Annotated in this window: 49 protein-coding genes and 1 pseudogene (2 of these 50 only partly in view); 26 read left to right on the plus strand and 24 right to left on the minus strand. The window is 63.8% G+C overall.

Annotated features, from left to right (window positions below):
• Positions 1–168 carry the 3' portion of an NADH:flavin oxidoreductase gene (locus tag E5X88_RS13940; RefSeq protein ID WP_292162094.1) on the plus strand. 1878 nt of this gene lie to the left of the window's left edge, so only the last 168 of its 2046 coding nucleotides appear in the window; its start codon lies beyond the left edge, outside the window; the stop codon is at positions 166–168.
• A 141-nt stretch (positions 169–309) separates the two neighbouring features.
• Here E5X88_RS13940 and E5X88_RS13945 read toward each other — a convergent pair whose 3' ends face one another.
• Positions 310–717, minus strand: coding sequence for a hypothetical protein (locus E5X88_RS13945; protein ID WP_292162096.1), 408 nt, complete (start codon positions 715–717; stop codon positions 310–312).
• Between the two features lie 116 nt (positions 718–833).
• On the opposite strand from E5X88_RS13945, the gene E5X88_RS13950 reads away from it, so the two are divergent.
• Positions 834–1262, plus strand: a complete 429-nt coding sequence (locus E5X88_RS13950) for a MarR family winged helix-turn-helix transcriptional regulator (protein WP_292162099.1) — start codon at positions 834–836, stop codon at positions 1260–1262.
• On the opposite strand, the gene E5X88_RS13955 is transcribed toward E5X88_RS13950, so the two are convergent.
• Both E5X88_RS13955 and E5X88_RS13960 read right to left on the minus strand, forming a co-directional pair.
• Positions 1259–1606: a polysaccharide deacetylase family protein gene (locus E5X88_RS13955; protein ID WP_292162100.1), complete on the minus strand. Its 348-nt coding sequence runs from the start codon at positions 1604–1606 to the stop codon at positions 1259–1261. The two genes, E5X88_RS13950 and E5X88_RS13955, sit on opposite strands and share 4 nt — an antisense overlap.
• Positions 1607–1634: 28 nt before the next feature.
• Complete coding sequence (locus E5X88_RS13960) at positions 1635–3707, minus strand: EAL domain-containing protein (RefSeq protein WP_292162102.1); 2073 nt, start codon at positions 3705–3707, stop codon at positions 1635–1637.
• Positions 3708–3984: 277 nt separating this feature from the next.
• On the opposite strand from E5X88_RS13960, the gene E5X88_RS13965 reads away from it, so the two are divergent.
• Both E5X88_RS13965 and tdh read left to right on the plus strand, forming a co-directional pair.
• Positions 3985–5172 (plus strand): glycine C-acetyltransferase, encoded by a 1188-nt coding sequence (locus E5X88_RS13965; RefSeq protein ID WP_292162105.1) that lies wholly within the window; start codon positions 3985–3987, stop codon positions 5170–5172.
• A gap of 52 nt (positions 5173–5224) precedes the next feature.
• Positions 5225–6259 (plus strand): L-threonine 3-dehydrogenase, encoded by a 1035-nt coding sequence (tdh, locus tag E5X88_RS13970; RefSeq protein ID WP_292162107.1) that lies wholly within the window; start codon positions 5225–5227, stop codon positions 6257–6259.
• Between the two features lie 4 nt (positions 6260–6263).
• On the opposite strand, the gene E5X88_RS13975 is transcribed toward tdh, so the two are convergent.
• Positions 6264–6731 carry a MarR family transcriptional regulator gene (locus E5X88_RS13975; protein ID WP_292162109.1) on the minus strand — a complete coding sequence of 156 codons (468 nt, stop codon included), beginning with the start codon at positions 6729–6731 and terminating at the stop codon, positions 6264–6266.
• Between the two features lie 122 nt (positions 6732–6853).
• Here E5X88_RS13975 and hmgA point away from each other — a divergent pair, with 122 nt between their 5' ends.
• The 6 genes and pseudogenes from hmgA (at position 6854) to E5X88_RS14005 (ending at position 11337) form a co-directional block, all read left to right on the plus strand.
• Positions 6854–8167: a homogentisate 1,2-dioxygenase gene (hmgA, locus tag E5X88_RS13980; RefSeq protein ID WP_292162110.1), complete on the plus strand. Its 1314-nt coding sequence runs from the start codon at positions 6854–6856 to the stop codon at positions 8165–8167.
• A complete protein-coding gene (locus E5X88_RS13985; RefSeq protein WP_292162111.1) occupies positions 8164–9030 on the plus strand; it encodes an MBL fold metallo-hydrolase in 867 nt (288 codons plus the stop codon). The genes hmgA and E5X88_RS13985 overlap by 4 nt, the downstream gene beginning before the upstream one ends.
• Positions 9031–9127: 97 nt before the next feature.
• Positions 9128–10141: a fumarylacetoacetate hydrolase family protein gene (locus tag E5X88_RS13990; RefSeq protein ID WP_292162113.1), complete on the plus strand. Its 1014-nt coding sequence runs from the start codon at positions 9128–9130 to the stop codon at positions 10139–10141.
• A 24-nt stretch (positions 10142–10165) separates the two neighbouring features.
• Positions 10166–10714: a DinB family protein gene (locus tag E5X88_RS13995; protein ID WP_292162114.1), complete on the plus strand. Its 549-nt coding sequence runs from the start codon at positions 10166–10168 to the stop codon at positions 10712–10714.
• Positions 10715–10767: 53 nt separating this feature from the next.
• Positions 10768–11024: pseudogene (locus E5X88_RS14000) on the plus strand (BrnT family toxin).
• Complete coding sequence (locus E5X88_RS14005; RefSeq protein ID WP_292162116.1) at positions 11011–11337, plus strand: BrnA antitoxin family protein; 327 nt, start codon at positions 11011–11013, stop codon at positions 11335–11337. Before E5X88_RS14000 ends, E5X88_RS14005 begins: the two are co-directional and overlap by 14 nt.
• A 23-nt stretch (positions 11338–11360) precedes the next feature.
• Here the strand turns inward: E5X88_RS14005 and hppD are convergent, their stop codons facing one another.
• Complete coding sequence (gene hppD / locus E5X88_RS14010; RefSeq protein WP_292162118.1) at positions 11361–12473, minus strand: 4-hydroxyphenylpyruvate dioxygenase; 1113 nt, start codon at positions 12471–12473, stop codon at positions 11361–11363.
• Positions 12474–12614: 141 nt separating this feature from the next.
• Between hppD and E5X88_RS14015 the strand changes: the two genes are divergently transcribed.
• The gene (locus E5X88_RS14015) at positions 12615–13082 is read left to right on the plus strand and encodes an Lrp/AsnC family transcriptional regulator (protein ID WP_292162121.1); all 468 of its coding nucleotides are present in this window, start codon (positions 12615–12617) and stop codon (positions 13080–13082) included.
• On the opposite strand, the gene E5X88_RS14020 is transcribed toward E5X88_RS14015, so the two are convergent.
• The 5 genes from E5X88_RS14020 to aztA all read right to left on the minus strand — a co-directional run bounded on the left by E5X88_RS14020 (position 13079) and on the right by aztA (position 17502).
• Positions 13079–13417, minus strand: a complete 339-nt coding sequence (locus tag E5X88_RS14020) for a TIGR01244 family sulfur transferase (protein WP_292162124.1) — start codon at positions 13415–13417, stop codon at positions 13079–13081. The genes E5X88_RS14015 and E5X88_RS14020 overlap by 4 nt on opposite strands.
• A gap of 116 nt (positions 13418–13533) precedes the next feature.
• On the minus strand, positions 13534–14736 hold the full coding sequence (gene zigA, locus E5X88_RS14025; RefSeq protein ID WP_292162126.1) for a zinc metallochaperone GTPase ZigA: 1203 nt from the start codon (positions 14734–14736) through the stop codon (positions 13534–13536).
• Between the two features lie 110 nt (positions 14737–14846).
• Entirely contained in the window at positions 14847–15788 is a 942-nt protein-coding gene (gene aztC / locus E5X88_RS14030; protein WP_292162128.1) for a zinc ABC transporter substrate-binding protein AztC, read from the minus strand.
• 20 nt (positions 15789–15808) lie between these two features.
• On the minus strand, positions 15809–16684 hold the full coding sequence (gene aztB / locus E5X88_RS14035; protein WP_292162210.1) for a zinc ABC transporter permease AztB: 876 nt from the start codon (positions 16682–16684) through the stop codon (positions 15809–15811).
• Positions 16684–17502: a zinc ABC transporter ATP-binding protein AztA gene (aztA, locus tag E5X88_RS14040; protein ID WP_292162129.1), complete on the minus strand. Its 819-nt coding sequence runs from the start codon at positions 17500–17502 to the stop codon at positions 16684–16686. Before aztA ends, aztB begins: the two co-directional genes overlap by 1 nt.
• A gap of 227 nt (positions 17503–17729) precedes the next feature.
• Between aztA and E5X88_RS14045 the strand changes: the two genes are divergently transcribed.
• Positions 17730–18074 (plus strand): RidA family protein, encoded by a 345-nt coding sequence (locus tag E5X88_RS14045; protein ID WP_292162131.1) that lies wholly within the window; start codon positions 17730–17732, stop codon positions 18072–18074.
• Positions 18075–18314: 240 nt separating this feature from the next.
• On the opposite strand, the gene hutC is transcribed toward E5X88_RS14045, so the two are convergent.
• Both hutC and E5X88_RS14055 read right to left on the minus strand, forming a co-directional pair.
• Positions 18315–19061: a histidine utilization repressor gene (hutC, locus tag E5X88_RS14050; RefSeq protein WP_292162133.1), complete on the minus strand. Its 747-nt coding sequence runs from the start codon at positions 19059–19061 to the stop codon at positions 18315–18317.
• A gap of 36 nt (positions 19062–19097) precedes the next feature.
• Entirely contained in the window at positions 19098–20453 is a 1356-nt protein-coding gene (locus tag E5X88_RS14055; RefSeq protein ID WP_292162135.1) for a formimidoylglutamate deiminase, read from the minus strand.
• A 99-nt stretch (positions 20454–20552) separates the two neighbouring features.
• Here E5X88_RS14055 and hutI point away from each other — a divergent pair, with 99 nt between their 5' ends.
• The 8 genes from hutI to E5X88_RS14095 all read left to right on the plus strand — a co-directional run bounded on the left by hutI (position 20553) and on the right by E5X88_RS14095 (position 38308).
• Positions 20553–21803 carry an imidazolonepropionase gene (gene hutI, locus E5X88_RS14060; protein WP_292162137.1) on the plus strand — a complete coding sequence of 417 codons (1251 nt, stop codon included), beginning with the start codon at positions 20553–20555 and terminating at the stop codon, positions 21801–21803.
• Complete coding sequence (hutH, locus tag E5X88_RS14065) at positions 21800–23335, plus strand: histidine ammonia-lyase (protein WP_292162138.1); 1536 nt, start codon at positions 21800–21802, stop codon at positions 23333–23335. The genes hutI and hutH overlap by 4 nt, the downstream gene beginning before the upstream one ends.
• Before the next feature lie 64 nt (positions 23336–23399).
• The gene (gene hutG / locus E5X88_RS14070; protein ID WP_292162140.1) at positions 23400–24218 is read left to right on the plus strand and encodes an N-formylglutamate deformylase; all 819 of its coding nucleotides are present in this window, start codon (positions 23400–23402) and stop codon (positions 24216–24218) included.
• A gap of 34 nt (positions 24219–24252) precedes the next feature.
• Positions 24253–25923, plus strand: coding sequence for a urocanate hydratase (gene hutU, locus E5X88_RS14075; protein WP_292162143.1), 1671 nt, complete (start codon positions 24253–24255; stop codon positions 25921–25923).
• 8 nt (positions 25924–25931) lie between these two features.
• Positions 25932–26519: a HutD family protein gene (locus E5X88_RS14080; RefSeq protein WP_292162212.1), complete on the plus strand. Its 588-nt coding sequence runs from the start codon at positions 25932–25934 to the stop codon at positions 26517–26519.
• A 246-nt stretch (positions 26520–26765) separates the two neighbouring features.
• Positions 26766–35327, plus strand: a complete 8562-nt coding sequence (locus tag E5X88_RS14085) for a glucoamylase family protein (protein WP_292162144.1) — start codon at positions 26766–26768, stop codon at positions 35325–35327.
• 360 nt (positions 35328–35687) lie between these two features.
• The gene (locus tag E5X88_RS14090) at positions 35688–37460 is read left to right on the plus strand and encodes a glucan ABC transporter ATP-binding protein/ permease (RefSeq protein WP_292162146.1); all 1773 of its coding nucleotides are present in this window, start codon (positions 35688–35690) and stop codon (positions 37458–37460) included.
• 95 nt (positions 37461–37555) lie between these two features.
• Positions 37556–38308 carry a heme ABC transporter permease gene (locus E5X88_RS14095; RefSeq protein ID WP_292162149.1) on the plus strand — a complete coding sequence of 251 codons (753 nt, stop codon included), beginning with the start codon at positions 37556–37558 and terminating at the stop codon, positions 38306–38308.
• 62 nt (positions 38309–38370) lie between these two features.
• Here E5X88_RS14095 and E5X88_RS14100 read toward each other — a convergent pair whose 3' ends face one another.
• Positions 38371–39429 (minus strand): D-TA family PLP-dependent enzyme, encoded by a 1059-nt coding sequence (locus tag E5X88_RS14100; protein ID WP_292162151.1) that lies wholly within the window; start codon positions 39427–39429, stop codon positions 38371–38373.
• Between the two features lie 244 nt (positions 39430–39673).
• Between E5X88_RS14100 and E5X88_RS14105 the strand changes: the two genes are divergently transcribed.
• A complete protein-coding gene (locus tag E5X88_RS14105; RefSeq protein ID WP_292162152.1) occupies positions 39674–40360 on the plus strand; it encodes a D-lyxose/D-mannose family sugar isomerase in 687 nt (228 codons plus the stop codon).
• A 57-nt stretch (positions 40361–40417) separates the two neighbouring features.
• Here the strand turns inward: E5X88_RS14105 and E5X88_RS14110 are convergent, their stop codons facing one another.
• Genes E5X88_RS14110 through E5X88_RS14135 form a run of 6 tightly spaced genes read right to left on the minus strand, consistent with a single transcriptional unit; the run spans position 40418 to position 46371 of the window.
• A complete protein-coding gene (locus E5X88_RS14110; RefSeq protein WP_292162153.1) occupies positions 40418–41284 on the minus strand; it encodes an RDD family protein in 867 nt (288 codons plus the stop codon).
• Positions 41271–42302, minus strand: a complete 1032-nt coding sequence (locus E5X88_RS14115) for a stage II sporulation protein M (protein WP_292162157.1) — start codon at positions 42300–42302, stop codon at positions 41271–41273. Before E5X88_RS14115 ends, E5X88_RS14110 begins: the two co-directional genes overlap by 14 nt.
• Complete coding sequence (locus tag E5X88_RS14120) at positions 42299–43609, minus strand: DUF58 domain-containing protein (RefSeq protein ID WP_292162159.1); 1311 nt, start codon at positions 43607–43609, stop codon at positions 42299–42301. Before E5X88_RS14120 ends, E5X88_RS14115 begins: the two co-directional genes overlap by 4 nt.
• Positions 43606–44562, minus strand: a complete 957-nt coding sequence (locus E5X88_RS14125; RefSeq protein ID WP_292162161.1) for a MoxR family ATPase — start codon at positions 44560–44562, stop codon at positions 43606–43608. Before E5X88_RS14125 ends, E5X88_RS14120 begins: the two co-directional genes overlap by 4 nt.
• Complete coding sequence (locus E5X88_RS14130) at positions 44549–45748, minus strand: DUF4350 domain-containing protein (protein ID WP_366664748.1); 1200 nt, start codon at positions 45746–45748, stop codon at positions 44549–44551. Before E5X88_RS14130 ends, E5X88_RS14125 begins: the two co-directional genes overlap by 14 nt.
• Entirely contained in the window at positions 45745–46371 is a 627-nt protein-coding gene (locus E5X88_RS14135; RefSeq protein ID WP_292162164.1) for a DUF4129 domain-containing protein, read from the minus strand. Before E5X88_RS14135 ends, E5X88_RS14130 begins: the two co-directional genes overlap by 4 nt.
• A gap of 153 nt (positions 46372–46524) precedes the next feature.
• On the opposite strand from E5X88_RS14135, the gene E5X88_RS14140 reads away from it, so the two are divergent.
• Complete coding sequence (locus E5X88_RS14140) at positions 46525–47289, plus strand: hypothetical protein (RefSeq protein ID WP_292162166.1); 765 nt, start codon at positions 46525–46527, stop codon at positions 47287–47289.
• 37 nt (positions 47290–47326) lie between these two features.
• Here E5X88_RS14140 and E5X88_RS14145 read toward each other — a convergent pair whose 3' ends face one another.
• From E5X88_RS14145 to E5X88_RS14165, 5 genes are read right to left on the minus strand one after another with little or no spacing between them, the layout of a single operon-like run.
• Positions 47327–48643 carry an aspartate aminotransferase family protein gene (locus E5X88_RS14145; RefSeq protein WP_292162167.1) on the minus strand — a complete coding sequence of 439 codons (1317 nt, stop codon included), beginning with the start codon at positions 48641–48643 and terminating at the stop codon, positions 47327–47329.
• On the minus strand, positions 48640–49407 hold the full coding sequence (locus tag E5X88_RS14150; protein WP_292162168.1) for an N-formylglutamate amidohydrolase: 768 nt from the start codon (positions 49405–49407) through the stop codon (positions 48640–48642). Before E5X88_RS14150 ends, E5X88_RS14145 begins: the two co-directional genes overlap by 4 nt.
• Entirely contained in the window at positions 49407–50729 is a 1323-nt protein-coding gene (locus E5X88_RS14155) for a glutamine synthetase (RefSeq protein WP_292162169.1), read from the minus strand. Before E5X88_RS14155 ends, E5X88_RS14150 begins: the two co-directional genes overlap by 1 nt.
• Complete coding sequence (locus E5X88_RS14160) at positions 50726–51373, minus strand: isochorismatase family cysteine hydrolase (protein ID WP_292162171.1); 648 nt, start codon at positions 51371–51373, stop codon at positions 50726–50728. Before E5X88_RS14160 ends, E5X88_RS14155 begins: the two co-directional genes overlap by 4 nt.
• Positions 51370–52323, minus strand: a complete 954-nt coding sequence (locus tag E5X88_RS14165) for a MurR/RpiR family transcriptional regulator (protein ID WP_292162172.1) — start codon at positions 52321–52323, stop codon at positions 51370–51372. The genes E5X88_RS14160 and E5X88_RS14165 overlap by 4 nt, the downstream gene beginning before the upstream one ends.
• A 145-nt stretch (positions 52324–52468) precedes the next feature.
• Between E5X88_RS14165 and E5X88_RS14170 the strand changes: the two genes are divergently transcribed.
• The 4 genes in view from E5X88_RS14170 to E5X88_RS14185 are tightly spaced (at most 41 nt apart) and all read left to right on the plus strand, a layout consistent with a single transcriptional unit that may run on beyond the window.
• Complete coding sequence (locus E5X88_RS14170; protein ID WP_292162175.1) at positions 52469–53635, plus strand: FAD-binding oxidoreductase; 1167 nt, start codon at positions 52469–52471, stop codon at positions 53633–53635.
• Positions 53635–55491 carry a branched-chain amino acid ABC transporter ATP-binding protein/permease gene (locus E5X88_RS14175; protein ID WP_292162176.1) on the plus strand — a complete coding sequence of 619 codons (1857 nt, stop codon included), beginning with the start codon at positions 53635–53637 and terminating at the stop codon, positions 55489–55491. Before E5X88_RS14170 ends, E5X88_RS14175 begins: the two co-directional genes overlap by 1 nt.
• Before the next feature lie 41 nt (positions 55492–55532).
• Positions 55533–56705, plus strand: coding sequence for an ABC transporter substrate-binding protein (locus tag E5X88_RS14180; protein ID WP_292162179.1), 1173 nt, complete (start codon positions 55533–55535; stop codon positions 56703–56705).
• 4 nt (positions 56706–56709) lie between these two features.
• On the plus strand, positions 56710–57005 hold the 5' portion of the coding sequence (locus E5X88_RS14185; RefSeq protein ID WP_292162214.1) for an ABC transporter ATP-binding protein. Its footprint extends 409 nt past the window's final position; the window shows 296 of its 705 coding nt (coding positions 1–296); the start codon lies at positions 56710–56712; the stop codon falls past the right edge of the window.

Below are 57005 nucleotides of genomic sequence, written 5' to 3' on the forward strand. Positions count from 1 at the left end.
AAGAACGGCGGCGCGGTCAATTACGAACGGCTGGTCAATGGTGGCGACATTTTTCCGGCACGCGGTCCGCAGGCCGGTTTCGTCCTTTTCCGGATCGGCGATGCGGTGGCATCACGCAACATTCACGCCGCCATCTATGACGGCATCAGGTTCGGGTTGCGGATCTGAGGCGTGTCGATTGGTGGCGGGCAGACGAACCTCCGTACGGAGAGCCATCAGGCACGTCGGTCCGTCTGCGCGCCGCGCACGCCGTCGGCTCGTCGCCTGACACCGTACGATCTCTTGAACCGTGATTGCGGCAGGCCTCGCTCAAAACATCCTGGCGACGGCCATGCAGAACACCGTGATGACCAGCAGCCCGCCGGCGATGCGTTCGCCCCTTGTCATTTTCGCGCGCAGCTGGGTTTGCGTCGCTGCGTCAGCGCTGACCAACTGCCTGCTGGCGGAACCGACCAGCGCGCCCTGCACGCCGGCGGCGATCAGCGCCGTCACGATGCCGATGGCCAGGACCTTTTCCATCGAGCCGAAAAGGCCGTCGTGGAAGAAATACCAGAGCAGAATGCCGGTCAGGAAAACCAGGCCGGCCGCGCCCATTTGCGGCCGGAAAAACCGTTCGATTCGAATCTCCGGATCGCGGGCGACAGCGATGGTCGTACCGGCCCAGAATACACCGGCCAGGACGTGAAGGCCGAGGACGATGATGTAGACATATTGCATGACCGCATTTCCTCCTTTTCCCACCGCTGCTCATAAATTAGATATCAAATGATTAGATGTCAATGTATAGGTGCGAGCCAGTTCCATCGGGCTTTCCCTTGCTCTAGTGTCGGACCATGACGCCATTTGACCGCCCGCCAGTCGGGATGAATCTCGCGCGCACCGCAAAGCTTGTCGCGCAGGCCTTCGACGCCGCTTTGGTCGAAGCGGGCGGCACGCTGCCGGTCTGGGTCACCCTGTTGTCGATCAAGTCGCGCGAACTGGCCAACCAGCGCGAGCTCGCCGGCATGATCGGCATCCAGGGCGCGACGCTGACCCACCATCTGAACGCGATGGAGACGCAAGGCCTGCTGACCCGGCGCCGCGATCCCGTCAACCGCCGTGTTCATCAGGTCGAACTGACCGAGACCGGAGAGGCGCTGTTCCTGAAATTGCGGACGGCAGCACTTGCCTTCGACAAGCGGCTTCGGACCGGGTTACCTGACGAGAGGCTGGCGGAGTTCGCGGAAGTGCTTGCGACGCTGCGGGCGAATATCGAAGGCTAGCTGGCGCAGTCCGAATAGAAGTGCTGGTAGTGGTTGTAGGCGTGGCTGTAGCTGTGGTTGCCGATCGTCACCAGCGGCATCTTCCTTGCGCGCTGCACCAGTGCCTTGTTGAGCGCGCTCGCCTGCGCGTGCATGCCGACCATGAACAGGGTCGCCGGAACCTGCTCGGCCTCGAGAACATCGAGGAAGTTGCTGGTGCCGGTCAGCGGGCCGTCGTCGAAGGTGAGATAGATGGTGCGGTCCGCAGCACCTGCGGGGAAAGCCAGAAACAACACGATCAGCACGGCAAGGCGAAGCGGCGTCAGTATCAGGAATATCCGTTTCCGATCACGGCAGGCCGCCATTCCCGAGCAGGCTAGAAGGTTTGGTGCCCTACGCCAGGCTTCCCTGCAGCACCGTCAACCTGGCTTTCCTCGGCGCCCTCGCGACCAGCCATTCGCGTGCCTTGTCCTGCGGCATCGGGAAGGCGATCGAGTAGCCCTGCACCTGGTCGCAGCCGATCGCCATCAGCGAATCGAGCTCGGCCTCGGTTTCGGCGCCCTCGGCGACGATCGAGATGCCAAGGCCGCGGGCGAGTTCGGTGATGGCCCGCACGATCTTGCTGTTGTCGCCGTTCTCATTGATGTTCTGGACGAAGCGGCGATCGATCTTCAGCCGGTCGATCTCGTTCGGGTTGACGTGGCTGAGCGAGGCGTAGCCGGTGCCGAAATCGTCGAGTTCAAGATGGACGCCGGCGGAGCGGATGTGGCGCAGCTTAGCGGCGATGCCGGTCTTCTCGTCGTCGAGAATGACGGATTCGACGATTTCCAGCGACAGTTTTTCTGGCGGCAGGCCAGCCTTTTCCAGCGTATCGAAGAGGAAGGCGTCGAAATCGGACTCGCGCAGTTCGGTGCCGGACACGTTGACGGCGAGCCGTCCGAAGGCAATGCCGGCACTGTTCCATTCGGCCGCCTCGTTGATCGCCTTGGCGATGACGATGCGGCCGATCTCGGCCATGAGGCCGCATTTTTCGGCGACGGGAATGAACTCGCCCGGTGCGATCATACCGCGCTCGGCATGATTCCAGCGAACCAGCGCCTCGATGCCGCCGATCGTGCCGTCCGACAACGAGACCTGCGGCTGGAAATAGACCTGAAACGCCTTCTCCGAGATGGCGATCCTGATGTCATGCTCGAGCTGCTTGCGGTAATCGAGTTCGCGCCGCAACGCCTCGGAGAAGAACGAGAGACTGCCACCACCCACCTTCTTGGCGGAGTAGAGCGCAAGGTCGGCATGGACGAGCAGATCCTGCGCATTGTCGGCGTCGACCGGATAGACGGCGATGCCGGCGCTGGCGCCTGGGAGGATGGTCGTGCCGCGAAAGACGATCGGTTCGTTGATCTGCGTCAGGACCCGCCGGGCGACCATGTTGATGTCCTCGGTGCCGCCGGCACCGTTGAGGATCATCACGAACTCGTCGCCGCCAAGACGCACGCAGAGATCCGACGCCCGGCAGGAATCGCGCATGCGCTGCGCCGTCACCACCAGCACATAGTCGCCGGCGGCGTGGCCAAGCGTGTCATTGATCTGCTTGAACCGGTCGAGGTCGAGCTGGACCGCCGCAAGCCGCTCTCGCCGACGCCGCGCTCCCTTGATCAGCGTGTCGAAATGATCAGTCAGGAAGGTGCGGTTATGCAGGCCGGTAAGGCCATCATGCGCCGCGATGAACGCCATGGAATTGCGCGCATCGACCAGTTCATGCGTCTTGCGCAGAATGGCTTTCGACATCGGCCGGAAGATGAAAAGTGCCACCAGCACGATGACGCCGATGGTGGTGTAGAACAGCGTTCGATGCAGATCGAGAAGTCTTTCCGATCGTGCGTCGGCACGGGCGCTGATGCGCTGGCCAAGCGCCGCATAGCCCGACAGGGTCGCATTGGCGATCGAAGCGTCGAGGTTGACGCGTTCGCCGCCGCCCTTGTAGCCGCCATTACCGGCTATGCCGAGTTGCGATTCAAACGCCGAGACCAGGCGTTCGCCGTTGGCGATAAGTCCGACCGAGAAGTAATCGAGATGAAACGGCTTTGCGAAAAGTACGCTCTCGACTGATTTTGGATCGAACCTTGCCGGTGATGCCGGGTCGGCGACGACCCGCTCGAGCAGAAGATCGTAGTTCCTCTCGAACTCTGCCGTTGCCTGTTTGAATGCGGTGACCAGAGCCGGTTGTTGGTCGCGCGACGCAGAACCTGCCGCGTTGGCAAGGAAGACAATGCGTTGCGACAGCGCCTTTTGCGTGCTGACGATATTGAGCAGCGCATCGCCGTGCCGTTGGGCAGCCATCATCTGCTGGAGAAGGATGAAGGAGGCCATCACCATGGCGGCGATGATCAGCAGCGCCAGCCAATAGCCGGCCTTGATCAACAGTATGAGCCTGCCCGAAATAGTTTGCACCGGTTCCTGCGACATTTTCTGGGGCGGTCCCTCTCGCCGACAGATTGTTGGGTGTGAGAACCATTGGCTTGAAAGTGTTAACAGGTCTGGAAACCGACAGGCGGGCGACAGCGGCAACGGTGGAAAGCTCGCGAAATGGTTATCGCGTTCTTTCGCACCGCGTCTGCATTTGAACATCCGTCATTCGCGGCATTTTGGCCACTGGCCGTCGCGCCACCGAAGCGGTCGCTTTTGCGGTGGATTTTTGGCGCGCGCGGGGCGACAGTCCATTCAATCTCAACAGGGCCTGATCATGAGCGCGGCATTCCTCTCCCATATCGACAGCGAGCTTCAAGGACTTAAATCGGCCGGCCTCTACAAATCCGAGCGGGTGATCACCTCGACGCAGTCGGCTGAGATCGAGGTGGGCGGCCAGAAGGTGCTGAATTTCTGCGCCAACAACTATCTTGGTCTCGCCGACAGCGCCGAATTGCGCGATGCGGCCAAACAGGCGCTCGACCGCTATGGTTATGGCATGGCGTCGGTGCGTTTCATCTGCGGCACGCAGGAAGAGCACAAGCAACTCGAGGCCACGATTTCCGGCTTCCTCGGCATGGAGGACACGATCCTCTATAGTTCCTGCTTCGATGCCAATGGCGGCCTGTTCGAGACGCTGCTCGGCGAGGAGGATGCGGTCATCTCCGACGCATTGAACCACGCCTCGATTATCGATGGCGTGCGGCTGTCGAAGGCGAAACGCTTCCGCTACGCCAACAACGACATGGCCGATCTGGAAGAGCGGCTGAAGGAGGCGATGGGTTGCCGTTTCCGGCTGATCGCCACCGACGGTGTCTTTTCCATGGATGGCATCATCGCCAATCTGAAAGGCATTTGCGATCTCGCCGAGACGTACGATGCGATGGTGATGGTCGACGACAGCCATGCGGTCGGCTTCGTCGGCAAGAACGGCCGCGGCTCGGCCGAGCATTGCGGTGTCGAGGGCAGGGTGGACATCATCACCGGCACGCTCGGCAAGGCATTGGGCGGTGCGTCCGGCGGCTACACATCGGGCAAGAGCCAGGTGGTCGACTGGCTGCGGCAGCGCTCGCGGCCCTATTTGTTTTCCAACACGCTGATGCCGGCCATCGCCGGCGCCTCGATCCGGGTGTTTGAACTGATCAAAGAGGGCGACGGATTGCGCAAGAGGCTCTACGACAATGCCACGCGCTTCCGGTCTGAGATGGGTAAGCTCGGCTTTACGCTGGCCGGAGCCGATCATCCGATCATCCCGGTGATGCTGGGCGACGCTTCGCTCGCGCAGGAGATGGCAGCGCGCATGCTGAAGCGCGGCATCTATGTCATCGGCTTCTCGTTTCCGGTGGTGCCGAAGGGCCAGGCGCGCATCCGCACGCAAATGTCGGCCGCCCATTCCGGCGCCGACATCGACCGCGCGGTCGAGGCGTTCGGAGCGGTCGGGCGCGAACTTGGTGTGATTTCCTGAACAACCGGAACCGAAAAACGATTCCGGATCAAGAGATTCAAGGGATAAAAGAATGTCGAACATGATGAAGGCGCTGGTCAAAGCCAAGGCCGAGCCCGGCATCTGGATGGAAGAAGTGCCGGTGCCGGAAATCGGCCCGAACGACGTTCTGATCAAGATCAGGAAGACCGCGATCTGTGGCACCGACGTCCACATCTACAATTGGGACCAGTGGGCGCAGAAGACAGTGCCGGTGCCGATGGTGACCGGCCATGAGTTCGTCGGCACGGTCGCCGATTTCGGCGCGGCGGTGACCGAGTACAAGGTCGGCCAGCGCGTCTCGGGCGAGGGTCACATCGTCTGCGGCCACTGTCGCAACTGCCGGGCGGGCAGGGGGCATCTGTGTCGCAACACGCTTGGCGTCGGTGTCAACCGGCCGGGCGCCTTCGGCGAATATCTGGCGATCCCGCAGCACAATGTCGTGCCGATCCCGGACGACGTGCCGGACGAGATCGCCGCGATCTTCGATCCCTTGGGCAATGCGGTGCACACCGCATTGTCTTTTGATTTGGTCGGTGAGGACGTGCTGGTCACCGGCGCCGGACCGATCGGCATCATGGGTGCGCTGGTGGCGCAGTGCGTCGGCGCGCGAAAAGTGGTCATCACCGACATCAACCCGGTGCGGCTGGCGCTGGCAAAAAAACTCGGCGTCCGGCATGTGGTCGACGCGTCGAAGGAAAAGCTGCGCGACGTGATGCCGGCGCTCGGCATGACCGAAGGTTTTGACATCGGCCTCGAAATGTCGGGTGCCGCGCCCGCTTTCCGCGACATGATCGACGCTATGAACAATGGCGGCAAGATCGCCATTCTGGGCATCGCGCCCACCGGCTTCGAGATCGACTGGAACAAGGTTATCTTCAAGATGCTGCATCTCAAGGGCATCTACGGTCGTGAGATGTTCGAGACCTGGTACAAGATGATCGCGCTGGTGCAGGGCCCGCTCGATGTGACCGGCCTGATCACCCACCGCATCGGCATCGACGACTATATTTCCGGCTTCGAGGCGATGAAGAGCGGCAATTCGGGCAAGGTGGTGATGGACTGGTGAGCGCCTAATCCTTGCCCAGAGCTTTCTTGAGTGCAACCAGTCCGTTTGTGATCGCGGTGCGCTCGCCAGCGCTGAGTTTTGCCAGCAATTCCCGCTCGAACGCCTTTGCCAGCGGCACCATTTCGCGATAGGCGGCAAGGCCCGCTCCGGTCAGCGTCAGATGCTCGATGCGGCGGTCTTTTCTATCCGGTGCGCGAGTCAGCCAGCGCCGCCGCTCGAGCTCGGCGACGGCGCGTGAAACCTTGGTCTTGTGCATCGCCGATTGTTCGCCGAGCGCGCTCGCGGTCATGGTGCCGTATTGGCCGAGCCCAGCCAGTGTGCGCCATTCCGGGCGGGTGAGGCCGTGCCGGTCCTTGTATATCCCCGAGAATTCGCGGCTGACCGCATCGGCGAGCCGGTAGAGCCGATAGGGCAGGAAGCTTTCGAGTTCGAGGATTTCCGGTTCGCCAGAGGTCTCGCGCCTGGTTGCCATTTTTCGCAATCGCCATTGATGGTTACATTTTCAATGGTTACAAATGAAACCAGTTTGGTCAATCCAGAGCGCCGCGCGTCCTCGTGGGCGCGAAGGCTGCTCTGGGGATTCGGGAGGACACCATGGTCTTTTCCTACATGCCGGGGTTCGGCAACGACTTCGAGACCGAGACGCTGTCCGGTTCGCTGCCGCAGGGACGGAACTCGCCACAGCGGCCGGCCTACGGTCTCTACGCCGAGCAGCTTTCGGGCTCGCCCTTTACCGCGCCGCGCGGCACCAATGAGCGCTCCTGGCTCTATCGCATCAGGCCGAGCGTCAGGCACACGGGCCGCTTCAAAGCGGCGAGCTATCCCTTGTGGAAGAGCGCGCCCAATGTCGGCGATCATGAACTGGCGCTCGGGCAATATCGCTGGAATCCGGTGCCGATGCCGAAGGAGCCTACCGACTTCATCGCCGGCATGCGCTCGATCACCACCGCCGGCGACGTGCTTGGCCAGACCGGCATGGCCACCCATGTCTATGTCGCCAACCGCTCGATGGTTGACGATCATTTCTTCAACGCCGATGGCGAGTTGCTGGTTGTGCCGCAGGTCGGAGCCTTGCGCTTCGTCACCGAGATGGGCGTCATCGAATTGCGGCCGGGTGAGATCGGGGTGCTGCCGCGCGGCCTCGTCTTCAAGGTCGAATTGATCGACAACGAGGTGCGCGGCTATGTCTGCGAGAACTACGGCGCCAAGCTGACGCTGCCGGATCGTGGCCCGATCGGCGCCAATTGCCTGGCCAATCCGCGCGATTTCAAGACGCCATGCGCCTGGTTCGAGGAGAAGGAGACACCTTGCCGGCTGATCGTGAAATGGTGCGGCCAGTTTCATGTCACCGAACTCGGCCATTCGCCGCTGGATGTGGTGGCGTGGCACGGCAATTATTCGCCCTATAAATATGATCTTGCGACCTTTTCGCCGGTCGGTGCACTGTTGTTCGACCACCCCGACCCGTCGATCTTCACGGTACTGACCGCGCCGAGCGGCGAGGAGGGCACCGCCAACATCGACTTCGTCATCTTCCCGCCGCGTTGGCTGGTGGCGGAAAACACCTTCCGCCCGCCCTGGTACCACCGTAACATCATGAGCGAGTTCATGGGCCTGATCCACGGCCAGTACGACGCCAAGGAGGAGGGGTTCGTTCCCGGCGGCATCAGCCTGCACAATCTGATGCTGGCCCACGGACCTGACGCGTCTGGCTTCGAAAAAGCCTCGCGCGCCGACCTGAAACCGGTCAAGCTCGACAACACCATGGCCTTCATGTTCGAGACGCGATTCCCGCAAATGCTGACCCGTTACGCCGCCGAGCTCGAAACCCGGCAGGACAACTACATAGATTGCTGGGCCGATCTAAAGAAGCGCTTCAACGGCACGCCCGAGGGCGACTGGTCTTGAGCGCCGATCCAACGCGGGATCGGCTGGTGCTTCTGGGCTCGAAGGGCGGCCCGGCGCTCCGGCCTGGCGGGCCGTGGCCGAGCTCGTCGCTGCTGCGGATCGGCGGCCGCAACATCGTCGTCGATTGCGGGCTTGGCGTGACGCGCGGGCTGGCCGACACCGGCATCAGCCTGAAGGCACTGGACCTGGTCTTCATCACGCATCTGCATTCCGACCATGTGCTGGAACTCGGTCCGCTGATCCACACCGCCTGGACGGCGGGTCTGGCGGCACCGGTCACCGTGTTCGGCCCGCCCGGCACCGGCTACTACTGGCAGCGTTTTTGCCAGGCGATGGAATTCGACATCGAGATACGCATCGTCGACGAAGGCCGGCCTGATATCAAAGATATGGTTTCGATCGTCGAGTTCGGCGAAGGCCGGGTGATGGAGGAGCACGGCCTGAAGGTTTCAGCGCTGCGCGTCGACCATCCGCCGGTGACCGACTGCTTTGCGCTGCGCTTCGAGCATGCCGGACAAAGCGTCGTGTTCTCCGCCGATACCACATTCTTTCCGCTACTAGCCGATTTTGCCAAAGGCGCCGACATCCTCGTCCATGAAGCCATGTTGGAAGAAGGCATCGAGCGGCTCGTCGCGAAAACCGGCAACGGCGCGCGGCTGAGGGAACATCTGCTCGCCAGCCATAGTCTTGCCGGGGAGGCGGGGCGTATCGCCACCGAGGCGAGGGTCGGGAGGCTGGTGCTCAACCACCTCATTCCGGCCGACGATGCCGAGATTGGCGAGGCCGACTGGATTGCCGCGGTCAGGAAAACATGGACCGGTGACTTGACGATCGCCCGCGACGGCCTTGTTGTGGGGCTGTAGCATGATCCCGAAAAAGTGGGAGCCGGTTTTCGGAAGAGATCATGCGTAAAACAAAGATTCAAAGCGGCACCAAAGCCGCATCAGGAGAGGAAACCGCATGAAGCTTGCCACATTGAAGGACGGGACGCGCGATGGGAAACTCGTCGTCGTCTCGCGCGACCTGACGCGGTTCACCGATGCCTCGTTCCTGGTACGGACGCTGCAGGCAGCACTCGATGACTGGAGCCGGATCGCGCCGCATCTCGCGACAATAGCGGAATCGCTGGAGAACAATGCGGTGCCGTCTGCGCGCTTTCACGAGCATGAGGCCCATTCGCCGCTGCCGCGCGCCTACCAATGGGCGGACGGCTCGGCCTATGTGAACCATGTCGAACTGGTGCGGAAGGCGCGCGGCGCCGAGATGCCGGCAAGCTTCTGGACCGATCCGCTGATCTATCAGGGCGGCTCGGACGCCTTCATCGCGCCGCGTGACCCGATCCGGGCGGCTGACGAGGCTTTTGGCGTCGACATGGAGGCGGAGGTCGCCGTCATTGTCGACGATGTGCCGATGGGGGCAAGCCTCGACGACGCGCGGGCCGCGATCCGGCTGGTCATGCTGGTCAACGACGTCACGCTGCGCTCCCTCACGGCGCCAGAGCTTGCCAAGGGTTTCGGCTTCTTCCAATCGAAGCCGTCCTCGGCTTTTTCGCCCGTCGCGGTGACACCGGACGAACTGGGCGAGGCCTGGGATGGCGGCAAGGTCAGCCTGCCGCTGCTGGTCGATCTCAACGGCAAGCCGTTCGGCCGGGCGAACGCCGGCATCGACATGACCTTCGATTTTCCGGCGCTGATCGCGCATGCCGCCAGGACACGGCCGCTGGCCGCCGGCACGATCATCGGTTCGGGCACGGTCTCCAACAAGCTCGACGGCGGCCCGGGCAAGTCTTTCGCGGCGGGCGGTGCCGGCTATTCCTGCATTGCCGAATTGCGCATGATCGAGACGATCGAAGCCGGGGCGCCGAAAACGCCATTCCTGCGCTTTGGCGATACGGTGCGCATCGAGATGAAGGACAAGGCCGGACATTCGATTTTTGGTGCGATCGAGCAGAAGGTCGAAGAATACGCCAGATAAAGATGCAGGGGGAGTTCGAAAAGGATGAACCTACTCGATCATTTCTGCCGCATGGCGCGCAACAATCTCTGGTCGAACGACCGGCTCTATCGCGCCGTGCTGCAGCTTAAGCCCGGTGAATTCGAGGCCGAGCGAACCAGCTTCTTTCCCTCGATCAAGGCAACGCTCAATCACATCCTGGCGGTCGATTATCTCTATCTCGATTTTCTCGAAGAGGGCGGCGTCGGTGCCGCGGCCCATGACGATTTCGTGCCGTTCGACCAACCGCAGGCGCTGTTTGCCGCCCAGGTTGCGGCCGACCGGCGGCTGATCGCCTTTTGCCACCGCCTGACGGCGGACGATCTCGACCGCCGAGTCGTCACCGACAGGCGCGAGGATGGCATGATCCCGGAGCGCATTGGTGACCTGCTCGCCCACCTCTTCATCCACGACATCCATCATCGCGGGCAGGTGCACGCCATGCTGTCGGGCACGTCGGTGAAACCGCCGCAGCTCGACGAGTTTTTCCTCGACTACGACCTGAAGCTGAGGCAGGCCGACGTCGAGAGATTGGCGATTGGTGGCGGCAATTAATTATTGTAGTTACGAAAATTATTGACTTAATTATTGTAGGTACATAAATTTCGATGAAGATCGTCTGGGACGAACCGAAACGGTTGGCCAACATCGAAAAACACGGGTTGGATTTTGCCGCGCTGGATGACGAATTTTTCCTTACGTCAACGATCCGGGTGGCCAAAGTTGGTCGTCTCATGGCAATTGGTCGGATGATTGATGGGTCGTTGCCGTGATCTTTGCCCGACTCGGCTCCGAGGGCATCTCGATAATTTCGATGCGCCCAGCCAACCAGGCGGAAAGGAGATTGTTCGATGGCAAAACCTAAGCTGAACATTACAAAGCCTGACAGAGAGTTTCAGCCAGGCAAGGGTTTTACCGAAGAAGATTGGGATGCCGTTTCGGACAATCCCGAATGGACCGAGGAGGACTTCAGAAATGCCCGCCCCTTCGCTGAAGTCTTCCCGGACCTTGCAGAGAGCATTCGCCGTTCGCGCGGCCGGCCGGCGCTCGACAATCCGAAGAAGCAGGTGACGCTCCGGCTCGATAGTGACGTGGTCGCCCGCTTTCGCGCCGGCGGACCCGGCTGGCAGAGCCGGATCAACGACATCCTGCGCAAGGCGGCTGGCCTCGCCAAATAGACTCCTGCGGGCCGTGCTGCGGTCTATTCCGCCGCTTGCACCTTCAGCACGCCGCGTCTGATCTGATCTTGCTCGATCGATTCGAACAGGGCGCGGAAATTGCCCTCGCCAAAACCTTCGTCGCCCTTCCTCTGAATGAATTCGAAGAAGATCGGGCCGATCACGGTTTTTGAAAAGATCTGCAGCAGGATCTTGGTGGTGCCGCCGTCGACCACGCCCTCGCCGTCGATCAGGATGCCGTGTTTCTTCATCCGCTCGATCGGCTCATCATGGCCGTGCACCCGGTCATAGGACATGTCGTAATAGGTATCGGGCGGGCCGGGCATGAACTTCAGCCCGTTGGCGGCCAGTCTGTCGGTGGCGCCGTAGATCTCGTCCGTGCCGACGGCGATGTGCTGGATGCCTTCGCCGTTGTACTTCTTCAGATATTCGGCGATCTGGCTGGTCTCGTCCTTGGACTCGTTGAGCGGGATGCGGATTTTGCCGCAGGGCGAGGTGATGGCGCGGCTGACCAGCCCGGTGATCTTGCCGTCGATGTCGAAGAAATGGATTTGCTTGAAGCCGAACAGATCGCGATAGAAATCCCACCATTTGTCCATGTTGCCGCGGTAGACATTGTGGGTGAGGTGGTCGAGATAGTAGAAACCGACGCCTTCCGGTTTCGGGTCGCGCGCGCCCCGCCAGTCGAACTCGGCATCGTAGGCCGAGCCCTTCTCGCCGTAGACCTCGATGAAGTAGAGCAGCGAGCCGCCGATGCCGACGATTGCCGGCACATCGAGCGCCTTGTCGGTGCCTTCGTAGGGTGTGGCGCCCTTGGCGACGGCATGATCGAACGCATGCTTGGCATCGACCACCCGCCAGGCCATCGAGGCCGCGCAGGGGCCGTGCTTGTCGACGAATTTCATTGCATGCGAGCCGGGCTCGGCATTGACGATATAGCTGATGTCGCCCTGCCGCCAGACGGTGATGTTCTTGGTGCGATGCTTGGCCACCGGCACATAACCCATGCGGGTGAAAAGCTCGGCGAGCTTTTCCGGCTCGGGATGGGCGAACTCGACGAACTCGAAGCCATCGGTGCCGGCAGGGTTGGCCTTGCTGATCTTTGCGGGCGGTGCGTCGTGCGGGAAGGGACCCATGGCAGTGTCCTCCAAAGCTGTTGTTGGCCGGGAAAGGCCATTCCAACTCAATCATAGCGCGGAGCGAGCGCATGGTGCTTGCATTCAAACGCTTGAAATGATCAGGTTATGCGTGAACTGTGCACGTATGGAGAAGAATCCATGGATGATGCGCGCGTTGATCAGTTTGACCGCAAGATAATGGCTCTGTTGCAGGGCGACGCACGGCTGACCAACAACGATCTGTCGGAACGGGTGAACCTGTCGGCATCGCAATGTTCGCGCCGTCGCCAGCGGCTGGAGGAGGACGGCTATATCAGGGGCTATCGCGCCGTGCTCGACCGCGACAAGCTCGGCTTTTCGCTGGTGAACGTCATTTCAGTGACGCTCGCCACCCACAACCGCGACAACGCGCAGCGCTTCGGCGAATTGGTGGCGCGGCTGCCGGAAGTGCAGGAGGCGCACGCGCTGACCGGCGAGATGGACTATATCCTGAAGGTAGTGACGCCCGACCTGAAATCGCTGTCGGCATTCGTCAACGGCGTGCTCCTGCCGCACGAATCCGTGCAGCATGTGAAGACGGCGATCGTGCTGGAGACGCTGAAGGAAACCGGCGCGCTGCCGATTTAAGCCTTCGACTGCTGAATCAACCCGTAAAGGTTGGTGCAGCGTGCGCCGGAACGGCAATAGGCGAAGATCGGGCCTTCGAGTTCGTCCAGAGCCTCGGCCTGGTCCTCGACATTCTCGGCCGTGATCTGGCCGCTGATGACGGGGATGTAGCGGAAGGCGAGCCCGGCGGCTTCGACCGCAGCCTTGATGCTGTCGGCCGAAGGCTGGCCGGGCTGCTCGTCATCCGGCCGGTTGCAGATGACGCTCTTGAAGCCGGCGGCCTTGATGGCGGCGACCTCTTCGGGCTGGATCTGGCCCGAGACCGAATAATCCTCGCTGATCTGACGATAGTCCATGTTCTGTCCTCGCAATCCGGTTTGGCGACAGTCTTGCCACTCCCCGACGAGGCCGGCAATCCGCGCAGAATGAAATCCCACTCGTGCAGATAGACATTTCCGGCGGAGAATCCAGCTCAAGCTTTCCAGTCTGGGAACGGGTCGGGCAATCCGCGCCAGAGTTCGGGCTCGAAGGCCGTGGCCTCGATCAGGCAGTCGTCCAGTTCGGCACGGATGCGGGCTTCGTCCATCGGCTCGCAGCCGATGAAGACCATCTCCTGGCGCCGGTCGCCCCAGACGGGATCGAGATAGCGCCGCATGCTCTCTCGCCATTCGGGATGGTCGGGCCATCGGTCCGATGGCACCGACGCCCACCACAGGCCGCGCTTTTCGGTTCTGACCAGCGCGCCGGCCTGGCTCAGCTCGCCGACGTGACGCGGTCGGGTGGCGAGCCAGAAGAAGCCCTTGGCACGCACGACGCCCGGCCATGCACGGTCGATGAAGGCCTGGAATCGGGCGGGCTCGAACGGTTTTCGTGCCCGATAGAAAAACGAGCGGATGCCATATTCCTCCGTTTCGGGGATATGGTCGCGAAATCCATTGAGCTCCTTGAACCAGAGCGGGTTCTGCTGCGCTTTGTCGAAGTCGAAGCGGCCGGTGGCGAGCACCTTGTCGAGCGGCACCTTGCCGAAATCGGCCTCGACGATCTCGGCATCGGGGTTGAGGGCACGCACGATCAGGCGCGCCATGTCGCGCTGATGCGTGCTTGCCGCGCCGATCTTGTTCAGCACCACGACGTCGGCGAATTCGATCTGCTCAACCAGAAGGTCGACCAGCGCGCGACCGTCCTGCTCGCCGAGCGACTGGCCGCGCTGGCGCAGGAAATCGGAGGAGGAATAATCCTTGAGCAGGTTGAGCGCGTCCACCACGGTCACCATCGTGTCGAGGCGGGCGACATCGGCAAGGCTGTCGCCATTCTCGTCGCGGAAGTCGAAGGTCGCGGCGACGGGCAGCGGCTCGGAAATGCCGGTGGATTCGATCAGCAGATAGTCGAAGCGGCCCTGTTCGGCGAGCGCGCGGACTTCCTTGAGCAGATCGTCGCGCAAAGTGCAGCAGATGCAGCCGTTCGACATTTCCACCAGCTTCTCGTCGGTGCGCGAAAGGTCGGCGCCGTCGCGCACCAGCTCGGCATCGATGTTGATCTCGCTCATGTCGTTGACGATGACGGCGACGCGCCGACCTTCGCGGTTCGACAATATGTGGTTCAGGAGCGTGGTCTTGCCGGCGCCGAGAAAGCCGGAGAGCACGGTGACAGGGAGGCGTTTGGGAGTCTGAAGCATGATGTATCCGAAGGTTGGCCACAGTTAATGGTTTGAGATATGTTATTACATAACAATCTATTGCCTGAAAAAGGCGGAGTCTGGCTCCGCCTTTCCCGGTGGTGGGGGCCTCAGCTTCCGAGGATCGCGCCTTTGATCTGGGCGATGTTGTTGTGCATCAAGTCGATATAGGTCGAGGCCGGGCCGTCGGGCTGCGACAGCGCGTCCGAATAGAGCGTGCCGCCCACCTTGATGCCGGTCTCGCTGGCGATCTGCTCGATCAGCCGCGCGTTGGTGATGTTTTCGATGAAGACCGCCGCCGCCTTGTCCTGCTTCACCTGGCTGACCAGCTTGGCGACATCGGCAGCGGAAGGCTCCGACTCGGTCGAGACCCCTTCGGGGGCCAGGAAGGTGAGGCCATAGGCCTTCTCGAAATAGCCAAAGGCGTCATGCGAGGTGATGACGACGCGTTTCTCTTTCGGGATCGACTGGATCGCCGCCTGCACGTCGCCCTCGAGCGCGTCAAGCTTCTCGGTGTATGCGGCGGCATTGGCCTTGTAGCTGTCACAACCCTCAGCGTCGGCCGTGCAGAAGGCGTCGGCGATGTTCTTCACATAGATCTTGGCATTGGCGACCGACTGGAAGGCATGCGGATCGGTAGCCGTCTCGCCGCCGCCGGTATCTGCGTCTTCGTGGGTGTCGGCATCGGCGAATTCGGGTTTGAAGTTGATCGGCGTGATACCCTTGGTCAGAACCGCGATCGTCGCCTTAGTGGCGCTGGCGTCGACCAGGCGCTGCAGAAAGCCCTCGAAGTGCAGGCCGTTGACCAGCACTACATCCGCACCCGCCATGGCCACCGCGTCCGCCGGGCTCGGCTCGTAGACATGGGCGTCGCCGTCCGGCCCGACGATGGTGGTCAGATCGATGCGATCGCCGCCGACATTTTTGGCGAAATCGGCAATGACCGTGAAGCTGGCGACCACTTTCAACGGCTCCGCGAAGGCCGACGACGCGCCAAAGGCGGTTAATGTTATAACGCTCACTGCCAAGGCGGCGCGGATCGATTTCAGCATGGACGGTCTCCTTGTTGGGATCAGGCGGTTCTGTGGCGGTGATGGACGATACGGGCGCGCAGGATACCGCGCGTGCCGAACAGGATCGAGGCAAAATAGACGACGCCCGCGGACAGGATGATGGCCGGGCCGGAAGGCAGCGACGCGTGATAGGACAAGAGCAGCCCCGCGACGCAGGAGGCAAAGCCGATCAGCACCGCCAGCACGCACATCGGCTCGACGCGCATGGTCCAGAAGCGGGCGGCGGCGGCAGGCAGCATCATCAGCCCGACGGAAAGCAGCGTGCCGAGCGCCTGGAAGCCGCCGACGAGGTTGAGCACGACGAGGCCGAGGAAGATGAAATGCACCGGGCTGCCCAGCCGGCTGACCGAACGCAGGAACAGCGGGTCGAGGCATTCGGCGACCAGCGCCCGCCAGAAGATGGCGAGGCTGACCAGCGTGACCAGGACGATGCCGCCGATCAGCGTCAGCGCCTCGTTGTTGAGCGCCAGCACGGTGCCGAACAGCACATGCATGAGGTCGACGCTGGAGCCGCGGATCGACACCATCAGCACGCCGATGGCCAGCGAAATCAGGTAGAAGGCCGCCATCGAGGCGTCCTCGCGCTGGATGGTGAAGCGCGAGACGGCGCCGGCGCCGAGCGCCACGATGATGCCGGCAATCAATCCGCCGATGGTCATCGGCAGGATCTCCAGCCCATAGAACAGGAAACCGGCGGCAGCACCCGGCAGGATGGCGTGGGCCATGGCGTCGCCGGAAAGGCTCATGCGCCGCAGCATCAGGAAGACGCCGACGGGGCAGGCGCCCAGCGACAGCATCAGCGACCCGACAAGCGCCCGCTGCATGAAGGCGAACTCGGCGAACGGAGCGATGAAAAGACCGTAGAGCGTCTCCATCATGCCGCCCTCGGCCCGGAGCCGTGATGATGGTCGTGCATATGGTCGTGCCCATGATCATGAGCGTGATCACCGTGCTCGTGGTTGTCGGGCTCGCACCAGGGCGCGTTCTCCTCCCAGGCTTCGTGGAAGCGGCGCGCGCGCAACAGGTTTTCCGGCCGGAGCGTTTCCTTGGTCTCGCCCCAGGCGACTGGCTGGCGCGCCAGCAGCAGCGTCTCCGGGAAGTTCTGGCGCACCAATTCCAGATCGTGGACGACAACCATGATCGTGCGTTCCTCGCCATGCCAGCGCTTGATCAGCGCGATCAGGTCGCCGACCGTCTTGGTGTCGACGGCGTTGAATGGCTCGTCGAGCAGGATGAGGTCGGCGTCCTGCAGCAGCACGCGGGCAAACAGCGTGCGCTGCAACTGGCCGCCCGACAACGTGTCGATCGGGCGCTTCTCGAAGCCGCCGAGGCCGACGGCCATCAGCGCCTGGCTGACTGACTCGCGATCTTCCCTGGTATAACGGCCGAGCAGCCCGCGCCGTGGCCACAGGCCGAGCGAAACCAGATCGACGACCCGGGCGGGAAAGGAGCGGTCGAGCTCCGATTGCTGCGGCAGATAGGCGGCGCGCACGCCGGGCGCGCGGATTACCGTGCCGGCCATCGGCTTCAACACGCCCACGATACCCTTCATCAGGGTCGACTTGCCCGAGCCGTTGGCGCCAACGACGGCGGTCAGCGATCCCCGACGGATCGTGCCGTCGAGATGATGGATCGCCGGATGGCTGTTGTAGCCCAGCGTCAGGTCGCGGAAGGTCAGGCAGGTTTGGGTCATGTGACGATCCGTGGGGCACGATCTATGCGGCTGCGGCGGCCGATTGGATATGTGATGTTATTACATTAGTCAACAAGCCAATCGGGCGGAATTGCGGCTGTCGGAGCGATTTGTCGGGTGCGTTCAGGGTTCGCGCCTGTTGGCTCAAGAGGATTCGCTCATGCAACCTTGCCCCCGGCGAACCGTGACTCTAAAGAGGCGCGACCCACAAAGGAAGGAAACGTCCCATGAGCGTTCGTCGCATCGATGTTGGCCCACGCATGAGCCAGATCGTCATCCACGGCAACACCGTCTATCTGGCTGGTCAGGTCGGTGAGCCGGGCGGAAACGTCGGCGCCCAGACAAGGGACATCCTGGCTGCCATCGACGAGTTGCTGGCCAAGGCAGGCACCGACAAGACCAAGATCCTGCAGGCGATCATCTGGCTGGCCGACATGAGCACCTTTGCCGAGATGAACGCGGAATGGGACAAGTGGGTGCCGCAGGGCCACACCCCGGCCCGTGCCACCGGTGAAGCCAAGCTTGCCGGACCGGAATATCTGGTCGAGATCATCGTTACCGCAGCGATCTGAGCTGCGCTTTACCTCCCCTCGAGGGGAGGGTCGGACCGAAGGTCCCCTTCTCCCCTTGTGGGAGAAGGTGGCCGAGCGAAGCTCGGTCGGATGAGGGGTGTTGGAAGGATCACCGCCTTCGGAAGCTAAGCAATTAAAATCATTTAATATTCTCGCGCAGCGTTTCTTCCAGCACCCCTCATCCGTCTCGGCGCTTCGCGCCGATCCACCTTCTCCCACAAGGGGAGAAGGGGCGTGGCACTAACTCTGCGAGGGCGTGAACCGCGCGACCAGCGTGTGGCTCTCGTCCGCATAGGTGAAACGGACATGGGTGACGGGATGCTCGGCGCTCCATGTCCGCCGCTCGACCACCAGGCACGGTGCGCCGGCCTCGATGTCGAGTGCCGCCGCAATGTGTTTGTCGGCGGCAAAGGCGCGGATGCGGTGCTCGGCGGCACTCCACGGCACGCGGGCGATCAGCCACGGCCCGGGCGCCATGGCATGAAATTCCTCGTCGGCGGCCTCGGTCACGGCGGCCAGATTGATCAGCCGCTGTTCGTGGGCGAACGGCCGCTTGCCGGCGAAATGCCGGCATTCCAGCGCCAGCACCGGTCCGGCGGCGGTAAGTTCCAGCAAGGCGCGATCCTCCGCGCTGCTGCGCCTTTTGTGTCGCGCCACACGCTCGTAGCGATAGGGCAGGCCAAGTGCCTCGACCTCGATCCTGATGTCGTGGATCTCCAGCACCGCAGCTTGCGACTGCGGCCGCCGGACAAAGCTGCCGGAGCGGCGGCGGCGCTCGATCAGCCCGGCCTTGGCAAGCTGCGACAGCGCCTTGTTCACCGTCATGCGTGAACATTTGTATTCAGCCGTCAGTTCGTGCTCGAACGGGATGCGGTGGCCGGGCGCCCAGGCGCCGGACAGAATCCGTTCGCTGATGTCGGACAGGATGCGCTGGTGCAGCGAGAGAGGTTCACCGACGTCCACGTCCATTGTTTCGATCATGCTCATGTCGCAATCCCGACTGGCTGTTGAGTGAGGCCCGGCTCAGCCGGCCGCAAGTTCCGTCATCACGCTGCGAAAACGCTCGGCGATGGCGTCGCGCCTTGCGTGCCTGCCGCCGCTGACCAGTTTCTTGCCATGCACCCAGACGCAATCGACGTTGGTGCCGTTGGCGAAGATCCAGGCGTCGAGCATCGCATCGCCCGTCTTGCCGGCCAGTGAGGGGTGATTGCCATCGAGCGAGACGAAATCGGCTGAGGCACCGGCGGCGATCCGCGAGGGGCCTGCGCCAAGGGCGGCACTGCCGCCGTCGAGCGCTGCATCGAACAAAGCGCGGCCGGTCGAGCCGCCGGCGACCGCCAGCACGTTGCGGGCGCGGTGGGCGAGGCGCTGCGAATATTCGAGCTGCCGCAATTCGTCCGGCAGGCCGATCAGCACGTTGGAATCGGAGCCGACACCGAAGCGGCCGCCATGTTGCTTGAACAAAGGTGCTGCAAAGGTGCCGTCGCCGAGATTGGCCTCGGTGATCGGGCAGAGCCCGGCGATTGCCCCGCTTTTCGCCATGGCCGCCGTCTCGGTCTCGGTCATGTGGGTGGCATGGATCAGGCACCAGCGCTGATCGACCTTGACGTTGGTGAGCAGCCATTCGACCGGTCGCGCCCCGGACCAGGCAAGGCAGTCCTCGACTTCCTTCACTTGCTCGGCGACATGGATGTGGATCGGTCCGTCCGGTACTATTGCCGCGATGTTCTCCAGTTCTTCCGGCGTCACCGCGCGCAGACTGTGCGGAGCGACGCCGACAATGCCTTGATTCAAGATGCGAACGGATTCGCGGCATTTCTCAACAAGCCGCGCGAACTGATTCACATCGTTGACGAGTCGCCGCTGGCCTTCGTTCGGCGCCGCGCCGCCGAAAGAGGAATGCGCATAGAACACCGGCAGCAGTGTCAGCCCAATGCCAGTATCGGCAGCCGCGGCAGCGATGCGCTCCGCCATCTCGGCGATGTTGGCGTAGGGCTGGCCGTCGCGATCGTGGTGCAAATAGTGAAATTCGCCGACGCGCGAAAAGCCTGCCTCCAGCATCTCGATATAGAGCTGGGCTGCGACCGCCTCGACCTGATCCGGCGTCATCGACAGGGCGAAGCGGTACATCACCTCGCGCCAACTCCAGAAACTGTCGGCGGAGGGGCCGCGCAGCTCGGCAAGGCCAGCCATGCCGCGCTGGAAGGCGTGGCTGTGCAGGTTTGGCATGCCTGGCAGCAGGATGGCATGGCGTTCGTCGCCGGGCTGGGATGTGGCGTCGGGTTCGGCTGTCGCAATGCGGCCTTCAGTGACGGCGATCCGGGTGTTGGAATGCCAGCCGTCGGGCAGAAGCGCCTGTTCCGCAAAGATCGCTGTCACGATTTTCTCCAAAATCCCATCTGGCAGTATGATGATAGCACTTGCGGTGCGTTTCGATATGTATATACATAATCGTCACCGATTGAAACGGAAAAGATGATGGCTGGAGAGAGCAAAGATCGGGCAGGGGAGGTTCGCATCTGGCGCAATGCACGCCTGGCGACCATGACCGAAAGCGCCGCTGGACCTGGCGTCGTCGAACACGGCGCGATCACCGCGTGCGATGGCGTGATCGTCTATGCCGGCCCGGAGGCCGACATGCCGGCGGCACTTGGTCCCACAGAATTCGGCAAAGCGGCCGAGATTGTCGACTGCGAAGGCCGCTGGATCACGCCAGGCCTGATCGACTGCCACACCCATCTGGTCCATGCCGGCGACCGCGCCAACGAATTCGAGATGCGGCTGGCCGGCGCGACCTATGAGGAGGTCACCAAGGCCGGCGGCGGCATCGTCTCGTCGGTCAAGGCACTGCGCGCTGCCAGCGAGCACGAACTGGTTGCGCAGTCGCTGTCGCGCCTCGATGCGTTGATCGCCGAAGGCCTCACCACCATCGAGATCAAATCGGGCTACGGCCTCGATCTCGAAAACGAGAAGAAATCGCTGCGTGCCGCGCGACTCTTGGGCGAACATCGTCCGGTAACAGTAAGGACGAGCTTTCTCGGCGCCCATGCCCTGCCGCCCGAAGCGAAAGGCGATAAGGACGCTTTTGTCGACCTGGTCGCAAAGGAGATTTTGCCGGCCGTCGCCGCCGATGGCTTGGCCGATGCCGTCGACGGCTTTTGCGAGGGCATCGCTTTCTCTCCAGCGCAGATTTCTCGCGTGTTCGACGCGGCGAAGGCGGCAGGCCTGCCGGTAAAACTCCACGCCGATCAATTGTCCAATCTGCACGGCGCCGAACTCGCGGCGCGCTATGGTGCGCTGTCGGCGGACCACCTCGAATACACTGACGAGGCGGGTGCGGCGGCGATGGCGAAGGCGGGAACCGTGGCAACGATCCTGCCCGGCGCCTATTATTTCATCCGCGAGACCAAGAAGCCGCCGATCGGCCTGTTTCGCCAGCACGGCGTCAGGATGGCGGTCGCTACCGACTGCAATCCCGGCACCTCGCCGCTGACCTCGCTGCTGCTGACCATGAACATGGCGGCGACTTTGTTCGGCCTGACGGTTGACGAATGCCTTGCCGGTGTCACTCGCGAGGCTGCCCGCGCGCTTGGACTGCTCGCACAGACCGGCACGCTGGAGGCCGGAAAGTCGGCCGATCTGGCGATCTGGGACATCGAGCGCCCGGCCGAGCTCGTCTATCGCATGGGCTTCAACCCGCTGCATGCCCGCATCTGGAGGGGACAATGAGCGAACTCAAACTCAAGCCGGGCAACGCAACGCTGGCCGACTGGCGCGAAATCTATCGTGGCGCCGTGCCGAAGCTGGACGCCGCCTGCCGGCCGAAGATCAAGGCCAGCGCCGAGGCGGTTGCGCGGATCGTCGCCAAGGGTGAGCCAGTCTATGGCATCAACACCGGTTTCGGCAAATTGGCCAGCGTCCGCATTCCCGCCGCCGACCTCGAGACCCTTCAGCGCAACATCGTGCTGTCGCATGCCGCCGGCGTCGGCGAGCCGATGCCGGTTGCTGTTTGCCGGCTGATGATGGCGTTGAAGCTGGCCAGCCTGGCGCAGGGCGCTTCCGGCGTGCGGCCGCAGACCATCGAGTTGCTGGAAGCGATGCTCGCCAACGACGTCATCCCGGTGGTGCCCGCGCAAGGCTCGGTCGGCGCATCCGGCGATCTCGCGCCGCTATCGCACATGACAGCGGTGATGATCGGCGTCGGCGATTGCTTTACCCCGCATGGCCGGGTTCCGGCCAAGGTCGCCTTTGTCTCGCACGGGCTGGAGCCGGTGACCCTGGGTGCCAAGGAAGGGTTGGCGCTGCTCAACGGCACGCAGTTCTCGACGGCCTACGCGTTGGCCGCCCTTTTCGACGCCGAAGTGCTCTACCAGTCGGCACTCGTCGCCGGCGCGCTGTCGACCGATGCCGCCAAAGGCTCCGACGCTCCCTTCGATCCGCGCATCCATCTGCTCAGGAAGCATCCTGGCCAGATCGAGACGGCAGAGGCGCTGCGCAATCTGATGGCCGGCAGCTCCATCCGTGAATCGCACCGGCTCGGCGACGAGCGCGTGCAGGACCCATACTGCCTGCGCTGCCAGCCGCAGGTGATGGGCGCCGCACTCAGCGTGTTGCGCCAGGCAGCCGACACACTGGGCACCGAGGCAAACGGCGTCACCGACAATCCGCTGATCTTCGCCGAGGACGACACAGCACTTTCCGGCGGTAATTTCCACGCCGAGCCGGTGGCCTTCGCCGCCGACATGATCGCGCTCGCCGTCTGCGAAATCGGCTCGCTGTCGGAACGGCGCATCGCAATGCTGGTCGACCCTGCGCTGTCGGGCATGCCGGCCTTCCTGACGCCGAAGCCCGGCTTGAATTCCGGCTTTATGATCCCGCAGGTGACGGCGGCGGCACTCGTCTCCGAAAACAAGCAGAAGGCCTATCCAGCCAGCGTCGATTCGATCCCGACCTCGGCCAACCAGGAGGACCACGTCTCGATGGCCGCGCACGGCGCGCGCAGGCTGATCGTCATGGTCGAGAATGCGACGGCCGTCATCGGCATCGAATTGCTGGCCGCCGCGCAAGGCTGCGACTTCCATGCGCCGCTGGCGTCGAGCGCCGCACTCGAGGCTGTGCGCCGGCTGGTCAGAGCGGAAGTGCCGCATCTCGACAACGACCGGCATTTCCACCCCGACATGGAAAAGGCCATCGCCATGGTGCGCAGCGGCGCGGCGGTGAGGGCGGCGGGCGCGGTGGCGCTGCCGGGGATTGCGTCATGAGACAACTCCCCATGAAAGGCCTCGATCCTTCGCGCCGTAGAACGCCAGCGCAGGGAGATCTCTCATGACCTCGCCCTCCTGGCTCACCATTACCCAAGGCACGGCACCCTTGCTGGTCTCGATCCCGCACACAGGCATCGATCTTGCCGGCCTCGAAAACCGGCTGGTTTCGCCCTGGCTCGGCCGCCGCGACGCCGACTGGTGGATCGACAAGCTCTATGATTTCGCCGAAAGCCTCGGCGCGACGATCGTGCATACGGCGATTTCGCGCACCGTCATCGATGTCAATCGCGACCCGTCCGGCGCCTCGCTCTATCCCGGCCAGGCGACGACCGGTCTCTGCCCAACCGAGACCTTCGATGGCGATCCGCTCTATCGCGAGGGCGAAGAGCCGGGGCCGTCGGAGATCGACGAACGGCGCGAAAAATTCTTTGTGCCCTATCATGCCGCCTTGCAGGCCGAGATCGACAGGCTGCGCGCCTTGCACCAGAAGATCGTCGTCTATGACTGCCATTCGATCCGCTCGGTGCTGCCGCGCCTGTTCGAGGGCATGCTGCCGGTGTTCAACCTCGGCACCAATGACGGCAAAAGCGCCGATCCGGCCTTGCAGGCAATGGTCGGCCAGATCCTCGCCGAGACCGGCGAGAGTTTTGTTATCAACGGTCGCTTCAAGGGCGGATGGATCACCCGCAATTTCGGCCAGCCGCAAAACGGCGTCCATGCGCTGCAGATGGAGCTGTCCAACCGCGGCTATATGCGCGAGCCCGAAGGCAAGGGTGCGCCGGACAATTGGCCGGTGCCCTACGATGCCGATTTTGCGGCGCCGATCCGCGTCACGCTGAAGAATATCCTCGAAAGCGCGATTGCCTGGGCTGAAGGCTGACGCGCCGCCGCCATTCGAAAGGGACAGTGACACCATGACCGATCCTCGTCATAACATTCGCGAAGTCCGCAGCCCGCGCGGCAGCGAGCTCAACGCCCGCACATGGCTGACCGAAGCGCCGTTGCGCATGCTGATGAACAATCTCGATCCCGACGTGGCCGAAAATCCCAACGAACTGGTCGTCTATGGCGGCATCGGCCGGGCGGCGCGCACCTGGAACGATTTCGACCGCATCGTCGCCTCTCTGAAGACGCTTGGAGACGATGAGACGCTCCTGGTGCAGTCCGGCAAGCCGGTCGGCGTGTTTCGAACGCACGCCGATGCGCCGCGCGTGCTGATCGCCAATTCCAACCTCGTGCCGCACTGGGCGACGTGGGAGAAATTCAACGAGCTCGATAAAAAGGGCCTGATGATGTACGGCCAGATGACGGCCGGCTCGTGGATCTACATCGGCACGCAAGGCATCGTGCAGGGCACCTACGAGACGTTCGTCGAGGCCGGTCGTCAGCATTATGGCGGCGATCTCAGGGGCAAATGGATCCTGACCGGCGGCCTCGGCGGCATGGGCGGCGCCCAGCCGCTGGCTGCGGTCATGGCCGGCGCCTGCTGCCTGGCGATCGAATGCGATCCCGACCGCATCGATTTCAGGCTGCGCACCCGCTATGTCGACGAACGCGCCGACACGCTCGACGAGGCGCTGGAAAAGATCGAGCGCTGGACCAGGGCCGGCGAGGCGAAATCGGTCGGCCTGGTCGGCAACACCGCCGACATCGTGCCGGAACTGGTGCGGCGTGGCGTGCGCCCCGACTTGGTCACCGACCAGACGTCGGCGCATGATCCGCTCAACGGCTATCTGCCCAAGGGCTGGTCGCTCGCCGAATGGCGCGAGAAGCGCACCAGCGACCCGAAGGCGGTCGAGAAGGCGGCGCGCGCGTCGATGCGCGAACATGTCGAGGCGATGGTGGCGTTCTGGAACGCCGGCGTGCCGACGCTCGACTACGGCAACAACATCCGACAGGTGGCGAAGGAGGAAGGGTTCGAGAACGCCTTTGCCTTCCCGGGTTTCGTGCCGGCCTATATACGACCGCTGTTTTGCCGCGGCATCGGCCCGTTCCGCTGGGCAGCCCTCTCAGGTGATCCCGAGGACATCTACAAGACCGACGCCAAGGTGCGCGAACTGACGCCCGGCAACACCCACCTGCACAACTGGCTCGATATGGCCCGCGAGCGCATCGCCTTTCAGGGTCTGCCGGCACGCATCTGCTGGGTCGGCCTAGGCGACCGCCACAGGCTCGGCCTCGCCTTCAACGAGATGGTGGCGAAGGGCGAGCTCAAGGCGCCGGTGGTCATCGGCCGCGATCATCTCGATTCCGGCTCGGTCGCCTCGCCGAACCGAGAGACGGAATCGATGAAGGATGGCTCGGACGCCGTGTCGGACTGGCCGTTGCTCAACGCGCTGCTCAACACCGCCTCTGGCGCAACCTGGGTGTCGCTGCATCATGGTGGCGGCGTCGGCATGGGCTTTTCGCAGCATGCCGGCATGGTCATCGTCGCCGACGGCACACGCGAAGCGGCCAAACGCCTGGAGCGGGTGCTTTGGAACGACCCGGCAACCGGCGTCATGCGCCACGCCGATGCCGGCTATGACATAGCCATCAACTGCGCCAGGGAGCACCAGCTCAACCTGCCCGGCATCCTCGGCTGAGCCACATGTTGCGCATTCTTCGGGCAGCCGAATACCGGTCGATGCCGTGGAAGAACGGCGGCGGGCTGACGACGGAAATCGCCGTCTCGCCGGCAGATGCCGGGCTCGACGATTTCGACTGGCGCGTCTCGATGGCGCGCGTCGACGGCGGCGGGCCTTTCTCCGGTTTTGCCGGAGTGGACCGAACATTGGCCGTGCTGGAAGGCGAGGGGGTTGTCCTTGACATCGCCGGCCGCCCGGCGGCTACGGTGACCAGGTCTTCCGCCCCGCTCTCCTTTCCGGCCGATGTGCCGACGCAGGCGGCGCTGATCGCCGGCCCGATCACCGATCTCAACGTCATGACGCGGCGCGGACGGATGACCCACGCTGTCGAGCGCGTGGTGATTTCGGCTCCGACAGACATCCGGTCGGCGGCCGATGCGACCCTCATCCTGTGTCTTGACGGGGAGATCGCGGTGGCCGGCGCGGCGCCTGTCCGCATCGGACCGCGCGACACGCTGTTGCTCGGGCCGGACGTCGTGAAGCTGCGCCTGGAGCCTGCCCGGACGGCGTCGCTGTTCGTGATCCGCATCGATCGCGTTGCTGCAAACGATTAACGCCTGTTTCGAAACATGATCGCGACACCGGCAAAATATGCCGTAAGCTCAAGCTCGCATCACGAAAAAGCCCGAATCCTTCCGTCGATCAAGGCCCGACGGGAGCAAGGGGGCGTTCGTCTGGAAGTTGTGGTGCGAAAACAGACTTTCGGCCCATGTTTCGATGCAACCAATTGCATTTGAATCGGTTTTAGGGACATTGCCGTGGCGGTGACGCCGCTATGCGTCCCCCATACGGAATTTTCAATGAATATCCAGACAAATCCCACCCAAATGGAAAAGACGAGCGCGAGCTTCCCGGCCATCACGGAAGAGCCGATACGCTCCAATTTCCTGCCGGAAGAGCGCCTGCGCACGCTGGGTACAAGCCTCGCCCAGGGCGACGTCAGGGATCTGTTCGGCCTGGAGCCGTTCGATTTCCAGCCACGCATCCGCGACAGCGCAAGGAAGATCCTCGAAGTCTACCGCTCGACCAACGCCGCGCAGGCGAGAGGCGAGACGATCACCCCGGCGGCGCAATGGCTGCTCGACAACAACTATCTGGTCGAGGAAACCATCTTTCAAGTCAAGCGCGACCTGCCGCGCCGTTTCTACCGGCAGTTGCCGACCCTGAAATTGTCTGACGGCGCCAGCGTGCCGCGCGCGCTTGCGCTGGCCTGGACCCATGTCGCGCATTCGGACAGTTCCGTCTCGGCGGCCATGTTCAAGGCGATCGTCGAAGGCTTTCAGGCCGTTGAGCCGCTGAAGATCGGCGAACTCTGGGCGCTGCCGTCGCTGCTGCGCTTCGTTCTGATCGAAAATCTTCGCCGGATCGCGGTCCGGGTCAATCGCACCCGGCAGATGCGCCAGATTGCCAACGAAGTTGCCGACCGCGTGCTGGCGATCGACGACAGCGCCGACCGTCAGGCGATCCTGTCGAACTACGTCCCTCATGCCCAGGACACCACCTTTGCCACCCAATTGCTCTATCGGCTGCGCGACGGGTCGCAAAATGCCGGCAGGGCGCTGGAATGGCTGGAGAACGAGCTTGAAAAGTCCGGCTCCGATGCCGAGGAAATCATCATCAGCGAGCATCGCACGCTGTCCGGCGGCAATGTGACCACTGGCAACATCATCCGCGGCCTCAGACTCATCAACGATATCGACTGGACGGTTTGGTTCGAAGGTGTCAGCCGCATCGACACCTTGCTGCGCGAGCGCACCGACTTCGCCACGCTCGATTTCTTCTCGCGCGACCAGTATCGGACCGCGATCGAGGCATTGGCGCGCCGCTCCGACCGCTCCGAATTCCGCGTCGCCGAAAAGGCCATCGAACTCGCCGGCCACGCCGCTGTCACCGATACCACCGGCACCGGTCCGACCGATCACACCGACGTCGGGTTCTTTCTGGTCGGCCCGCGCCGGCTGGAGCTGGAAAGGGCGATCGGCTATCGGCCGACCGTCAGCGTCACGATCAAACGGGCGTTCCGCAAGACCGGATGGCTGGGCATTGTCGTGCCGGTGTTCGCGCTGACGGTCCTGCTTCTGCTCCTCTCCGGCAACGCCCTTGCCAGTCTCGGCCTGTCCGTGCCGTCGATCGTCTTGATGCTTGCGCTGTTTGCCGTGCCGGCCAGCGAGGGCGCGCTTGCCTTCTTCAACACCGTCGTATCGTTGTTCCTGAAGCCGACGCGCCTCGTCGGCTACGACTACAGACGCGGCATGCCGCCCGAGGCGCGCACCCTGGTGGTGGTGCCGTCGCTGATCGGCTCGCGCGACGACGTCGAGGAGAACATCCGCAACATCGAAGTGCATCACCTGGCCAACACGGCGGACGAAATCCATTTCGCTCTGCTTTCGGACTGGCCGGACAGCAAAACCGAAATCGATGCGGCGGATATTGAGATCCTCCAATATGCCCGCGACGAGATCGCGCGGCTGAACGCCCGCTATCCCAGCGAAGGCGCGTCGCGTTTCTACGTCCTGCACCGCCGGCGGCTCTACAATGAATCCCAGGGCGCCTGGATGGGCTGGGAACGCAAGCGCGGCAAGCTGCACGAACTGAATCTTCTGCTGCGCGGCGACAGCGACACCACCTTCCTGCCGCTGGATGTGCCGTTGCCGGAAAACGTCGTCCATGTGATGACGCTGGACGCCGACACGCGCACCACCCGCGATGCCGTTGCCGCGTTGGTCGGCAAGCTTTGCCATCCGCTCAACCGCCCGCATTTCGATGCGGCAAAGCGCCTTGTCACCGCCGGCTACACCATCCTGCAGCCGCGCATCACCGCCTCGCTGACCAGCGGCGACGAGGCATCCTTCTTCCAGCGGGTCTTTTCCGCCAATCGCGGCCTCGATCCTTACGTCTTTGCCGTCTCGGATATTTATCAGGACGTCTTCGGTGACGGCTCCTTCACCGGCAAGGGCCTCTATCATGTCGACGCCTTCGAAGCGGCGCTGAAGGGCCGCATCGAGGAAAACACCATCCTCAGCCACGATCTGCTCGAAGGCGCTCTGGCACGCGCGGCGCTGGTCACGGACGTCGAACTGGTCGAGGATTATCCGACCCGCTATTCGGTCGACGCATCGCGCCACCATCGCTGGGCGCGCGGCGACTGGCAGCTTCTGGGCTTCCTTCTCGATCCGCGCTCCGGCGTGCCGGCGCTGTCGCGCTGGAAGATGGTCGACAATCTGCGCCGCTCGCTGACGCCGATCTTCTGGGTGATGGCGGCGATCGCCGGCTGGACGCTGCTGCCCTTCACGCAGGCCGCGCAATGGCAGGCGCTGCTGATCCTCACACTGTTCATGGCGCCGACGTTCGACATCGTCCACGCCATCCTCCCGAAAAGCGGCGACCAGACGCCGCGCGGCCATTTCTCGGCGCTGGCGCGCGACGTTGTCTTCGGCACCGCCCTGGTGGCGCTGAAGATCGTGCTGATGGCGCACCTCGCCTGGATGATGGGCGATGCCATCATCCGTACGCTCTACCGCTTGTTCGTCAGTCGGCAGAATCTGCTCGAATGGCGCACTGCCTCGCAGGCGCACAAGAATGGCGACAACGATCTCGGCTCCTATTACGGCATGATGTATGGCGCGGTGATTGTCGGCGTCGTCGGCCTCGCCATCCCGGTTCTGGCCGATTCCACCGGAGCCTTCGTCGCCTTCTTCTTCGCGCTGTTCTGGATCGGCTCGCCGGCCTTCGCCTTCTGGATCAGCCGCTCGGCCGAAACCGAGGACCGCTTGCGCATATCGGCGGCCGACATCCATGCGCTACGCACGGTCGCGCGGCGCACATGGCATTATTTCGAGACCTTCGTGACGGCCGAGCACTACAATCTGCCGCCCGACAATTTCCAGGAAAGTCCGGCGCCTGTCGTGGCGCCCCGCACCTCGCCGACCAATATCGGCGTCTATCTCCTGTCGGTGATTTCGGCGCGCGATTTCGGCTGGATCAGCCTGTCCGAGGCCACCACCCGCATCGACGCCACGATGTCGACCATCGAAAGCATGCCGCGTGACCGCGGCCATCTCTTCAACTGGTATGACACCACGACGCTGAAACCGCTCTATCCGCTCTATATTTCCGCCGTCGACAGCGGCAATCTCGCCGGCCATCTGGTGGCGGTGGCGGCAGCCTGCGCCGAATGGGCGGAAGCGCCTGCGGTCCACCTGCAGGGCGATTTCGAGGGCATCCTCGATACGGTGACGATCCTCGACGAAAGCCTGGCGGAGTTGCCTGACGACCGCCGCCAATTGCGGCCTTTGCGCCAACGGCTCGCCGATCGCCTCGACGGCATGCGCCGGGCGGTCGAATCGATCAAGGCACAGCCCGAGATGGCGTCGATCCGCACCATCAACCTGGCCGTTCTGGCCGGCGAGATTCGCAAGCTCGCAACCGCCATCCATACCGAGGCCGCATCGACACAGAGCGACATCATCGCCGACTGGGCGGCGAGACTGGAAGCCACCTGCGAGGCGCATGTCCAAGACGCGCATAGCGACGACAATGCCGTCGAAGCCTTGCGGGCCAAGCTTCTGTCGTTGCGTGAGCGCACGCGCCGCTTCGCCTTCGAGATGGATTTTTCCTTCCTTATGCGGAAGGAACGCAAGCTCCTGTCGATCGGCTACCGGGTCGAGGAGCATCAGCTCGACGAAAGCTGCTACGACCTCCTGGCTTCCGAGGCGCGGCTGACCAGCCTGTTCGCCATCGCGAAGGGCGATCTTCCGACGGAGCACTGGTTCCACCTCGGGCGGCCGATCGTTGAGATCGGTTTCCAGGGCGCGCTGATGTCCTGGTCCGGCTCGATGTTCGAGTATCTGATGCCGCCGCTGGTGATGAAGGAGCCGCAGGGCAGCATCCTTAACCAGACCAGCAAGCTCATCATCAAGCGCCAGATCCAGTACGGCCGCTCGAAGAACGTGCCCTGGGGAATATCGGAAGCCGCCTACAACGCTCGCGACCGCGAACTGACCTACCAGTACACCAATTTCGGCGTGCCCGGGTTGGGTCTGAAGCGAGGTCTTGGCCAGAACACTGTGATTGCGCCTTACGCGACCGTGCTGGCGGCCCAGTTCACCCCGCGTGAATCGGTGCAGAACCTGGCCAGGCTGAGGCAGATCGGCGCCCTTGGCCGGCACGGCTTTTACGATGCAGTCGATTTCACACCGCAACGCGTGCCGGACGGCACCGACCATGTCGTCGTGCTGAACTACATGGCCCACCATTCCGGCATGTCGATCGCCGCCGTTGCCGACGCCATCTTCGAAGGACGCCTGCGCGATCGTTTCCACAGCGATCCGGTGATCGAGTCGGCCGAGTTGCTGCTACAGGAAAGAGCGCCGCGCGACATCCCCACCGCCACCGTCAGGACCGAGGCCGACGAACGGTCGAAGGACGAAACGGAAGTCGAGAGCCCCGATACGCGCATCGTGCTCGACCCGCTCAGGGCGCTGCGTTCGACCAGCGTCATGTCCAATGGCCGCTACTCGGTCATGGTCACCGCGACCGGCTCCGGCTATAGCCGCTGGGGCGAGCTTGCCGTCACGCGCTGGCAGCCGGACCCGACCGAGGATCGGCTTGGCTCCTACATCTTCCTGCGCGATGCCGGCACCGGCGACTGGTGGTCGGCCACCGCCGAGCCCAGGCGTGCCCCCGACGAAGTGGTGCAGACGCTGTTCTCCGACGACAAGGCGAGCTTCGTCAAATCGGTGGGAACACTGCGTTCGGAGGTCGAATGCATCGTCATCTCGGAGGGGAACGGCGAAGGCAGGCGGGTGACGCTCTACAATGACGGCGCGGTCGACCGGCATATCGAAGTGACCTCCTTTGCCGAACTGGTGCTGGGCTCCGACGTATCCGACAACGCGCATCCGGCCTTCTCGAAAATGTTCGTGGAAACCGAAATCGCTGCGAATAACGCGGCGATCTTCGCCACGAGGCGCAAGCGGGAAACGAACGAGCCTGACGTCACCATGGTGCACTTCGTCACCGATCCGTCCGGGTCGGCGCGCGACGCCGGGGCCGAGACCGACCGGCGCGCCTTCATCGGCCGCGGCCGCACCATTGCCGAGGCCGCCGCCTTCGATCCCGGCGCCAAGCTTGGCGGCCATTCCGGCTTCACGCTGGATCCGGTTGCGGCACTTCGCCGGCAGGTGCGCGTGCCGGCGAACAAGAAGATCTCGCTGACCTTCTGGACTGCCGTCGGCGCCAACCGTGCCGAACTCGAAGAAGCCGTTGCGCGGCTCGATCATCCGGAAGCCTTCGCCCGCCAGGCGATGCTCGCCTGGACCCGCTCGCAGGTGCAGACCCGTCATCTCGGCCTCAGCCTGACCGACGCCGCCAATGTGCAGAAGCTGGCGCGCTATTTGATCTATCCCGATCCGTTCCTGCGCCTTCCGGCCGAATCGATCGCCTCCGGGCTCGGTAAGCAGTCCGGCCTGTGGCCGACCAGCATATCCGGCGACTTTCCGATTTTCCTGGTCAGGATCGGCGATGTCGCCGACCTCGAAATCGTCGCCCAGGCGCTCCGCTTCCAGGAATACATGCGCGCCCGCGGCATGATGATCGACTTTGTCGTCGTCAACGAGCAGGCTTCATCCTACGTGCAGGATCTGCAACGGGCGGTCGAGACGCTGTGCGAAAACAGCCGCCTGCGCGGCAAGGAGCTCGGACCCCGCCAGCACATCTTCGCGGTGCGCCGCGACCTGATGGACGAGACGACCTATAAGACGCTGCTTGCCGTGGCCCGCGTCGTCCTGCACACGCGCAACGGTACCATCTTCGATCAGATCGAGCGCGCCGAGGCCGCTGCGCTGCAAGCGCGGGACGCCCTGCAGCCGGCGGGTGCCGCAGGGCTTCGCGAACCGTCTTCACCAGCACCACAGACATGGGCTGCCCAGGCCTCGCTCGAAGGCAGTGCCGACGGCAGCGGGCTCAACCAGTGGAACGGTTTTGGCGGCTTCGAGGGTGACGGACGCCACTATGTCGTGCGTCTTGCTGGCCGGCGCACGACGCCGCAACCCTGGATCAACGTCGTCTCCAACGCCTCGTTCGGTTTCCATGTTTCGGCTGAAGGCGCTGCCTTCACCTGGAGCCGGAACAGCCGCGACTATCAACTGACGCCGTGGGCGAACGACCCGGTCACCAACCGGCCCGGCGAGGGCATCTATATTTACGATCATGCCAGCGGCCGGGCGTTCTCGCCGATGGCGGCAGTGGTGCGCGATCCAGCCATGACCTACGAAACATGGCACGGGCAGGGTTTTTCGACCTTCCGTTCGAAGCGCGGGCCGCTGTCGATGGACCTTACCCATGTGGTGGATCCGGTCGATCCGGTGAAAATCTCCCGATTGCGCATCCAGAATTCGGGTTCGGTGCCGGCGCGCCTGCGCATCTATGCCTATGCGGAGTGGGTTCTTGGCAGCCATCGTTCGCGCACGGCGGCGACGATCGTTCCGTCCAGGGATGCCGCGACGGGTGCGTTGCTGGCGCAAAATCCCTATGGGCTCGATTTCAGCGAGCGGATCGCCTTCCTGGCGGCCGACGACACCGCACAGTCGGTGACGACCGACCGCGGCGAGTTCATCGGCCGGCACGGCACCAGCGAACTTCCGCAGGCCGTGCTCAGCGGCGCCAGCCTGTCGGGCCGCGTCGAGGCCGGCGACGATCCCTGTGCTGCAATCGCACGCGACATCGAGATCCCTGCCGGCGGCGACGTGACGTTGCTCTGGCTGCTCGGCGATGCAGCCTCCGCCGAGGAAGCCAGCGCCCTGGTGCAGCAGCATCGCAGCAAGGATTTCGATCAGCGGCTGGCTGACAACGAGCGCACGTGGCGAGGGTTCCTCGACACCATCCAGGTCGAGACTCCGGACAAGGCGCTCGACGCCATGGTCAACCACTGGCTGCCCTATCAGAGCCTTGCCTGCCGCATCCGCGCCCGCTCCGCCTTTTACCAGGCGAGCGGCGCCTTCGGCTTCCGCGATCAGTTGCAGGACACGCTGGCTCTGCTTGCTCATGATCCGAAACTGGCGCGCGACCAGATCCTCAACGCGGCGCGGCGGCAATTCCCCGAAGGCGACGTGCAGCACTGGTGGCTGCCGCGCACCGAGGCAGGCGTCCGCACCATGATTTCCGACGATGTGGTCTGGCTCGCCCATGCCACGGCCCACTACTTGCTGGTGACCGGCGACACCGCGATCCTCAGGGAACAACTGCCCTTCATCGAAGGGCAGGCACTAGAAGAAGGCGAGCATGACGCCTTCTTCACCCCGGAGGTCTCGAAGAAGGCCGCCTCGCTCTACGATCATTGCGCACGCGCGCTCGACCTTGCCGTCAAGCGCAGCAGCCCCGCCGGGCTGCCGCTGATCCTCGGTGGCGACTGGAACGACGGCATGAACCGTGTCGGCGAGCACGGCAAGGGCGAGAGCGTCTGGCTGGGCTGGTTCCTGCTGAAGACGTTGGGCGACTTTGCAGCTGTCGCCAAGGCGGAAGGCGATACCAAGCGCGCGCAAGCCTGGACGAAACACGCCGACGCGCTGAAGCGGGCGCTGGAAAGCACGGCCTGGGATGGTGAATGGTATCGTCGCGGCAGCTTCGATGACGGCACGCCGCTGGGGTCGCGCGGTTCGCAGGAGTGCAAGATCGACTCGATTGCCCAGTCATGGAGCGTTCTGTCGGGCGAGGGCGATCCGGCGCGGTCGACCACGGCGATGCAGCAGGCGATGAAAATGCTCGTCGACGACGAGCTCAAGATCGTCAAGCTTTTCACCCCGCCCTTCTCCAGGACGGAACTGAACCCGGGCTACATCAAGAGCTACCCGCCGGGTGTCCGTGAAAACGGCGGCCAGTACACCCATGCAGCGACATGGTTCGTCATCGCGCTTGCCGAAATGGGACGCACCGACGACGCCTATCGCTGTTTCTCGATGCTCAACCCGGTCAACCACGCGCTCGATGAGGCCGCTGCCGAGACCTACCGCGTCGAGCCCTATGTCGTCGCGGCCGACGTCTATGCCGGCCAAGGCAAGGGCGGCCGCGGCGGCTGGACCTGGTATACCGGCTCGGCCGGCTGGCTTTATCGCGCGGCGGTCGAAGGCATCCTCGGCATTGAGCGCAGGGGAGAGCGCATCCAGTTCAGGCCGAAACTCCCCAGCCATTGGGACGGTTATGCGGCAACGCTCAAGGTGCTGGGGGCCGAGCTCAGGGTTCGCGTCATCCGCGACACCAAGGCCAAAGCCATCTCGCTTGAGGTAAATGGCAAGAAGACGAAGGTTCCGTCTTTCGAACCGAAAGCCGGCGAAAAGTCTGAAGTGGTCGTCAGGATACCGGCGTAGTTTCAAGGATTTGGAGCGTCTTTGCGCGTCTTGAGGACGTGCGTTGTTTAAGGGTGCTCTACCAATTCTATTGCGCATGAGTTTTCCGAAAAGCCGGCACAGGCTTTCGGGATACGTCCATAACCACTTGCTGATTAAAATTGCGGCAGTGCTTCCAGCCTGCCACGATTTTGCCGCAACGCTGACATTTTACCTTTCTTCTCAAACCGTTAGGTGATCACGGCAGATTTCGGAACGTCGCCATCTTTTGTTCGCGAAATGGGAACTGAAGAGGTACACGAGCATTGTTTCGCGACACGTCAAAGGGTACGAGTCAAAAAATGATGCGGTGCACAATAACAATTTGCCGGAGTAGCTGAAGTGTCCCTTCTGCAAATCTACTGGAGAGCGCTCGGTTATCTCGCTGCCGATAGAAAACGCGTTGCGTTGATCTGCGGGGCGAATGTCGCGCTTGCTATTATCGCCATCCTTGAGCCGATCATGTTCGGACGGGTGATCGATGCTATTTCGGATGGTGGCTCGGTCTTTTCGACCCTCGGGCTGTGGGCCGGTATCGGTGCCTTCAACATCGTCGCCTTCGTTCTGGTGGCGCGCGGCGCGGACCGCTTTGCCCATGCGCGGCGCAGCGATGTCCTTTGCCAGTCGTTCGAGCGCGTGATCACCATGCCGCTTGCTTGGCATCATCAGCGTGGCACCTCCAACTCCCTGCATACGCTTCTGCGCGCGGTCGAGACCTTGTTCAGCCTCTGGCTTGAGTTCATGAGGCAGCATTTGTCCACTGCCGTCGCGCTGGTTCTGCTGGTGCCGACGGCGTTCAGCATGGACATTCGCATGTCGATGGTCCTGCTGGCGCTGGGCGCGCTCTACATCGGAATCGGGCGGCTGGTGATGCGCCGTACCAAGGAAGGCCAGGCCTCCGTGGAGCGGCACTTTCACAAGGTGTTCGCGCATGTAAGCGACTCGGTCAGCAACGTCGCCGTGCTCCAGAGCTACAATCGCATCGGCCACGAGACCGACGCCTTGAAGCGCTATGTCAAGAATCTGCTCGATGCCCAGTATCCGGTGCTCGACTGGTGGGCATTGGCCAATGCTCTGCACCGCCTGTCGTCGACCATTTCGATGATGGTGGTGCTGTTGATCGGCTCCTATCTGGTCATGAATGGCCAATTGCGCATCGGTGACGTCATCGCCTTTACGGGCTTTGCCACGCTGCTGATTGCCAGGCTCGACCAGATGTCGGCCTTCGCCAACCAGATTTCGGAAGCCAGGGCCAAGCTTGAGGAATTTTATCGCCTTGAGGACTCTGCCGAAGACGCCGCCGAGCCGGATGGGTTGCGTGACCTCGTCAACGTCACTGGTCATGTGCGCTTTGAAGACGTCAGCTTCGAGTTCGCCAATTCGGGGCAGGGCGTGCACGACGTGTCATTCGAGGTCCACGCTGGCCAGACCGTAGCCATCGTCGGTCCGACGGGCGCGGGCAAAACCACGCTCATCAATCTCTTGCAGCGCGTCTTTGCGCCGTCCAGCGGCCGTATCCTGATCGATGGCATCGATACCCGCACGGTGACCCGTAAGTCGCTGCGCCACTCGATCGCCACCGTGTTCCAGGATGCGGGCCTGCTCAACCGCTCGATCGAGGACAATATCCGCGTCGGACGCGCCGAGGCGACCTATGATGAGGTCCACGCCGCCGCCAATGCCGCCGCAGCGCAGGATTTCATCCTGTCGAAGAGCAACGGCTACGACACGGTCGTCGGCGAACGCGGCGGACAGCTTTCGGGCGGCGAGCGCCAGCGTATCGCCATCGCGCGCGCCGTGCTGAAGGATTCGCCCATCCTGGTGCTCGACGAAGCGACCAGCGCGCTCGACGTCGAGACGGAAGACCGCGTCAAGGAAGCGATCGACGAATTGCGGCGCGGCCGCACCACCTTCATCATCGCCCACCGCTTGACCACTGTTCGCGATGCCGATCTGGTCGTGTTCATGGACAAGGGCAGGGTGGTCGAAATGGGTGGCTTCGCCGAATTGTCGATGCGCAATGGCCGCTTCGCCAGCCTGCTGCGCGCCGGCGGCCTGCTCAACGACGAGGAAGTCCGCCGCCTCAGCCGCACCATCACGGACGAGGCCGCCTGAGCTCTTTCCCTTCTCCCCCGAGGGAAGGGAAAGGCTCCGCCTGCGACACGGCGCTGTAGTTGCCCCAAACGCATCGCCGGTTTATGTAAAGCCGCATGAGTGACATGACTTCACGCCTCAGCGGCTGGATGGATTTCGCAAACCCGACACGGTTTGTAGGGTTGGCCGACAAGGTGGTGCCGTGGCTGGCGACCAGCGCCACACTCATCCTGGCCGCCGGGCTTTATATGAGCTTCACGGCGCCGGAGGATTTCCAGCAAGGCATCACCGTGCGCATCATGTATATCCATGTGCCCTTCGCCTGGCTGGCCATGATGTGTTTCACGCTGATGGCGATTTCCGCTTTGGGTACGCTTGTATGGCGCCATCCGCTGGCCGATGTCGCGTTGAAATCAGCGGCACCCATCGGCGCCGTTTTTACAGCGCTCGCGCTGATCACCGGTTCGATCTGGGGCAAGCCGATGTGGGGCACCTGGTGGGTGTGGGACGCGCGGCTGACCTCGGTCTTCGTGCTGTTTTTGATGTATCTCGGCATCATCGCGCTGACGCGGGCACTCGACGATGCGGCACGTGCCGCCTGGGCCGCCGCAATCATCACCCTGGTCGGCTTCATCAACATCCCGATCATCAAATTCTCGGTCGACTGGTGGAATACGCTGCATCAGCCGGCTTCGGTGTTCCGGCTCGGCGGACCGACCATCGATCCCAGCCTGTTGTGGCCGTTGCTGGTCATGGCTCTGGGCTTTACCGTGCTGTTCTTCGCGCTGCATCTGACGGCGATGCGCACCGAAATCCGGCGGCGCCGCGTCATTTCCATGCGCCGCATCGCGGCGAGGCAGGCTAACTGACCTCTGCCGAGTTCCTTCGCGCCCCCTCTGTCCTCCCGCCAGCGTTCTGAGAAATTCCGCACTCACCCCATGCGGCCGCGCGCCGCCACCGGCAGCGTCTCCAGCACCCGTTCTCCAGCGATCAGGTGGACCTCGTCGAACAGATTGGTGACGACGCAGCAATGGTCGGGCACGATGCGCACGCGCTCGCCGATACGCAGCCTGGCGTCGCCGGAAAGCGTGATGTTGCCATGCTCCTCGCTGAGGCCGGTGACGGTGGCGCCCGGGACGCCCAGCAGTTCGCCGAAATCGGGCAGCCCCAGCGTGTCGCTGGACAAGGCCTTGCTGCCGGCATCGAGGATGGCCCGTGTTGGCGTCGGATGGCTGACCACCGTCGACAGCACCGTCAGCGCGCAATCGTCGAGGCTTCCGACGCCTTTGGCGACCTGGTAGCGGTCGAGATAGATGTAGGTGCCGGGACGGTACTCGGTGACGACGGAAGCCTCGCTCGAGCGCCACATATCCGGCGTGCCGCCGCTGGAGATGCGTTCGCAGGCTAGGCCGGATGCGGCGAGTGCCTGGCGCGCATCGGCGAGCCACGTCTCGGCCTCGGCGGCGCGGCCGGCCGCCGGATAGGTCATCAGCCCGCCGAAGGCGAGCCCCTTGGCCTTGTCGATCTCTCTGGCCAATGCGACCGCCTCGCTGGCCGACTGGACGCCGCAGCGGCCCATGCCGGTGTCGCATTCCACCAACACCGGCAGCCGGTGGCCGGGATCGGTGAAGGTTGCGGCGAGGCCCCCAAGTGTTTCCATGCTGTCCGATGTCACCGACAGCGTCACACGGCCGTGCAGCGCCTTGAGGCGCTCCAGCTTGGCTCTGCCCAAAATGTTGTAAGGGAGAAAAATGTCGGTGAGGCCGGCATCGGCCATCACCTCGGCTTCACCGATCTTCTGGCACGTGATGCCGACGGCGCCCGCCGCGATCTGCTTCTTTGCCCAATAAGGCAGCTTGTGGGTCTTGATGTGCGGCCTGAGCTTCAGCCCGTGGCTGTCGGCATGGGCCTGCGCTCGCGCGATGTTGGCTTGGGCGCGGTCGAAATCGATCAGGATCGCCGGCGTATCGAGGTCATCTATGCTGCGCATGGGATTGTCACCGTCAGGAATTCGTTCGAACTTATGACCTTGATCGGACCGTATGTCATGAGGCCAGCTCATGCAGTTTACGTCGACACCGGACCGGCGTTCGGCTATGCGGTTAGCGCAGACCTCGAAAATCGAAATCGATTTCCGGAAGGATCATGCGCAAAAATCAAAGTGCTACAGCGTCCTTTGCGCGTCCGAAGGGACGCGCGGCGCTGTAGGCATCGCCTGAAGAAGGAACTCAACCATGAAACGTTCCACCGTCAACGACATCATCCGCGACGCCGATGCCTTCATCCGTTCGTTCGGCTACATCATGCCACCCTTCGCCTACTGGAGCCCGGAAGAGATGAAGGCGCACCGGCAGGATTCGTCGGCCATCTTCTCCTCCCGGCTTGGCTGGGACATCACCGATTACGGCCAGGGCAAGTTCAGCGAACTAGGCCTCTTCCTGTTCACTGTTCGCAACGGTCGCTACGAGGACATGAAGAAGGGCATGGGCATGCTCTATGCCGAGAAGATCATGATCTCGCGCAAGGACCAGCTGTCGCCGATGCACCGCCACAACATCAAGGCCGAAGACATCATCAACCGTGGCGGCGGCAGACTGGTGCTGGAGCTGTTCATGCACGATCGCGATGGCGGCATCGATCCGAAGGCCGAGGTATCGGTGCCTGTCGACGGAACCATCCACAGGCTGCCGGCGGGTGGGCTCCTGAAGCTCGATCCGGGTCAGAGCGTCACGCTTTTGCCAGGCGTCTGGCATGCGTTCTGGGCCGAGGGCAAGGATGTGCTGATCGGCGAGGTGTCGACCGTCAACGACGATCTCACCGACAACGTCTTTCGCGAACCGATCGGCCGCTTCGCGGACATCGACGAGGACGTCGCGCCGCTGCACCTGCTCGTGTCCGACTACGAGAAGTGGGTGGGATAACTGCGCCCTGCACCCACCGGCTGAGGTCGATGAAAAATGATGCGCGCGCGCCCTGAATTAACGGTCATGCTTGTCGGCCCTGCGGTTGCCCAGCAATAGCTTTCGCTCGAGATGGGCTCGCAGTTCGCCGTAATACGCCGTCAGGAACGGGCGGGCGTCATGCTCCTGCGGCGCCGCCCCGATCTTGCGTCCGATCGTTTCCGCCACCGTCCGCAGCGCGAAATAGTCGTCGCGCCGCAGCACTTCCTCCAGCTTGTGCAGTTCGGCGATGCCATAAGCATCGAGTTGGGCGTGGCTGAACTGAAAGGCCTTGGCGACCGGATCCTGCCTTGTCGACAGATCTTCCATCAGCGTGCGCTTCGGCGCTTCGACCACCCAGGTTCCCGCCAGGAGATCGCCGATCCGCATGCGGTCGCGATTGAAAAGCGGGAACAGGGCGAACAACAGCGCCCAGACCAGTCCGAAGACCGTCGTCAGCGTATCGGCGACGCCCATCCCACCCCGTCCGGCGATAATCGACAGCGGCAGAAAGACTTCGATCTCGCGCATCAGATTGCGGGCGATGACCTGATCGACCGACAGACCGGCTCCGCTGCGCGACGCCACCCTGATGCCGACGATCCGCTTGCCTGGCGTCGATGCGCGCCGGCCGGCCTCGAAGGCGATGAAATAGACGTTGCGCAGAAAGAAGATCAGGATGATCCAGACGATGAAAAGCGGCTGCATTTCATCGGTGCCAAGGCCTCCCACCCCTAACAGCGCGACGATCGTGGCCACGATTGCAGCCGTGACGATGAACACGACATCGAGCAGGAAAGCGGCAGCCCGTGTGCCGGCGTCGGCCAGCTTTATCTGGAGATCGACGCCTTCAGGCGTGATCAGCGAGCGTGTCGTCGCCAGCCGGGAGCGTCTAGCGGTCGCCATTCCGCACCACCTGGAACAGATAGAAATAGCCGATCCACAGCGCGAGCATGCCACCACCAATGGCATAGCGCGCGACATCGCTGGTGATCGTCTGCCTGCCGATGCCCTCGAGCAGTCCGGCAAACAGCAGCATGACCGAAACGCCGACCATCGCGGTCGCCGCGACGCGTCCCGCGTGGGCCGCCGCCATCATGCGGGACAACTCGCCGGGAAAGGCGATGCGCGTGCCGATGCGCATGCCGGCAGCGCCGGCCAGTGCGATGGCGAACAATTCGGTGGTGCCGTGAATGGCCAGCCAGCCGCCGAGTTCCATGCCAAGCCCCTTTGCCCAGTAGACTTGGAACAGCGCGCCCAGCATGCAGCCGTTGAACAGCATCAACAGCACCGTCGGCACGGCGAAGGCGAAGCCAAGGGCAAAGGCCAGGATTGCGACCTGTGCGTTGTGCGTGAAAAGATAGGCGGCAAAGCCCGATAGAAAGCCGTTGTCGCCACTATAGAGCATCCCGCGTAGCAGCTCGGCCGAAGCATCGGGGCCGCGGCCGGCAGCCAGGCCCGAGGGGATGATCGCGTCGAACCAGCCCTTGTCGGACGCTACCAGCCAGGCGCCGGCGCCGACGCCGACAGACATCAGGCCCACCGACACCAGCGTCTCGCGCCACAAATCGCGGATGGCACCGGGCCAGTCATACAGGAAGAAATCACCAATGCGCTGCCGCAGTCCGCGGCGTGCCCCGTAGAGATAGAAGTAACCCCGCTGTGACAGGGATTCGAGATAGGCGATCAGCGCGCTGTCGAGGGATGTCGCTCTCGCCACCGAAAGGGAAGACAATGCCGATCGGTAGAGCAGCGGCAGCGACAGCAGCTCTTCTTCCGACAGCGTTCTCGGCGCGCGTTTCTCGACGCGGGCGAGAAGCGCCTCGAATGCCTTCCAGTCAGCCTCGCGCTCCCGCCGGAAGCTGGCCAGCGACTGGCGTACGGCGCCGCCGCGTACAGCATCGCCAGGAACTGGCGCGCTCACAACAAATCCTCCCGCTTGAACTGCAGATAGCGCTCGACCAGCGCCGGCCCCAGCCTTTGATGGTCGGCTTCGATCACATGCGCGCCAAGCAGCCGCAACCGGCCGATGACGACCTGCCTTTCGCGCAAAAGCCCGCCGGCAACGACGGCGCGGGCGACATCCTCGCCGGACCGGGGCGGCATGTCGGCCAAGGTCTCCAACTCGACATCCCTGGTCATCATGAACAGCACCAGATGCCGCTCGGTAAGCCGGCCGACGGTGCGCAGCATCAATTCCGCGCTGATCGGATCGACGAAATCGGTGAAGATGATCACCAGGGAGCGCCGGTCGAGCCTTGCTGCAAGCGTGGTCAGCGCCAGGGTGAAATTGGTCTCCTCATTGGAATAGTCGATCTCCGCCGCCCGCTTCTGGATCATCGCGAAACTGGCGGAGCCGCGCACCGCGCCGCTTGAGACGCGCGGCCGCGCATCGAAGCCGAACAGGCTGACCATGTCGCCGCCCTTGAGCGCAATGAACGCCGACAGCAAGGCGGCCGTCACCGCACGGTCCACCTTCGGCATACCGTCAACCGGCTCGCACATCAGGCGCCCGCTGTCGATGGCCAGCACGATGTTGTTGTTTTCCTCGATGCGGAACTCGCGCGCCAGAAGCTTGCCGTGGCGGGCGCTGCGCTTCCAGTCGATCATCCGCCGGCCCATGCCCGGCTGGTAATCCTTGAGCGCCTCGAATTCCCGGCCTTGGCCGGCCCGGCGCTGCGCGTACCCGTCGGGCAAGGCCTCGCGCTGCAGCAACGTGATTGCTTGGTCGCGGGCGCTGCTGACGTCGGGCAACACCGCCACCTTGCTGTCCATCGGCAGGACGACCTGGTTCCAGACCAGTCCGAACGGCCCACGCCAGCGCACCCACAGACGATCGAAGCTGGCGATGCCGCGCCGCAGCGCCTGGAACCGGAGGTCGAGCGATCCGCCGTTGCTGGTCGGGGTCAGGGCACCGCCGGTGCCGCCCACTGGCGCCAGGCGCTCATCATGGCCGACGCGCGCCTCCAGGGTCCCTGGCCGGCCTGAAAAACGGGCGGCGACACGGACGGTGAACTGCCCGCCGACGCCAACCTGCGGCGGCGCGTGGAGGCTGGCGGCCAGCGATGCCCGGCCGTGTCCTGCCGCGGCGTCCACCGCCAGGAAGGCGAGCAGCAAGCAGATCCACAGCAATCCGAGATACCAGAGCGGCGGCAGCACCAGCGCGACCAGGAAGGCCGGTACCGCGCCTGCCGCCGCCGCCCACACCGCTCGGCCGCTTGGGTAAATCAACGTGGCGCTTCCGTCTGGTCGACAAGGTCGGAGACGATCTGCTCGACCAGGCGGCCGTCGATCTGGGCGGCCGGTGACAGGATGACGCGATGGCGCAGCGCCGGCACCGCCAGCGCCTTGACGTCGTCGGGGATCACATAGGCGCGCCCGTCGAGAGCCGCGCGCGCCCGTGCCGCCCTGGCCAGCATGGCGCTCGCGCGTGGGCTGGCACCGACTTCCAGGTCTGGGCTTTCGCGCGTGGCGCGCACCAGCGCCACGATGTAGCCGACGACGTCGTCGACAAGCGTGACGGAGCCGACGGTATCGAGTGCCTTCTCCAACGTCTTGCGGTCCGTCTGGGCCTTGATGCCGTACTGTGCGATGTCGTGCGAGGCGGAACCGCCACCGTGATGGACGACGATGGCCCGTTCCTCTTGCGCGTCGGGATAGCTGACCCGGTGCTTGAACAGGAAGCGGTCGAGCTGCGCCTCGGGCAGGGGATAGACACCCTGATGCTCGATCGGGTTCTGGGTCGCGACCACCATGAAGTTGCGGCCCAGCGAATGCGTGGTGCCGTCGAAGGTGACCGCATGCTCCTGCATCGCCTCCAGAAGTGCTGCCTGCGTCTTGGGCGGCGTGCGGTTGATCTCGTCGGCAAGCAAAAGGTCGCAGAAGATCGGACCGCGCGTCAGCGTGAACTGTCCGGTCTGGAAATTGTAGATGTTCGATCCGACGATATCGCCAGGCATCAAGTCCGGCGTGAACTGGATGCGTCCGTAGGCGACACCCAGAGCCTGCGCGAAGCAACGCGCGGTCATTGTCTTGGCCGTGCCCGGAGGACCTTCCAGCAGGATATGCCCGCCGGCGAACAAGGCGGTCAGCATCAGGTCGACCGTGTCGTGCTGCCCGGTGATCGCCTTGGCCACTTCTTCCCTGATCCGTGTCGCCAGGGCCTTCACATCATCGACGTTCACTAAGCCTCCTTGCCGTCCAGTCGTGCAGCCGCTCCGCTGCCTCGTGCATTTGCGTCAGGTTTCTCGCCTCGCTGGCGGCTTGCGCCCGCGCCGTGAATCCGCTGGCCTCGTCCTTATCGCGAGAATCGAGCCAGTGGTCGAGCGCTTCTCCTTGCAGCCCCTGCGGCGCACCCAGCAGTGCGCCTGCGCGCACCCGCATCAAGGCCGCATAACGGCCTCCCAGTTCCTCGAGTCGCCCGGCGCGCCGCAGCAGCATCGCCGTCGTATCCACCAGTGCGCGCTTGCCGAAGGCGATGGCGCGCAATTCGGCGCGCGGCGGGCCGAAACGGCCGAGGCCGTGCAGGAAAGCCAGCGCCGCCGCAGCCAGAATCGTCAGTGTCAGCGCCAGAAACGGCGGTTCGACCAACAGCTTGGCAAGGTCATACTTCCGCCCCGCGCCATGCAGCGTGAGATCGAACATGACCGGGCCGTTTTCGGGCTGCAGCAATGCAATCAGGTCGAGCGCGGCCGCCGCCTTGCCGGAATCCCCAAGCGCGGCGTTGTTGATCAGATCGGGGTCGGTCAGGACGTAGAATGGTTTGTCGTCCAGTTCGGTGAGCACAGCCTTGTCGTCGCCGGCTGCTATCAATGGCTGGTCGTCCGCCACCCACTGCAAATCGTCAGGAGCGGCAACGGGCCGGCCTTCGATGTCGAGTTGCTGCACCTTGCTTTGGCCGACGCCGATCTTTGCATTGGCGATCCGGCCGAGCCATTGGTTCACCACGGAATCGGGCAATCGCCCGAATTTCATGTTCCATCCTTCGTGCTCCTCCAGCGGCAGGGTCTGCCATTTGGGCAGCACGAAGAGGGTATCCTGGTTTTGTCGAATGTCGAGGATGTGATCGAGCGCCGCGGGATCGCTCTCGGGCGAAATGGTGACGATCAGCAACATGTCGGCACCAAGCTCCTGATCGGTCCGCGCCATGGAAGACGGGTTGCCGGTCAGCCGCATCCATTCCGCCAGGCCCGCATAGCCGACGCCGCTTTTCGACAGCGGCGTCGGGCCGCCGTTGCCGGGTTGCCGGAAATCGGGAGCATAGGTGGACAGCAGGAAGAAACCCGCTGCCGCAAGCAGGCTGGCGAAAATGCCCCAGAACAGCGTTCTTCGATTGAACGGTTCCTGTGCCGTTGGTTCGACAGCACTCATGTCCAGGCATCCCGGAAGACGAAGCGCTCATAGGCGTTGCGTGCCTCCCGCCAGCCTTCGGCGCCGACTGGCCGACGTGCGAACAATGCGGCTTCGACGATGCGTGCGATCTCGGTAAACGCGCTGCGCGCCCGCGCCGGGATGGAGGGTGCGGCGGCGATGTCGCGCGCCGTGAGCGACGGCCGCAGGAAGTCCGGCAGTCGGCCGGCAATATCGGCGACGCTGCGGCGAAGCAGGAGATGAACCGCTTCGTCATACTCGCCTCGCGCGGCAAGCGCGTCGGCTTCCGACAGCAGGACCTGCGCGGCGCCGGCGTCGGGACGCCATGCTTCCTCCGCCTCGGTCTCGCCCCGCGCGCGCTGCCACGGCAGGCGCCAGGCGATACCTTTCACCTCAAGGAAGACCAGGAGCAGGATGATCGCGGCACCTGATATCACCGCGCCCCAGAACAGATAGATCATGTAGGGACCGAGCGACGACAACAGGTCCGCCAATGGCTTCAGCCAGTCGGGTGGCTGGGGCGGCACATAGGTCGGCAGGTCGAATTGGATCGACTTATCCGCGATCAGCTGCTCATGCGCTTTTGCCAGCCATTCGGCCTCCGCTGTGCCTGGCTGTGCCACTGCCACCCGCTCCTATGCAACCTGTGGTTCCCCAGCCGACACTGACAATGCGCAACGGCAATTGCAAGTGGGGCTGGACGCCAAGCATCAATCTTGGCAGATTTGCTGCCAGGATCGCCAGCCGGCATGCGGCGGTGAGCGCGGGGGTGCATCATGACTTCAACCGCACTGGAACGGCCGGACAAGTTTCGCATCGGCAGGGTTTTCAACGACAGCTTTGCTGTCATCAGCCGCAATCCCGTTCTTTGCCTCGGGCTGGCAGTGCTGTTTTCGGGATTGCCAACGTTGCTCTACCAGCTTTGGCTCTGGAAATGGGCGATCGGCACCGAGACAGGCCCCCCGGAGTTCTCGGCCCAACGAGCCATCGTTACAGTCGTTGTCGTGCTGGTTTCCATGGTCCTGGCGGCGATTTTGCAGGCGACCCTGGTGCGCGCGGCCATCGAGGATCTGAACGGCAAGCGACCATCGATGGGCGACAGCCTCAAGATGGCAATCTCCCTCCTGCTGCCGGTGATAGGCATCGCAGTACTGGTCTCTCTTGGCGCGGGATTAGGCTTCATCCTGCTCATCGTCCCCGGCATCATGCTGTGGCTCCGCTGGTCGGTCGCCGTGCCGGTTCTGGTTCAGGAACGACTGGGGGTGTTCGGCAGCATGAAGCGCAGTCGCGAGCTGACCAAAGGGAGCCGTTGGGCGCTGTTCGGATTCTGGATTATCCTGATCATAGCCGTGATCGCCATCCAGCTTGTTCTGAGCCAAATCGTCATGGTCTTCGGCGTGACCGTGGCTCTCATCCTGGACGCACTGGTGACATCAGTCGTATCCGTGGTGACATCGGTCGCCCCGGCGGTCAGCTATGTCGAACTGCGGCAGGTTAGGGAAGGCACCAGCGTCGACGAACTGGCGGAGATATTCTCCTGATGCGAGAGGTCGCTCCCGCCTACCACATCATGCCCGCTTACCACATCATGAAGGAAACGACATCCGCGTCGGAGACCTTACCTGCCGTCACGTCGGCGATCGCCTGATCGACGATGGCCGCGCCCTCAGTGACCTCGTCCTCGATCAGCGTCAGCGGCGGCATGAATTCGAGCACGTTGGCTTTCAGCCCGACATAGGTGAAGGCCGCACCCAGTTCGTAGCCGCGATAGATGATCTTGGCCGTCGTCGTCGCCGGAACCGGCTCGCGCGTCGAGCGGTCCTTGACCAGATCGACGCCGATGGCAAGGCCGCGCCCGCGCACGTCGCCGATGATCTCGTGTTTTGCGGCGAGCGCACGCAGCGCTTCTGAGAATAGCGTGCCGACGCGCGCCGAACGCTCGACCAGGCCTTCCCTGTCGATCGTCTTCAGCACAGCGTTGCCGGCGGACGCCGCCACCGGGTTGCCGGCGGTCGTCTGCAGCGCGAACGCCGGTGCGTGGTCCATGATCTCCTTCGGGCCGATGACCGCCGAAAGTGGCAGGCCACCGCCGATGCCCTTGCCGAACACGACGAGATCTGGCGTCAGTCCTTCGTGCTGGAAACAGTGCATCATGCCGCTGCGCGCCAGCCCGACCTTGACCTCGTCGACGACTATTCTGATGCCATGTCTGCGGCAACGTTCCTGCAACGCCTTGAGGAAGCCCGGCGGCGGCACGATCAGCCCGCCATCCGACATCAGCGGCTCGATGAACACCGCCGCGACCTGATGCGGCGGGCAGGTGGTCTCGAACTGGTAGTCGAGCAGCGCGAGAACGGCCTCGGCGCTGAACTGCGGCCGGAACGGGTCGGGGTAGGGGAGCAGGAGCACGCCCGGCCTTGGCAGCGTGTGGGTCATGGCGGTATGGCCGCTGATGCCCATCGAGCCGGACAGGTTGCCGTGATAGGAGCCGATGAAGGAGATGAAACGCGAGCGGCCTGTCGCGGCTTGTAGCACACGCACCGCGCAATCATTGGCATCCGATCCGGAATGGCCGAACCAGACGCGCCGCTCACCGTTGCCGGGCGTGATCGCCAGCAGCCGTTCGGCCAGCGAAACCGCCGGCTCGTTCGGGTAGAGCAAGAGGCTGGCCCCGGCCATGTCGCGGATCGACGCCGCGACCGCCTCGACGATGGCCGGATGGCCGTAGCCGAGGATTGCCGGACCGGCCGAGCCGGACAGGTCGAGCAGCGAGCGGCCGCCTTCCTCGATCAGCCGATTGCCCCGGCCGCCGACGACGCTTAGCGGCGAAAAACGCAGCTTGCCGATTTGGGCGATGGTTGTCGCGTCGCGCTCGCGCAGGCTGAGATTGCTCATGACGCTTTCTCCTTCTGCTGCGCGGGCAAGGCGGCGGCCAGGCGGTTCGCCCACGCCTCGATGCCGGAGCGGCTCGACAACAGATCCTGCCGGATCTCGATGAGGACGGCGGGAATGCCGCGATCGTCGCCATGGATGGGCACGGCGTAGTCCGCGTCGCGGCTGATCACGTAAGGCACGTTGGCACCGACATTGAGCGCGCCGCCGACGCTTAGACCGGCGAGGATCGCTTCGCCGAAATCGCCGGCGCGGTCGTAAAGCACGCCGGCATGCCAGGGCCTGGGAACCCCGAGGAAGACCGGCGTGAAGCTGTGGATCGTCGCGATCCGCGTCGGCCTGCCGTCCTTCGCCCGGCGGTCGAGATGAGCAGCCACCCGGTCATGGAAAGGCGTGAACATGATTTCGGCGCGCCGGGCCTGCTCCGCCGGGTCGAGGCCGACATTGCCGGGAATATCGGTGTCTTCAGATAGGACAGGAATGCTGCCGCTCGTGCCCAGAGGCCGGTTGAGGTCGATCAGCAGCCGCGAATAACCGCTGAGGAAGGCCGGCGCATCGAGCAGCATCGACAGACGGCGCGTCACTTCGGCGGCGCCGATATCCCAGGCGATGTGACGTTGCAGATGGCGGATATCGAGCCCCAGCTGACCATATTCCGCCGGAATGTGGTTGGATGCATGCTCGCACAACAGCACGATATCGGAGCGTCCATTTTCGTTGAGCACGTCGACGGCAGCCGGCCACTCATTTGCAAGCTGCGCAGCCATCAATAAAGCGTCCGGTAGAGGTCGCAGACAGCCACCGGATCGAGACCGGCAAGGCGCTCGGTCTCATGCCGCTTGAGGCCGACGAAGGTCTCGACGAAGACCGGTGCGAACCATCCGGTGACGGTGCTGTCGGCGGTGAGCGCGTCGAGCGCCGCCGGCAGGGTTTCCGGTAGGCGTACGAGACCGAGCTTCTTGCGCTCCGCTTCGCTCATCAGCGTCGGGTCGCCGGTGACCAGCGGCGGCGTCGGCAGCTTGGCCTTCAGCCCCTCCAGTCCCGCGCGCACGATTGCCGCCAGCGACAGATAGGGGTTACCGGTGGCGTCGGCGGCCCGATATTCGATATTGTATTGCCGCGCCGGATCGCGCCCGCCGATCGTCACCGTCGGGCATATGCGTAAGGACGCCTCCCGGTCGCGATCGGCAAGCCAGGTGTAGGACGAACTCCAGCTATGCGGCTTCAGCCGGTAGTAGGACGATACGCTCGCCGCCGTCATGGCGGTGATACCAGGTAGATGGCGCAGCACGCCGGCACAGAAGGCACCGGCCTGGCTGGAAAGACCGCCCGGCTGCGCCGCGTCGTAGGTCGCCGGTTTGCCGGCCTCGTCGACGAAACTGAAATGGATATGGACGCCGTTGCCAACGGCATCGGGAGCAGTTTTCGGTGTGAAGCTGGCGCGCCAGCCGGCATTGCGCGCCACTTCGCGGGTGATTTCTCGGATGGCGACGGCGCGGTCGGCCGCGGCAAGCGCGTCGGCCGGCTCGTGCGTCACCTCGAACTGCTCGTTGCCGAACTCGGCGATGACCACTTCGGGCGCCACGCCCGCTTCCGCCAGCGCCGCCACCAGATTGGGAGCAAAAGGGTCGGCGCGGCGCAGCGCGGCGAACGACATCGAATGACCCGGGCCGAAGCCGGCGTCGGCGATGTGGAACTCATGCTCGAAGGCGGCGACGACGGAAAGCCCGGTTGCCGCTTTCAGCTCCGCCAGTGCATCCCTGAGCATGGTCCGCGTGCAGCCGACCCACGGGCTGCCGTCGAGTTCGACGATGTTGCCGGCGACCATGTCGAAAGGCGTCGCCGATCCGGTCAGCGCCGTGCGGAAACGCGCGTTGAGATCGGGCACCAGCCGCACGTCGCCGGACGAACCCCAGGGATTGGGATCGACGATGGAATTGAACGGCGTCAGCGACAGATTGGCCTGCAGCCAGCCGACGCCGGTGGCGGCGATCTTCTGCAGCTTGCTTTCGACGACCGAACGGCCGCGCGTGATGGCGGAAAGATCGGTGGTGACGACGGCAACGAGAGGTTCGACGGTCGATGTCATGCAGCTTTTCCCAAGGCTTTGAAGCGGGCGACGACCGTGTTGGTGTCGGTGACCCAGCAGTATCCGCCGAAGGCCTTGAGCGCGATGTCGTGGCGTTCCTGGGTGATGGTGGCGCAGGCGTCGGATACACAGGTTATGAGGTAGCCGCGGTCGGCGCCGTCGCGCACCGTCATGTCGACGCATTGATCGGTGAGCACGCCGACCACGACGAGATAGCGAATGCCAAGGTTCTTCAGGAGATAGTCGACATTGGTCGAATTGAATATGCCGGACGACGTCTTCGGCAGCATGATCTCGTCGCCGACCGGCGCCAGCGATGGCACCGGCAGACCCTCCGGCAGGCTGGGCGCAATATGGATCGGTGTCAGCTTGTGGTCGAGGGACCGGTCGCGACCATCCTCCGTCAGACTCTGGATGATGGTGTGGATCACCTCGACGCCATTGGCGCGGGCCGCCGCCAGCAGGCGTTCCTGGTTGGGGATCGTTTGCGACGCGGTCTGGCGGTAGAAATAATGGTCCGGGCCGCGCTCCGGATGCGCCGGATCGGCGCCGGGCTCCAGCCAGACGCGCTGCATGTCGACCAGGAGCAGTGCGGTTTCGCCGGCCCGGAACGGCTCGTTTCGTTTTGGCAGTGATTGCGTCATGCTTTCTGGTCCCGCTTTGTTGATTTGGTTTGGGCTGATTTAGGTTGGGCGGATTTGGGCCCGGGCATCCTGCGCGCCCCGTTTTCTTCGGGGCCGGCACTGTCGAGGGTCACGGCATTGGCATGCCGCACGTCCTCAAGCCTCTCGATGCGTTCGCGAGCGGCATCGCCCAGCGAGGAGACGATCTGGGCGACCAGCGCCTCCATCTGCGCGATCGCCGGCGCCAGCGTGTCATAGGGGGAGGCGACTTCCAGCGGGCTGACGATGGTGACCTCGGCGAGATCGGCAATCGGCGACAGCCATTGATCTGTGAACAGCACGATGCGCACGTCGCGCGCCGCCGCCTGCCTGGTGTAGTCGATGACGTCGAACTGGTAGCGGCGATAATCGAAAACGACCAACACGTCACGGCGGCCGAGATCGGCCAGCGTGTCGAAGGCCTGTGCCGACAGCGTGCCAAGATCGCGGACGCCCGGCCTGAACTGCAGCATGTAGCCGGCGAACATGCTGGCGATATGGCGGCTGAAACGACCGCCGAGCATAACCACCTCGCCCTTGGTCTCCATCAGCAAACGTGCCGCGCGCTCGTAGCTCTGTAACGGTGTCAGGCTGACGGATTTCTCGAGCGCGGCACCGACGGAGCCGAGATAGGCGAGGATGGCGCTGTCTTCAGCGCCTGTCGGCCGCTTGGCTTCCATCATCAGCAGGGGTGAATGCAGCCTGGCCTCGACCTCCGCCAGAAGCTTGGCCTGAAAATCCGGAAAGCCTTCATAGCCGAGCTTGACCACCAGCCTGACCACGGTTGGGTCGCTGACGCCGGCGCGCCGGGCGAGTGACGAAGCAGTGCCAAGGCCGGAGGTCGGATAGTCGGTCAAAAGCAGCCGGACGATCTTTTCCTCCGACGGCGTCAGCGCAAGATCCCCGCGCATCAGAACGTCGCGTATGGTCATTGGCCTCCCCGAATTCGGTGTTCTCTCGTTTTGTCGAGTTTATTACAGAGATTTTAATTTCGGTCAACAATGAAGAGATGTTGACATAACCGGACAACTGGTCTTAGCTTTGTCGGAAAGCAGCCAGAGACTGTGGGGAACAGCCATGCGGACAGGAAGCGACGTCATCGTCGTCGGTGCGGGAATTGTTGGATCGAGCGTCGCCTATCATCTGGCTGCGGCCGGGGTGAATGTGACGCTTGTCGAGCAGACGCATCCCGCCGGCGGACCGTCCGGCAAGTCTTCAGCCCTGCTGCACGCCTTCTACCTGATGCCGGAACTTTCGCAGCTCGCCATCCGTGGCCGCGAGATTCTGATTTCCTTGCCGGAGATTTCAGGCGAGGGTCCCTTCGTCACCGAAATCGGCATGATGTGGGTCTGCGGCAACGACAATGAGGCGAGCTGGAAGGCCGCCGCCGAACGGATTCGCGGCGAGGGCGCATTAATCGAGACGTTGTCGCCGCAAGCCTTCGCCGACGCCGCGCCCGGCTTTGCGCTGGACAATGTCGCGCTGGCGCTATGGGAGCCCGAATACGGCTATGCCGATGCCTTCGGCGCGACCAACGCAATTGCCCGCGCCGCCAAGGCACGCGGTGCCAGGATCAAGCAGAACACCCTCGTCGAACGGCTTGTGAAGGAGGATGACCGCATCGGCGGTGTCGTGCTCGCCGACGGAACGGCGATGAAGGCCGATGCGGTTGTGCTTGCCGCCGGGCCATGGACGCGCCGCCTGCTGACGACGGTTGGCCTCGACCTGCCGCTGCATGTCGAGCGCCATCCGATGGCCGTCCTCGACGCCGCCGGCAAGGCGCGGCAAGTCATGCCCTTCGCCTGGTGCGACGACATTTCCTGCAACTATGCGCGGCCCGATAATGACGGCGTCATCCTGGCCGGCACCTGGGCCGGCGGCGGCACTGGCGTGCGCCACGAACAGGCTGGCCGCCCTCGTTTCGTAGACAATCCCGACGACTACATGGAAGGCGTCGAGGAAGCGGAATCGGTGAAGATCCTGGAAACCTTCGCGACGCGCGTGCCGGCGATGGCCGATCTCGGCATCCGCCCCGGCTATGCCGGGCTCTACGACATGAGCCCCGACGACCTGCCGGTTATCGGCGCCATGCCTGGCGTCGATGGGCTGTTCGTTGCGGCCGGCTCCTCCGGCCATGGTTTCAAGACCGGCCCAGCGGTCGGCGAAGCGGTGGCCAGACTGGTCACCGAAGGCGCCCAGCCGATCCTGGTGCCGTTTTCGCCCAGCCGCTTCAAGGCCGCGTGATGGCGTCGGTGGCGATGGGCGAGGGAAGGGTGCGGTCGTTCATGCCGGCCGCGTTCCGCAACGCCAGCGCCGATGCGTTTTGCATGGTGGCGGTGCTGCTGCTGGGGGCGCTCATTGTCTTCTTTTTCGGTGGTGCCGCCATGCAGCGTGTCGTCACCTATGCGGCGATCATGCTGACGGCGGTGCTGGGGCTGCAGATATTCTCCGGCAACAGCGGCATCGTCTCCTTCGGCCACGCCGCCTTTGTCGGCCTCGGCGCCTATGCCACCGGCATCCTGACCATGCCGGCGGCGCTGCAGCGCACAGCGTTGCGCGACCTGCCGCAGTTCCTCGCTGGTTATGAACTCTCCTTCTTTGCTGCACTCGCCGTCGTGCTTGTCCTTGCGATCGTCATCGGCTTTCTGACCGGCACGCCTCTGCTCAGGCTGTCCGGGTCGAGCGCGTCGATCGCCACGCTCGCCATGCTGATCATTGTCTACACGCTCCTCGTCGCCGGGCGCGAGATCACCCGCGGCAGTCAGCCTTTCTACGGCGTGCCGCGCGAGGTCGGGCTGTGGACTGCTATCGGCGTCGCTTCGGTGGCGCTGGTGGCGGCAAGGCTTTTCCGGGAAACCGCCTTTGGCCTTGCCACTCGCGCCGCCGCCAATGACGAGCGCGGTGCCGCCGCCGTCGGCGTCGACCAACGCACCTCGCGCCTGGCCGCCTGGGTGGTGGGCACGGTCGCCGCCATGGCCGCCGGCGCCATGATGGCGCAGTTCCTCGGCGCCTTTTCGCCGCGCGACTTCTATTTCGACCTCGGCTTCACCTTGCTCGCCATGCTCATCGTCGGCGGCATGAGCTCCTCGCTCGGCGCCTTTGCCGGCGTCGTCGTCACCATCGTCGTGATCGAGGTGGTACGTCGCTTCGAAGGCGGCGGCGAGGTGTTCGGCCTGCATCTGCCAGTGCTGTTCGGCCTGACCCAGGGCGTGCTTGCCATCGCCATGATCCTTGTCATCTGGCGGCGGCCGACCGGCCTGTTCGGCGAGCGCGAGCTGAACCTTTTGCGCCGGCCCGGCCGTCAGGCCGCGACGGTCCCGGCCGCGCCGCTGCTGCATGCCGAGCGCGACCGGCTGGCGGCCGACCATCTGTCGCGGCGCTATGCAGGCGTCGTCGCCGTCGACGACGTCACGCTGAGCTTCGATACCGACAGCATCACCGGCATCATCGGTCCGAACGGCGCCGGCAAGACGACGCTGCTCAACATGCTCGCGGGCGACGTCGAGCCGAGCGCCGGCAGCGTGTCGATCGGCGGCTCTGTCAGACAGGCCTCGGCCTTCCGCTTTGCCCGCTCGGGCATTGCCCGCACCTTCCAGAACATCCGCGTCTTCCCGCAAATGACCGTGCTGGAGAATGTCGTGGTCGCCGCCCGTTCGGTCGAGCCCGATCTTGCCGCTGCCGAGGCGGCGGCCATGCGCGAGCTTTCGCGCATGGGCCTGGAGAGATTTGCCGATCAGCCCGCCGCCAGGCTCGCCTATGGCCAGCGCCGCCGGCTTGAGGTGGCGCGGGCGCTGGCGTTGAAACCGCGCTTCCTGTTGCTCGACGAGCCCGCCGCCGGCATGAACGCGGTCGAGACCGCAGAGCTGGTTTCCATCCTCTCGGCCGTCCGCACCGAGCGGCGCATCGGCGTCGTCCTGATCGAGCACGACATGCGGCTGGTGATGAACCTGTGCGAACGCATCGTCGTCATCGACCATGGCCGTGTGATCGCCGACGGCACGCCGGCCGAGGTGCAGAAGAATCCTGCCGTCATCGCCGCCTATCTCGGCAGCCGCACCGCCCGCGCCAAGACCGCCAACGAAACGCCTGCAACCGCATGAACCGCATAGCCAACGATAACAAATCCAGAAGGAGAACCGACATGCCAAAGCTTTATCGTCTTCACCGCGCCGCCCTTTATGCGGCGGTCTTCGGCACGGCCGTCGCCGTGGTTTCGACGGTTTCCGCCGAGGAGATCGTCATCGGCGCCGCGACCGCGCAGACCGGCGGCCTTGCTCCCTACGACCAGCCGGCACTCGCCGGCTTGCGCATGGCGCTGGACGAACTCAACGCCAAGGGTGGGCTCGGCGGCAAATATACCGCCAAGCTGATCATCAAGGACACGCGCTCCGATACGGCGCAGACCGCCACCGTCGCCCAGGAACTGATCGACGCCGGCGCCAAGATCATGATTACGCCTTGCGACGCCGATCCCTCGATCTCGGCCGGCCAGCTCACCCAGCCGCTCGGCATTCCGACATTGACGCTTTGCGGCTCCGCCCCGGTGCTTACCGCCGCGGTCGGCGACGTCATGTTCGGCACCTATCCGGCCGACAATGTGCAGGCGACGGCGGTCGCCGACTTCGCTATCGCCGAAGGCAAGAAGAAGGTCTATCTCTTGACCTCGCCGGACTCCACCTACACCGCCAACCTGCCCGAATATTTCGGCACGGTGTTCGAGAAGAAGGGCGGCGCCATTGCCGGCCGCGGCACCTACACCATGGGCCAGCCTGACTTTTCCGCCGAGATCACCAACATCAAGAACCTCGCCGAGCAGCCGGACCTGATCATGACGGCGGCCTATGAGCCCGATTTCCCGGCCTTCATCCAGCAATTGCGTGGTGCCGGCGTCACCATTCCGGTCTATGGCGCCGATGCCATTGGCACGCCGACCATCAAGGGGTTGGGCAAGCTGGTCGACGGCGTCGTCTATACGGCGGCCGGCTATGCCGAGCCGGGCAGCAAGCTGGAGGCCTTCGACGCCGCCTTCACCAAATATGCCGGCCACGCGCCGGAATCGACCTATGAGGTGAACGGCTACGAGATCGGGCTGATCCTCGATCATGCGGTCAAGACGGCCGGCTCCGACGATCCGAAGGCGATCCGCGACGCGATCGCCGGCATCAAGGACTTCGAAGGCATCGCCGGCAAGATCACCTATGCCGGTACCGACCGCATGCCGCTGAGGCCCGTGGCGCTCATGCGTTATGAAGGCGGCGAGAGCAAGCATATCCAGACCATGATCCCCGCCGCCGCCGACGTGCCGGCGCCGTGACATGATGCTGAGCGTCGAAGCCCTGAAGATACGCTACGGGGAAGTCGAGGCGGTACGCCGCGTCGACCTTGCCGTTGACAGTGGCGAGATCATCGCGCTGGTCGGCGCCAATGGCGCCGGCAAGAGCTCGACGCTTGGCGCCATTGCCGGGCTGGTGCCGGCAGTCTCGGGCAAAGTGGTCTTCGACGGCGTCGACATCACCGGCCTGGCGCCGGAGGCGATCGCCCGCAAGGGTGTGTCGTTGGTGCCGGAAGGCCGGCGCATCTTCGCCGGCCTGACCGTGGCCGACAATCTGCGGCT

Source organism: Mesorhizobium sp., assembly GCF_004962245.1.
Taxonomy (GTDB): Bacteria; Pseudomonadota; Alphaproteobacteria; order Rhizobiales; family Rhizobiaceae; genus Mesorhizobium.

What these genes read in the sequence shown, in the direction of transcription:
- E5X88_RS13945 (WP_292162096.1), bottom strand. Translation starts at nt 717, where the DNA reads ATGCAATATGTCTACATCATCGTCCTCGGCCTTCACGTCCTGGCCGGT.
- E5X88_RS13950 (WP_292162099.1), top strand. Translation starts at nt 834, where the DNA reads ATGACGCCATTTGACCGCCCGCCAGTCGGGATGAATCTCGCGCGCACC.
- E5X88_RS13955 (WP_292162100.1), bottom strand. Translation starts at nt 1,606, where the DNA reads ATGGCGGCCTGCCGTGATCGGAAACGGATATTCCTGATACTGACGCCG.
- E5X88_RS13960 (WP_292162102.1), bottom strand. Translation starts at nt 3,707, where the DNA reads ATGTCGCAGGAACCGGTGCAAACTATTTCGGGCAGGCTCATACTGTTG.
- E5X88_RS13965 (WP_292162105.1), top strand. Translation starts at nt 3,985, where the DNA reads ATGAGCGCGGCATTCCTCTCCCATATCGACAGCGAGCTTCAAGGACTT.
- tdh (WP_292162107.1), top strand. Translation starts at nt 5,225, where the DNA reads ATGTCGAACATGATGAAGGCGCTGGTCAAAGCCAAGGCCGAGCCCGGC.
- E5X88_RS13975 (WP_292162109.1), bottom strand. Translation starts at nt 6,731, where the DNA reads ATGGCAACCAGGCGCGAGACCTCTGGCGAACCGGAAATCCTCGAACTC.
- hmgA (WP_292162110.1), top strand. Translation starts at nt 6,854, where the DNA reads ATGGTCTTTTCCTACATGCCGGGGTTCGGCAACGACTTCGAGACCGAG.
- E5X88_RS13990 (WP_292162113.1), top strand. Translation starts at nt 9,128, where the DNA reads ATGAAGCTTGCCACATTGAAGGACGGGACGCGCGATGGGAAACTCGTC.
- E5X88_RS13995 (WP_292162114.1), top strand. Translation starts at nt 10,166, where the DNA reads ATGAACCTACTCGATCATTTCTGCCGCATGGCGCGCAACAATCTCTGG.
- E5X88_RS14005 (WP_292162116.1), top strand. Translation starts at nt 11,011, where the DNA reads ATGGCAAAACCTAAGCTGAACATTACAAAGCCTGACAGAGAGTTTCAG.
- hppD (WP_292162118.1), bottom strand. Translation starts at nt 12,473, where the DNA reads ATGGGTCCCTTCCCGCACGACGCACCGCCCGCAAAGATCAGCAAGGCC.
- E5X88_RS14015 (WP_292162121.1), top strand. Translation starts at nt 12,615, where the DNA reads ATGGATGATGCGCGCGTTGATCAGTTTGACCGCAAGATAATGGCTCTG.
- E5X88_RS14020 (WP_292162124.1), bottom strand. Translation starts at nt 13,417, where the DNA reads ATGGACTATCGTCAGATCAGCGAGGATTATTCGGTCTCGGGCCAGATC.
- zigA (WP_292162126.1), bottom strand. Translation starts at nt 14,736, where the DNA reads ATGCTTCAGACTCCCAAACGCCTCCCTGTCACCGTGCTCTCCGGCTTT.
- aztC (WP_292162128.1), bottom strand. Translation starts at nt 15,788, where the DNA reads ATGCTGAAATCGATCCGCGCCGCCTTGGCAGTGAGCGTTATAACATTA.
- aztB (WP_292162210.1), bottom strand. Translation starts at nt 16,684, where the DNA reads ATGGAGACGCTCTACGGTCTTTTCATCGCTCCGTTCGCCGAGTTCGCC.
- aztA (WP_292162129.1), bottom strand. Translation starts at nt 17,502, where the DNA reads ATGACCCAAACCTGCCTGACCTTCCGCGACCTGACGCTGGGCTACAAC.
- E5X88_RS14045 (WP_292162131.1), top strand. Translation starts at nt 17,730, where the DNA reads ATGAGCGTTCGTCGCATCGATGTTGGCCCACGCATGAGCCAGATCGTC.
- hutC (WP_292162133.1), bottom strand. Translation starts at nt 19,061, where the DNA reads ATGAGCATGATCGAAACAATGGACGTGGACGTCGGTGAACCTCTCTCG.
- hutI (WP_292162137.1), top strand. Translation starts at nt 20,553, where the DNA reads ATGGCTGGAGAGAGCAAAGATCGGGCAGGGGAGGTTCGCATCTGGCGC.
- hutH (WP_292162138.1), top strand. Translation starts at nt 21,800, where the DNA reads ATGAGCGAACTCAAACTCAAGCCGGGCAACGCAACGCTGGCCGACTGG.
- hutG (WP_292162140.1), top strand. Translation starts at nt 23,400, where the DNA reads ATGACCTCGCCCTCCTGGCTCACCATTACCCAAGGCACGGCACCCTTG.
- hutU (WP_292162143.1), top strand. Translation starts at nt 24,253, where the DNA reads ATGACCGATCCTCGTCATAACATTCGCGAAGTCCGCAGCCCGCGCGGC.
- E5X88_RS14085 (WP_292162144.1), top strand. Translation starts at nt 26,766, where the DNA reads ATGAATATCCAGACAAATCCCACCCAAATGGAAAAGACGAGCGCGAGC.
- E5X88_RS14095 (WP_292162149.1), top strand. Translation starts at nt 37,556, where the DNA reads ATGAGTGACATGACTTCACGCCTCAGCGGCTGGATGGATTTCGCAAAC.
- E5X88_RS14100 (WP_292162151.1), bottom strand. Translation starts at nt 39,429, where the DNA reads ATGCGCAGCATAGATGACCTCGATACGCCGGCGATCCTGATCGATTTC.
- E5X88_RS14105 (WP_292162152.1), top strand. Translation starts at nt 39,674, where the DNA reads ATGAAACGTTCCACCGTCAACGACATCATCCGCGACGCCGATGCCTTC.
- E5X88_RS14110 (WP_292162153.1), bottom strand. Translation starts at nt 41,284, where the DNA reads ATGGCGACCGCTAGACGCTCCCGGCTGGCGACGACACGCTCGCTGATC.
- E5X88_RS14130 (WP_366664748.1), bottom strand. Translation starts at nt 45,748, where the DNA reads ATGAGTGCTGTCGAACCAACGGCACAGGAACCGTTCAATCGAAGAACG.
- E5X88_RS14140 (WP_292162166.1), top strand. Translation starts at nt 46,525, where the DNA reads ATGACTTCAACCGCACTGGAACGGCCGGACAAGTTTCGCATCGGCAGG.
- E5X88_RS14145 (WP_292162167.1), bottom strand. Translation starts at nt 48,643, where the DNA reads ATGAGCAATCTCAGCCTGCGCGAGCGCGACGCGACAACCATCGCCCAA.
- E5X88_RS14150 (WP_292162168.1), bottom strand. Translation starts at nt 49,407, where the DNA reads ATGGCTGCGCAGCTTGCAAATGAGTGGCCGGCTGCCGTCGACGTGCTC.
- E5X88_RS14155 (WP_292162169.1), bottom strand. Translation starts at nt 50,729, where the DNA reads ATGACATCGACCGTCGAACCTCTCGTTGCCGTCGTCACCACCGATCTT.
- E5X88_RS14160 (WP_292162171.1), bottom strand. Translation starts at nt 51,373, where the DNA reads ATGACGCAATCACTGCCAAAACGAAACGAGCCGTTCCGGGCCGGCGAA.
- E5X88_RS14165 (WP_292162172.1), bottom strand. Translation starts at nt 52,323, where the DNA reads ATGACCATACGCGACGTTCTGATGCGCGGGGATCTTGCGCTGACGCCG.
- E5X88_RS14170 (WP_292162175.1), top strand. Translation starts at nt 52,469, where the DNA reads ATGCGGACAGGAAGCGACGTCATCGTCGTCGGTGCGGGAATTGTTGGA.
- E5X88_RS14175 (WP_292162176.1), top strand. Translation starts at nt 53,635, where the DNA reads ATGGCGTCGGTGGCGATGGGCGAGGGAAGGGTGCGGTCGTTCATGCCG.
- E5X88_RS14180 (WP_292162179.1), top strand. Translation starts at nt 55,533, where the DNA reads ATGCCAAAGCTTTATCGTCTTCACCGCGCCGCCCTTTATGCGGCGGTC.